Origin of the sequence: Actinophytocola sp. (genome assembly GCF_035634895.1) — a bacterium.
Taxonomy (GTDB): domain Bacteria; phylum Actinomycetota; class Actinomycetes; order Mycobacteriales; family Pseudonocardiaceae; genus Actinophytocola.
Map to the genome: position 1 here is coordinate 1 of NZ_DASQCC010000151.1, position 56,956 is coordinate 56,956.

Sequence of the window (56,956 nt, forward strand, 5' to 3'; positions counted from 1 at the left end):
CACACGAACCGGGCGGTGTGCGCGACCTCGGACACGTGCACGCCGGAGCAGTCCACCCCGTGCCGCTCCAGCCAGGACCGGTAGTCCGCGAAGTCCTCGCCGACCGCCCCGACCAGTACGGGCGAGCCGCCGAGCACGCCCATGCCGAACGCGATGTTGGCCCCGATCCCGCCGCGCCGCACGACCAGGTCGTCGACGAGGAAGCTCAGCGACACCCGGTGCAGTTGCTCGGCCACGAGCTGCTCGGCGAACCTGCCCGGGAAGTGCATGAGGTGATCGGTGGCGATGCTTCCGGAGACGGCGACGGGCACGAGGGATTCCCCTGTCTGGTGGTCGTCAAGTGAGGTGATCAGCGGCCGTCAACGTTAGTAGGCACCACGAACCGCACCCCACCCGGGGACTCCTCCGAGACTACCGGTTGGTAAGGCTGTCCGAGAAACGCCGTTCGACCTAGGTTCAAAGCCGTGACCACACCAGAAGCCGAGTCATTCGCCGAGCTCATCGCGGACTGCGCGGCCATCCCGGCGGAGCTGCGGGCAAGCGAGCAGAATCTCCCCGGACCGCGCGCGGCGACGCCGTGGGAAGTGGACGACGCCACGTTCGCCCAGGTCAGCAGCCTGGAGGAGTACGTGTAAAAGCAACTGTGGGCCGCGACACAAGCCGCGGCCCACAGTCAACGAGACCTAGTGGAACGAGTCGCCACAGGCGCAGGAACCACCGGCGTTGGGGTTGTCGATGGTGAAGCCCTGCTTCTCGATGGTGTCGACGAAGTCGATGGTCGCGCCCTGCACATACGGGGCACTCATCCGGTCCACGGCCACCTTCAGGCCGTTGAAGTCCCGGAGCAGGTCACCGTCGAGCGTGCGCTCGTCGAAGAACAGCTGGTAGCGCAGGCCGGCGCAGCCACCGGGCTGAACGGCGATACGCAGGTGCATGTCGTCGCGGCCCTCCTGCTCCAGCAGGGACTTCGCCTTGCTGGCGGCGGCGTCCGACACGAGCACGCCGTGCGTCTCCGTCTCGGTGGTGTTCTCCTGAGCGGTCGTCATGGTTCTCCCTCGACCTTTTCGGACGTACTACCCGGGGTCAATCTCGGCCGAGCCGCGGTTTATTCCCCGTCCTCCTACCTCCATGGTGACACACCCGGCTTGACCCTGGCTGTTACAGACGCCACTGTGCCGACACGTGCCTGGCCAGGGCGCTGAGCGTGCCGGCAGGGTCGGCCAGCGACGCCTCCGCCGAACCCACGTGCTCGGCGACCGCGTAGGCCTGCGAGACCCCGGCCGACGCCGCCCGCCGTCGACCCACGCTGACCTGGCCGGCGAGCACCACGCACGGGGTCCCTCGCTCGGCCGCCGCGCCGGACACCCTGGTCACGAGCTTGCCGCGAAGCGACTGGAAGTCGAAGCTGCCCTCGCCGGTGACCACGAGCTGGGCCTGGTCGAGCGCGGCGTCGAGGCCGGTGAGCCTGCGGACCACGCCCGCCCCGGACTCGACGGTCGCGCCGAGCGCGATGAGGCCCGCACCGAACCCACCGGCCGCGCCGGCGCCCGGTTCGTCCCGGATGTCCCGCCCGGCGACATCGCCGAGCAGCTCCGCCCAGCGGGCCAGCGACCGCTCCAGGCGGCGGACGGCCAGGTCGTCGGCGCCCTTCTGGGGGCCGAACACCCGCGCGGCGCCCTCCTTGCCGAGCAGCGGGTTCTCCACGTCCGACGCCGCGACCAACGTCACGTCGCCGAGGTCGACCCGGCCGGCGAGCCGCACGCCGTCGACGAGCGGGCCGCCGCCGGGGGGCAGGGGCTCGCCGTCGTCACCCACCGGGATGGCGCCGAGCGCACGGAACATCCCGGAGCCACCGTCCGTGCTGCCGGACCCACCGAGGCCGACGACGATCGTGTGCACCTTCTGTTCGAGCGCGTGCGCGATGAGCTCGCCGACACCGACCGTGTTCGCGGCGAGCGCATCCCGCTGCTCGCGCGGCACGAGGGTGAGCCCGCAGGCCTGGGCGCACTCGAGGTAGGCCGTGCCCTCGTGTTCCAGCCAGAGGGCGTCGACGGGAGCGCCGAGCGGGCCCGCGACCTGTCTGCGGTGGAGGTGACCGCCGAGGGCGGAGTGCAGCACCTCGACGAAGCCGGGGCCGCCGTCGGCCAGTGGACAGAGCGTGAGCTCGTCGTCAGGCGCACCACTGCGCCACCCGGCGGCGATGGCCTCGGCGGCCTCCGGCGCGGTCAACGTCCCACCGAAGCAGTCAGGAGCGATCAGGACCCGCATGGGCAAAGCGTAATGTGGTCTCCTTTACCCTTTGGCGTGTGAGGTTCCTTCGCCGCAAAGAAGCAGACACTACCGAGGCCGATATCGAGGTCGAGTCGGCGGAGGACGACGCCGGAAACAAGGCCCACACGCCGGGCAAGGGCCGTCCGACGCCCAAGCGCCGCGAGGCCGAGCAGCGCAGGCGCGGCCCGGTCGCGCCGCCGCCGCGCACGACCCGCGAGGCGATCAGGCGGGCGCGCGGCAACAAGGAGGAACGCAAGGAGCTCTCCGCCAAGCGCCGCGAGGTCCGCGTCAAGCAGCGCGAACGCATGATGGCCGGCGACGAGAAGTACCTCATGCCGCGCGACCGCGGCCCGGTCAAGGCCTACATCCGGGACTACATCGACTCGCGCCGCAACCTGCTCGGGCTGTTCATGCCGCTCGCGATCCTGATCTTCGTCGCGCTGCTGGTGCCGGACCCGCGCGTGCAGAGCCTGACGACGCTGCTGTGTCTGCTGATGCTGGTCGCGATGATCATCGAGGGCGTGCTGTCCGGCGGCCGGATCACCAGGAAGGTGCGGGAGAAGTTCCCGAAGGAGACGGTCCGCGGGCTGTCGGTCGGCTGGTACGCGTTCATCCGCGCGTCGCAGATCCGCAAGTTGAGGGTGCCCAAGCCGCGCGTGTCGCCCGGCGAGCGGGTTGAGTGAGCTGACCCGCGACCCGCTGCCGCTGCGTGGCCGGGTCGCGCTGGTGACGGGCGCGTCGCGACGGGCGGGGATCGGCTACGCCATCTGCCGGCGGCTCGCGGCCTACGGGGCCTCCGTGTTCGTGCACCACTTCAGCCCGCACGACGCCGCCCAGCCGTGGGGCGCCGACGAGGTGAGCGCGGTCGTCGACGGCGTGCGTGCGGAGGCGGTGCCACCCGCGGCCGTCGCGGACATGTCGGTGGACCTGGCCGACCCGTCGGCTCCCGCGGCGCTGGTGTCCGCCGTGGTGTCCACGCTCGGTGGCCTGGACATCGTGGTGTGCAACCAGGCCCGGTCCGGTTCGGACGGTCCGCTGTCGGCGATGACGGCCGAGCTGTTGGACGCCCACTGGACGGTCAACGCGCGGGCGTCGCTGCTGCTGGCGAAGGAGTTCGCGGCCCTGGGCGGTGCGGGGCGGCTGATCTTCCTGACGTCCGGCCAGAACAAGGGCCCGATGCCGGGCGAGGTCGCCTACGCGTCGAGCAAGGGCGCGCTGTGGTCGATCACGGCGACGCTGGCCGACGAGCTGGCGACCCAGGGCATCACCGTCAACACCGTCAACCCGGGCCCGGTCGACACGGGCTACGCCCCACCGGACGTCCACGCCGAGGTGGCCGCGATGTTCCCCGCCGGCCGCTGGGGCACCCCGGACGACCCCGCCCGCCTCATCGCCTGGCTGTCCACCGACGAGGCCCGCTGGATCACCGGCCAGGTACTGAACACCGAGGGCGGCTTCCGCCGCTAACCTCAAACCCCCGCGAGTCCCGCATTCACACATGGTGAGTCGCGGTTTCGTGCACCTGGCCCAGGCCAAGATCTGCACGAAACCGCAACTCGGTGTGTTCGAACGCGGGACTCGCGGTGTTCGAACGCGGGACTCGCGGTGTTTGAACGCGGGACTCGCGGTGTTTGGGTGCGGGACTTGCGGGGGCGGAGCTGGAGTAGCTCCACCGATAGGTTTGGGGCATGGAGTTTCGTCGTCTTGGCCGGAGTGGTCTCAACGTCAGTGAGATCTCGTACGGAAACTGGATCACGCATGGGTCGCAGGTCGAGGAGGAGCAGGCGCAGGCCTGTGTGAAGGCCGCGCTTGACGTGGGGATCACGACCTTCGACACCGCGGACGTCTATGCCAACACGCGGGCCGAGTCCGTCCTCGGGCGGGCGCTGGCCGGGCAGCGGCGGGAGAGCCTGGAGATCTTCACGAAGGTGTTCTGGCCCACGGGCCCCGGCGGGCCGAACGACAAGGGGCTGGGCCGCAAGCACATCCTCGAGTCGGCCAACGCGTCGCTCGGGCGGCTGCAGACCGACTACATCGACCTCTACCAGGCGCACCGGTTCGACCCCACGGTGCCGCTGGAGGAGACCTTCCTCGCGTTCGCCGACCTCGTACGGGCCGGCAAGGTGCTCTACATCGGCGTCTCGGAGTGGAAGGCCGACCAGATCAGGGCGGGCGCCGAGCTGGCCCGTGAGCTGAAGGTGCCGTTCATCTCCAACCAGCCGCAGTACTCGATGATCTGGCGGGTCATCGAGCCCGAGGTCGTGCCGGCGAGCGAGGAGGCCGGCATCAGCCAGATCGTCTGGTCGCCGATCGGCCAGGGTGTCCTCACCGGCAAGTACCTGCCGGGCCAGGCGCCACCGGCCGGCTCGCGGGCGACCGACGCCAGCGGCAGCAACTTCATCTCGCGCCTGCTCGGCAACGACGAGCTGCTCACGAAGGTCCAGAACCTCCGGCCGATCGCCGAGGAGGCTGGCCTGTCGATGGCGCAGCTCGCCGTCGCGTGGGTGCTGCAGAACCCGAACGTCGCCTCGGCGATCATCGGCGCGACGCGGCCCGAGCAGGTCCAGGAGAACGTCAAGGCGTCCGGCGTCAAGCTGGACGCCGAGGTGTTGAAGAGGATCGACGAGGTGCTGGCGGGGGTCATCGTCGACGATCCGAGCCTCGGCGGCTGATCCGGCTGATCCGGCTGACCCGACCGGTCCGGCCGGCCGGCTGATCCGGCAGGTCCGGCTGGTTCGGGCGGGTCCGGGCGGCGGCGAGACTCAGGGGTGCAGGCTCATCGGGCCGTACACGATCTCGCCGTCGCACAGGAGGGTCACCTCGTCGACGCCGCCGTCGGCGAGGTCCCGCCAGTGCTCGGACAGCCACTCCTCCGCGGTGGGCTGATCGTCGAAGACGGGTGACGTGTCGTGATCCCAGCGGTACTCCACGATCACGCAGGCTAGCGTGCGGGCCGTGGCAACCCTGGTGCTCGGTGGGGCGCGTTCCGGCAAGTCCGCGTTCGCGGAAGGTGTGCTGCCGCGTGAGCACGCGACCTACGTCGCGACCGCGCGGGCCGACCCCGCCGACGCCGAATGGCAGGCCCGCATCGCCGCCCACGTCGCCCGCCGGCCGACGGGCTGGCGCACGGTCGAGCCGCCGGACCTGCCCGGTTTCCTCGACACGGCGCGTGGCCCGGTCATCGTCGACGACGTCTCGACCTGGCTGACCGGGGTGATGGACGACCTCGGCGGGTGGGACGGCCCCCTCACCGACGTGCACCGCGAATGCGGCCGGCTGGTCGAGGCGGTCACCCGCAGCCCGGCCGAGCTCGTGCTCGTGTCCGCGGAGGTCGGCCTCGGCGTGGTGCCCGCGACGCGTTCTGGCAGGCTCTTCCGGGACCAGCTCGGCATACTCAACGCGAGCATCGCGGAACGGTGCGCGGAGGTGGTCCTGCTGGTGGCCGGCATACCGCTGCGACTGCGGTGACGACTCCCGCAAGCCGCGCTCAGTGACCTGGAGGGTCCCCACATGGAGTTCGATGTCGTCAGCCCGCCCGACGAGGAAGTGCGGCAGGCGGCGGAGGAGCGGCACGCCCGCCTGACCAAGCCCCGCGGGTCGCTCGGCAGGCTCGAGGAGCTGGGCACGTGGCTCTCGGCCTGCCAGGGCACCTGCCCGCCCCGGCCGATCCAGCGGCCCAGGGTGGTGATCTTCGCCGGCGACCACGGGGTGGCCGCGCGGGGTGTGTCGGCGTACCCGAGCGAGGTCACCGCGCAGATGGTGGCCAACTTCCAGGCGGGGGGCGCGGCCATCAACGTCCTCGCGGGCGTCGCGGGCGCGACCGTGCGCGTGGTCGACATGGCCGTGGCCGGGGACACGACCGCCGGCGACCACAAGGTCCGCCGCTCCTCCGGCCCGATCGACTGCGAGGACGCCCTCACCGAGGACGAGGTCCAGGCCGCGCTGTCGGCCGGCAGGGCCATCGCAGACCAGGAGGTCGACGAGGGCGCCGACCTGCTGGTGGCCGGCGACATGGGCATCGGCAACACCACCCCCGCCGCGGTGCTGGTCGCCGCCATCACGGGCAGCGAGCCGGTCGCGGTGGTCGGTCGTGGCACGGGCATCGACGACCGGACCTGGATGCGCAAGACCGCCGCCATCCGCGACGCGCTCCGCCGCGCCAAGCCGGTGACGGCCGACCCGGTGGCACTGCTGCGGACCGTGGGCGGCGCGGACATCGCGGCCATGGCGGCGTTCCTGGCACAGGCGGCCGTCCGCCGCACTCCTGTGGTGCTGGACGGCGTCGTGTCCGGCGCGGCGGCCCTGCTTGCCGAGGAGCTGGCGCCGGGCGCCCGTGCGTGGTGGGTGGCCGGTCACCGCTCGACCGAGCCCGCACACACGCTCGTGCTGGACCAGCTGGACCTGAAGCCGCTGCTGGAGCTGAACATGCGCCTCGGCGAGGGCTCCGGCGCGACGGCCGCGATCCCCCTGCTGACGATGGCCGCCCAGGTCCTGCTCGACATGGCCACGTTCGAGGACGCGGGCGTGAGCAGCCCGGACACCGTGGCGGAACAGCCGGATACCGCCGCGGAAGAGGAGGAGCCGGTAGGGACCGAGTGATGCTCGCCGGAGTGCGGCTCGCGTTCTCCTGGCTGACAGTGCTGCCCGTGCCGGTTCGGCACGTGGACCGCCGGCTCGCGGGCATCGCCATCACCGCGGCGCCGCTCGTCGGGCTCGTGCTCGGCGGCGCGGCCGCCGGCCTGCTGCTCCTGCTGGACCTCGTCGACGTCGGCGGGCTGTTGGCGGGCTTCCTCGTCGTCGCGTTCCTTGCGATCGTGACCCGCGGCATGCACCTCGACGGCCTCGCCGACATCGCCGACGGCCTCGGCTCCTACCGCGGCCCGGAGCAGGCGCTCGCGATCATGCGGGACGGGCCCGTCGGACCGTTCGGGGTCGTCGCCCTGGTCCTCGTGCTCGGCACGCAGGCCGCCGCCGTCGACCACTGGCCGGCGCTCATCCTCGCGGTGACGGCCGGCCGGGTGGCGTTCGTGCTGTGCTGCCACGGCGTCCCGGCGGCCCGGCAGGAAGGGCTCGGCGCGCTGGTCGCCGGCACCCAGCCGCTCGCGGCGCCGGTCTTCTGGCTGATCGGCCTGCTGCTGGCCTCGCCGCTGGCCGACATCGCCCATCCGTACCGAGGCCCGGTGGCGGTCGTGCTCGCCACCGGGCTCGTGCTGTTGCTCGTCCACCACGTCCAGCGACGGCTGGGCGGGATCACCGGCGACGTCCTCGGCGCCGCCGGCGAGATCACCACCGCGGTCGTACTGGTGGTGCTCAACTGAGCTTCGTCAGCCACCCGTGGGTGTCGGGCGCGGTGCCGCGCTGGATGGCGGTCAGCGCGCCACGCAGCCGCGTCGACACGTCGCCGGTCTGGCCGCCGTTGATCGTGAACGACCCCTCGGCGTGCTTCACCGCCCCGACCGGCGTGATCACCGCGGCCGTGCCGCAGGCGAACACCTCGGTCAGCTCGCCGGACTCGACCTTCTTCTCCCACTCCTCGGTGGAGACGCGCCGCTCCTCGACCGCGTAGCCGAGGTCGCTCGCCAGCGTCAGGATCGAGTCACGCGTGATGCCGGCCAGCAGCGAGCCGGACAGCTCCGGGGTCACCACCCGTGCGCTGTCGCCCGAGCCCATGACGAAGAAGAGGTTCATCCCGCCCATCTCCTCGACCCAGCGCCGCTCGATCGCGTCCAGCCATACCACCTGCTCGCAGCCCTGCTCGGCGGCCTGTGCCTGCGCCACCAGCGACGCCGCGTAGTTGCCACCGAACTTCGCCGCGCCGGTCCCGCCGGGCGCCGCGCGCACGTACTCGTGCGACAGCCACACGCTCACCGGCTTGACGCCGGTCGCGAAGTACGAGCCGGCCGGCGAGGCGATCAGCAGGTACAGGTACTCGGCGGAGGGCCGTACCCCCAGCCCCACCTCGGTGGCGATCATGAACGGCCGCAGGTAGAGCGACTCCTCCTCCTGATCGGGCACCCACTGCCCGTCGACGGCGACCAGCTCCCGCAGCGAGCCGAGGAACAGCTCGTCGGGCAGGTCGGGCATCGCGAGGCGGCCCGCGGACCGGCGGAACCGCTCGGCGTTCGCCTCGGGGCGGAACGACTGGATGGACCCGTCGGCGTGCCGGTAGGCCTTGAGTCCCTCGAAGATCGCCTGGCCGTAGTGCAGCACCATGGCCGCGGGGTCCAACTCGATCGGGCGGTACGGTTCTACCGTCGCCCCGTGCCAACCTTCGGTGCGGTTCCAGCGGGCGGTCACCATGTGGTCGGTGAAGTACGCTCCGAAACCCGGGTTGGCCAACACTTCCGCGATCCGCTCCGGGGTCGCCGGCGCCGGATGGGGAGTTCTGGTGAATGACTGGGTCATGGGAGCACCGTAACTCTCCTGGGGCCGTTCAGAGAATCGGCAGTTCGACTGTTTGACGTCCTACTATGCCCTACCCCGCCGGCCGCTCAGCACCCGGATTCCCGCTTCGACCAGGAGAAGTACGGACGCGCCGGCGATCGTGTACTCCGGCGCGAGCAGCAGTGCGCCGAGCGCCGCGACGCCGGCCGCGAACGCCACCATGTGGTTCGGCCGGGCAGGCGCGAGCTCACGGATGTCGCCGAGGACACCGCGCAGCGCGAACACGCACGCGACCGTCGCCCCCACCGCGAGGAGACCGTCGATCCCGGCCGCGTCGGCCGCCGCGAGCGCGTCCCGCAGCGGCGCGGGCGACAGCGCCAGCCGCTCCCCGCCGAGCTGCCACAGCGCGCCGATCGCCACTGCCAGGCTCACGACCAGCACCACCCCGACGATCGCGAGGCGTTCCCGCCGCACCACGCTCGGTGACCCGATGAAGCCCAGGTACAGCAACAACGCGGCGGGGAACAAACCGACGGCGTCGTCGGCGCCGGCCGTGTCCGCAGGCGGCGCGACGGCCAGGTCGACCGGCGCGATCGCGAAGCACGACACCACGACCAGGACGAGCACACCGACCACTACGAACGCGGCCACCCGGTCCACCATCCCGGGCAGCGGCGGCGCGAGGAGCACCAGGCCGGCCACCACGATGACGAGCATCACGGCCCCGACCTCGGGCCGGCCGGGCAGCACGTACCGCCCGAAGGCCGTGGCGGCCGCCACGGCGGCGGCAATCCTTCCCAGTATTCCCACTAGTGGTGCGACCGGGGACGACGAAGAATCCTGAGTGGACAGTGCGAAGAGGACCGCGAGGACCGCGGCGAGCGCCATTCCGGGCACGAGCCACCAGCCCGCAAGGCCCGCGGCAGGCGCCAGACCAAGGAAAAGTCCCGCGCCGAAGGTCGACACGACCCCGCGGGCGACGCGGTCGGCACTCGATTGCGGTTGGGTCACGGACACCACCGTGGCAGAGGGGTGGCACCCACCTGACGTTGGGCAGGTTCGAAACAAGTAGTTAGCATGCGTCAGCAACTCGAACCGACAGGAGCTCTCGTTGACCGCGCCCAAGCTGTCACTGACCACCACCACGGCAGACGAGGCCACCGTTGACGCGGTGATCATCGGCACCGTGCAGTCCGACAGCGATCCAGGGGGCGTCGCGCTGGCGCCGGGGAGCGAGCGGGTCGACGCCGCGTTCGGTGGCAACCTGGCCGAGATCCTGCGCACCGTCGGGGCCACCGGCAAGCAGGACGAGGTCGTGAAGATCCCGAGCCTGGGGAAGATTCCCGCCGGGCTCGTGGTCGCGGCCGGGCTGGGCAGGTCCACTGGCGACGCCGCCGGGGTCTCGGCGGAGCAGGTGCGCCGGGCGTCCGGGGTCGCGGCACGCGCACTCGCCGGCACCAGGCGCGCGGTCACCACATTGTCCACTGTGGACCTGCAGGCGGCGGTGGAGGGCACCCTGCTGGGGGCGTACCGGTTCACCGAGTACCGCACCGAGAAGGGCGACGCGCCGGTGGAGCGCGTGGACGTCGAGCCACCCGCGCAGGGAACGCCGAAGGAGTACCGCACGACGCTCAAGGCCGCGACGGCTATCGCGGAGGCCGTGCGCACGGCGCGTGACTTCATCAACACGCCGCCGAACGACCTGTACCCCGCGTCGTTCGCCGACCGCGCGGCCGCACTGGCCCGCGAGGCGGGCCTGACCGTGGAGATCCTGGACGAGAAGGCACTGCGGAAGGCCGGCTACGGCGGCGTGCTGGGCGTGGGCATGGGCTCGGCAAGGCCGCCGAGGGTCGTTCGCCTGTCGTACGAGGGCCCGAAGGCACGCAAGAAGGTCGCCCTGATCGGCAAGGGCATCACGTTCGACACCGGCGGCATCTCGATCAAGCCGGCGGCGACGATGGACGAGATGACGTCCGACATGTCCGGTGCCGCGGCGGTCGTCGCGGTCATGGTGCTGGCGTCGAAGCTCAAGTACCCGCTGAACCTGACGGCGACGGTCCCGATGGCCGAGAACATGCCGAGCGGCTCGGCATACCGCCCGGGCGACGTGCTGACGATGTACGGCGGCAAGACGGTGGAGGTCCTGAACACGGACGCGGAGGGCCGCCTGATCCTGGCCGACGCGATCGTGCGCGCGTGCGAGGACAACCCCGACTACCTGATCAACATCGCGACCCTGACCGGCGCGCAGATGGTGGCACTGGGCCGCCGCACCCCCGGCATCATGGGAAGCGAGGACTTCCGCGACCGCACGGCGACAATCGCCCGCGCGACCGGCGAGGGCGGCTGGCCGATGCCCCTGCCGGACGAGCTGCGCGGCGACCTGGACTCGAAGCTCGCGGACCTGGCGAACGTCACGGGCCACCGGTGGGGCGGAATGCTGGCGGCGGGGATCTTCCTGCGGGAGTTCGTCGCGGAGAACGTGTCGTGGGTACACATCGACATCGCCGGGCCGGCCTTCAACAACGCCGGCCCATGGGGCTACACCGCCAAGGGCGGCACCGGCGTCCCGGTCCGCACCATAGCCGCCCTCCTGGCCGACATCGCCGACAACGGCTAACCCTTTCGGGCGTACTCCACATGAACGGACCGTTCGCCCGGCTCACAACTGGGCCACACGGCCCACGACCGATAAACTGGCGCCGGGGCCGCCCCCCGGGTTCGGGTGGGGGCTGCCTAGTCTCCATTACGGGATTCGCCGAAAATTCGGGCGTTCAGGACGGATCACGCGTTTGGTGCGTCCGGTTTCGGGTCGGACGGCCAACTGCGCGCGCTCGTCGAAAGCACTTTGAGCCCTGAGGTGATTTCGGCTTCCGCAGGAATGGGATTCCCCGTTCAGGACGGGACGCGCGTCAACAGCGTCACGGGCGTCTCCAGGGGCAGGGATCGGGGAGTCTGTGTGCTCCTTGGCCTTGTCCCGAAGGCGCGTTATCGCGAAAAGCCGCAGAAGAACGGGATCGCCGGTCAGGACCGGTCACGCGTCAGGAGGGTCGCGCCGCGGGCCACGGCTGACTCCGGTTCCGGGTCGGTCAGCACCGGAAGGCCCGTCGCCGCGTTCAGGCGCAGTGTCAGCAGCGGGATTCGGCTGCAACCGCCCACCAGCAGCGCCCGGGTGACCGTCACATCGGACGTCACCTCGCTCACCGCGGCCATCAGGCCGTTCACGTCCGGGGTGATCAGCAGCTCGAACTCCGCCCGGGTCAACCGCACCGCGCGGTGGTCCGGCAGCACGATCTCCGCGACGTCATGCCGGGACAGCAACTCCTTCCCCGCCCGCGCCGACTCCAGCAGCGCCACCCGCGTCGCGTCCTCCTTCACCGGCTCGCTCAGTGACGGACGCACCCGCTCGACGATCCGCTGGTCCACGTCCACCGCCATGGTCACGGCCGCGACCACCGAACGGTCCCGCACCACCGCCGCGTCCCACGTCCCGCCACCCGCGTCGACCACCAGCACCGTCTCCTCGAACGGCGCCGCCACCGCCACCGGATCGGGGAACGTGTGCACCTCCGCCACCCCGGCCGCCCGCGCCAGCACCGCGACCCGCGACGGCGTCCAGTCCGCCGGGTGCGTCACGACCACCGGGCCGAACTCCCCGTACTCCGCACGCGCAGCCACCATCATCCGGGCGAACACCGCCCCGACCGCCGTCGGTTCCAGCGTCGCCTTCAGGTTCCGGCTCTCCTGCCCGCGCCCCAGCAACGACGCGTCGGCGCCGACCACCCCGGAATGCACCACCGACGGCAGCCACGGCGCCCCGTCCACCGTCACCAACCGCCCGTCGACCATGCCGACGGTGTTCACGGTGCCGAAGTCGATCACCAGGGTCATGGCAGCTGCCACAGGAACGGCCGCGCGTCGTCACCCGACCACGCGACCGATCCGAGTGGCATGTGCGCCGGCACCACAAACACGGCGCACACCGTGAATCGCCCGCCCGCGGTACCCACGGCACACCCGTGCAGGTCCGACACCTGACGCGCGGCCACCGGCTGTGACCGGTCGTCCCGTAGCAGCAGCCGGCCCGCCAGGTCCGGCACCGACACCCCCACCGGCGACTCGACCACCGCGCGGACCAGCACCGCCCGGTTCCCGGGCCGGTCCACGACCGACTTGTCGAGGTACGCGCTCGGCTCGGTCACCACGTCCACGATCGCCGCCCGCACCCCGGCGTTGCCGACCCACAGCGGACGCACGACGCCGAGCGGCAGCGCCCGCACGACCACCGGCCCGCCCGCCGGCTCGGCGCCGTCGATGGGCACGATCGCGCCGACCTGGTCCCCGCCGGACACCTTGCTGATCACGACCCCACGCACCGGCGTCCGCAGCGACACCTCGAACGCCATGCACTGCCGCACCTCGTCCCCTTCGCGCAGCGCCGCGGGGGCCTCGGTCGGGCAGGGCAGCGGCACGTCCCGCGTCGGCGGGATCAGCAGGCCGCGGTCGTCGGTCAGGAACGTGTTCCGCAGGAAGTACGGCGCCGACGCGTCGTCCCTGGCCCGGATCGACGTGTCGACGAGCACGTACCGCACGTCCGGCGGCGGTCGGGGCGCCCCGACCTTCACCAGGTCGTCGGTGGCCGGGTCGCGCACCGAGTGCACGGTCCAGTCGACGTCGGTCGTCCCGTCGTCGACCCGCACCGGCGACCCGAGGCGCCCGGTCACCAGCCCGTCGGCGGCGTTGCCGCCGCGGACGACCGCCGTGCCGTGCTCCGCATCCGGCAACGAGAACCGCTCGGTGGCGGCCAGCGCGGCGCCGGTGACCGCGTCGGCCGGCTTCAGCACGATGCCGTAGCCGACCGCGATGAACGTGAGCGACATCGCGACGAGCAACGCGCCGAGCGTGCGCCGGTACGGCGGCGGGTCCGAGTGCCGGCGGCGGCGAGCGCGCGGCTCCGGCTTGGCGGGCGGCGGCGCCACCGGCATGTCCTGCGGTTGACGCGGATCCCCGTGCGACACCGCCACCGCGCACGCCCCGAGCGCGACGATCGCCTCGGGCTGGTCGTCCAGCTGGAGCTGCGCGGGGATCACCTCGGCGAGCAGCCGGCCCAGCAGGGGAATCCGGGCCGACCCGCCGGCGAGCTGAAGCGCGGCCAGCTGATAAGGCTCGACACCGGCCCGCACGATCGTCCGCAGTGTGAACGCGGTGATCCGGTCGAGGTCGGCGTGCAGCACTCGCTCCAGGTCGGCCTGCGTGAGCGTGGCGCCCGGCAGCCCGCCGGGCAGCCGCAGCTCGACCTGGTCGTGGCGGGACAGCAGTTCCTTGGCCCGCCGCACCTCCCGCCGGAACGCGACGACCTCGCGCAGCTGCACGAGGCTGACCCGCCCCGGCGCGGAGTCGTCGACCAGCACCTCGGCGAGGCCGGGCACGGTCTGGCGCAGGAAGTCGATGATCCGCTGGTCGAAGTCGCCGCCGCCGAGGTCCGATATGGACGCCTGGCCGATCACGACGATCCCCGTCGGCTCGCGCCGCACCACGGCGACATCGGTGGTGCCGCCGCCGATGTCGAGCACGGCGAGCACGGCCCCCAGCGGGAACCGGTCGGACCCGTCCACGCCGACCAGGCCGCGGGTCGCGTACCAGACGCCCGCGCCGACCGGCTCCGCGATCGTGCTGATCTGGGGCGCCAGGTCCTCGGCCGCGGCGAGCAGGCCGGCCCGCTGGTCCGGTCCCCAGTCCGCCGGATGGGTCAGCACGAGATGGTCGACGGGCGCCCCCACGACGGCGGCCGCGGCCTTCACGGCACGCACGAGGAGCGCGAGCACGACGGTCGGCACCGGGACGACGGTGTTGCCGAGCAGCACCTCCCGCTCAGCTATCCGCGCCTTCGCCCGGCTCTCCAGCCTGGACGGGTCGACGGCGGCCATCTGCAGGGCGTCGTACCCGACGACGAGCGAGTCGTCACCGGTGAGGAACACGGCGGACGGCAGGTAGGGCTCACCGTCCACATTGACCACCCTGGGCACACCACCGGTCACGTGCACCACGGTGACGGTGTGCGAACTGCCGAAGTCGACGACAGCAGTAACGCTCACATGGTCCTCACCAATGCGTAGTGGAAGCGCGGGACCACAGCTTGTCAGACCATCGAAGCGTTGTGGAGACCGAAAACCGACTTAACTATTGATCAGCAGGCCAGGGCATGCGTGGAAGGGACGACCGAACCGTCGGGCAACCGGTAACGATCCTTACCTCGAGCCGCCCTCGCGCTTCTGGCGTTCCTGGTACTCCCGCATCCGCTTCGGGTAGCCCACCCGCTCCACCTCGTACAGCGGCATGGACCGCTTTCGGGCGAAGTCGCGGGCGGCCTCGAAGTTCGGTATCCGGCGCCTCGTCCACTCACCGTCGTGGGCCACCAGAACGACGGTGGCTTCCGTCACGTTGGTGCGCGGCTCGACGTACGCCTCGACCCCCTGTCGCGTGGACGCCCACTCGTCCAGATGCGAGGTGTCAGCCTTGCTGGCGGACCGCACCTGGCCCTGACCGCTCTTCCGCCGAAACAACCCCACGGCGCCTACCTCCGATTGCGAACTGTGTTGAACCGGCCGCTCCGCTCACGCCGTCCGCCTCCCTCTCTCGTCGCACGCTCGACGCTCCCCGAGCGTGCTCCTCGAGTCGGTTCCGGCGGAGGTTGTTTCGCTTCGCTCCGTTCGTCCCTTTCATTGTGCCTGTCCGGCCACCTCGCAAGCCTGCCGCACGTAGTGACAAGATGATGTGTGGTGGCGTCCAGACACCGGAAGCGGAGCGAGGGAGCCCTCCGCCGGACTGACCGAGGAGCGGGCTCAGGAGCGAGGAACGAGCGGTGAGCCCGCGACGAGGGAAGGAGGCGGCCCGGCGGATGAGCGCAGCGACCAATTCAACACAGGAGATCCCGTGACCGATACCTCCGCTGACCTCGTGATCCTGGGTGGCGGCTCCGGCGGCTACGCGTGCGCGTTCCGCGCCGCGGGCCTCGGCCTGTCCGTGATCCTCGTCGAGAAGGACAAGCTGGGTGGCACGTGCCTGCACCGCGGCTGCATCCCCACCAAGGCGCTGCTGCACGCGGCCGAGGTGGCGGATCTGGCCCGCGAGGGCGACCAGTTCGGCGTGAAGTCGTCGCTGGAGGGCATCGACATCGCGGGCGTCAACTCGTACAAGGACGGCGTCGTCGCCGGCCTGTACAAGGGCCTGCAGGGGCTCGCCAAGGCCAACAAGGTCACGCTGGTCGAGGGGCAGGGCACCCTCAAGGCCCCCAACGCCGTCGAGGTGGACGGGCGGACCTACACGGGCAAGAACGTGGTGCTCGCCACCGGCTCGTACGCGAAGACGCTGCCCGGCCTGGAGATCGGCGGCCGGATCATCACCAGCGACCAGGCCGTGCACCTCGACTACGTCCCGGAGAGCGTCGTGGTGCTCGGCGGCGGCGTGATCGGGGTCGAGTTCGCGAGTGTCTGGGCGTCGTTCGGCGCGGACGTGACCATCGTCGAGGCGCTGCCCCGGCTGGTGCCGCTCGAGGACGAGTGGGCCTCCAAGCAGCTGGAACGGGCCTTCCGCAAGCGTGGCATCAAGTACAAGACGGGCGTGCGGTTCACGAGTGCGTCGCAGAATGAGACCCACGTGACCGTGACCCTGGAGTCCGGCGAGACGATCGACGCCGAGACCCTGCTCGTCGCGGTCGGCCGGGGGCCCAACAGCGCGGGCCACGGCTACGACGAGGCCGGCGTCGCCATGGAACGCGGGTTCGTGCTCACCGACGACCGGCTGCGCACCAACCTGCCCAACGTCTACGCCGTCGGCGACCTGGTTCCGGGGCTGCAGCTCGCGCATCGCGGCTTCCAGCACGGCATCTTCGTCGCCGAGGAGATCGCGGGACAGAGTCCCCGCCCGGTCGAGGAGGCGGGCATCCCGCGCGTCACCTACTGCAAGCCGGAGGTCGCGTCCGTCGGGCTCACCGAGGCGCAGGCGAAGGAGAAGTTCGGCGGCGCGGACACCTACACCTACGCGCTGAGCGGTAACGGCAAGAGCCAGATCCTGAAGACGTCCGGCGGCGTCAAGCTCGTCAAGGCGCCCGACGGCCCCGTGGTGGGTATCACGATGGTCGGCGAGCGGGTCGGCGAGCTTGTCGGTGAGGCGCAGCTGATCTACAACTGGGAGGCGTACCCAGAGGACGTGGCGCCGCTCATCCATGCCCACCCCACCCAGACCGAGGCGCTGGGCGAGGCGTTCCTCGCCCTGGCCGGCAAGCCGCTGCACGTGCACGGCTGAGCCGAAATAAGTTCAAAGGGAGTCAGCGAAACCATGGCGTTCTCCGTCCAGATGCCGGCACTCGGGGAGAGTGTCACCGAAGGCACCGTGACCCGGTGGCTGAAGCAGGTGGGCGACACCGTAGAGGTCGACGAGCCGTTGCTCGAGGTGTCCACGGACAAGGTCGACACCGAGATCCCGTCGCCGGCCGCCGGCGTCCTGCAGAAGATCGTCGCCGAGGAGGACGAGACCGTCGAGGTCGGCGCGGAGCTTGCCGTCATCGGCGACTCGGCCGAGGGCGGCGGCGACGACGGCGGGTCCTCGTCGGACACCGCCGAGGCCGAGCCGGAGCCCGAGCCGCAGGAGCAGGCGGAGGAGCCCGAGCCGGAGCCTGCCCAGGCCGAGGAGTCCGACGACTCGGACGACTCCGATGACTCTGGCGACTCCGACGACTCGGGTGAATCGGGCGAGTCCGGCGGCTCCGGTGAGGGCACGCCGGTGAACATGCCGGCGCTCGGTGAGAGCGTGACCGAGGGCACCGTGACCCGGTGGCTCAAGCAGGTCGGCGACTCGGTCGAGGTCGACGAGCCACTGCTCGAAGTGTCCACGGACAAGGTCGACACCGAGATCCCGTCGCCCGTCGCGGGCACCCTGCTGGAGATCACCGCGGGCGAGGACGAGACCGTCGAGGTCGGCGGCCAGCTCGCGGTCGTCGGCTCCGGCAGTGCGGCCCCCGCGAAGGAGGCCTCGAAACCGGCGCCGAAGCCCGAGCCAGAGCCGGAACCCGAGCCGGAACCGGAGCCCAAGCAGGAGGCCAAGCCAGAGCCGAAGCCGGAACCCAAGCCGGAACCGAAGCCGGAGCCCAGGTCCGAGCCCAAGCACGCGGCCCAGCGGCCCGAGCCGAGGCCTGCCCCGGCCGCCGCGCCTGCCGGCAACGGCTCGCGTGGCGACGGCCCGTACGTCACCCCGCTGGTGCGCAAGCTCGCCGCGGAGCACGACGTCGACCTGGCGAGCCTCAAGGGCAGCGGCGTCGGCGGCCGGATCCGCAAGCAGGACGTGCTGGCCGCGGCCGAGGCCGCCAAGCAGCCTGCGCCCGCCGCCGCACCGCCGGCCGCGAAGGCTGCCCCCGCCGCCGCGCCGGCGTCGGACCTGCGTGGCAAGACCGAGAAGATGAGCCGCCTGCGCCAGACCGTGGCGCGGCGCATGGTCGAGTCGTTGCAGACGGCCGCGCAGCTCACCCAGGTGGTCGAGGTCGACGTCACCAAGATCGCCAAGCTGCGTTCGCGGGCCAAGACCGCGTTCGAGGCCCGTGAGGGCGTGAAGCTGACGTTCCTGCCGTTCTTCGCCAAGGCGACGGTCGAGGCGCTCAAGCAGCACCCGAAGCTGAACGCGTCGATCAACGAGGAGTCCAAGGAGGTGACCTACCACGGCGCCGAGCACCTCGGCATCGCGGTGGACACCGAGCGCGGCCTGCTCACCCCGGCCATCCACAACGCCGGTGACCTGAGCGTCGCCGGTCTCGCGCACAAGATCGCCGACGTCGCCGAGCGGACGCGGGCGAACAAGATCACGCCGGACGAGCTGTTCGGCGCGACGTTCAACCTCACCAACCTGGGCAGCCAGGGCGCGTTGTGGGACACCCCGATCATCCAGCTGCCGCAGGTCGCCATCCTTGGTGTCGGCCTGGTCGTGAAGCGGCCGGTCGTGATCACCGACGCGGACGGCAACGACACGATCTCGATCCGTTCGATGATCTACCTGGCGCTGACCTACGACCACCGCCTGGTCGACGGCGCCGATGCCGGCAGGTTCCTGAGCACGATCAAGAACCGCCTGCAGGAAGGCAACTTCGAGGGTGAACTCGGCTTGTGAGAATCATCGCGGCCGGTGCGTCCGGCCTGATCGGGTCCGCTCTCGTCGAGGAGCTGCGGACGGCCGGCCACGAGGTGGTCCGGCTGGTCCGGCGGGACACCCGCGCCGCTGACGAGCTGCGCTGGGACCCGCCGGCCGGTCGCATCGACGACCTGGCCGGCGCGGACGCCGTCGTCAACCTGTGCGGCGCGTCCATCGCGGGTGGCCGCTGGAGCCAGGCGCGCCGGCAGCTGCTGGTGAACAGCCGGGTCGAGCCGACCGAGGTACTGGCCGCGGCCGTCGCCGAGCAGGGCATTCCCCTGCTGGTGAACGCGTCCGCGGCCGGTTACTACGGCGACAAGGGCACCGAGGTCGTCGAGGAGACCGCGCCACGCGGCGCGGGCTTCCTGGCCGACCTGTGCCAGTCGTGGGAGTCGGCCACCCAACGGGCGACCGACGCGGGCGCGCGGGTACTGCGCCTGCGGACCGGTCACGTGCTCGCGCGACGTGGCGGGCTCGTCGGGATGTTGAAGCCGCTGTTCAGGCTGGCGCTGGGCGGCCGGCTCGGCAACGGCCGGCAGTACATGCCGTGGATCCACGTCGCCGACCACGTGGCCGCGACCCGGTACCTGATCGAGCACGAGTCGGTGTCCGGCGCGGTGAACGTGTGCTCACCCAACCCGGTGACGAACGCGGACTTCACCGCCGCGTTCGGTCACGCGGTGCGACGACCGGCACCGTGGTTCGCCCCCACGCCGGTGCTGAAACTGGCGCTCGGCGACGCGGAGGGCGAGGCGCTGTACAGCCAGCGGATGGTGCCGACCGTGTTGACGGACAACGGTTTCGAGTTCCGTCACCCGGCACTGGACGAGACGCTGTCCGCGCTGCTCACGTAGCCCTCTACTGCGTCGCGAGTGGACGGCGTAGGGTCGCAGTCGTGACTTCCTGTCGCGCGTCCGGCGCTTCCGTGCATGTCCGCGAGCTCGGCACCATCGACTATGTCGAGGCGTGGGAGCTGCAACGCGAGCTGGCGACCGCCCGCGCCGACGAGACCGGCCCGGACACGTTGCTGCTGCTGGAACACCCGTCGGTGTACACGGCCGGCAAGCGCACCGAGCCCGACGAGCGCCCCGACAACGGCACCCCGGTGGTGGACGTCGACCGCGGCGGCAAGATCACCTGGCACGGCCCCGGGCAGCTGGTCGGCTACCCGATCGTGAAGCTGGCCGACCCGATCGATGTCGTGCAGTACGTGCGCCGGATCGAGCAGGCGCTGATCGCGGTGTGCGACTCACTGGGCCTCGAGACCGGCCGCGTGGAGGGCCGCAGCGGCGTATGGCTGCCGGCGGACGAGAGCCGGAGGGAACGCAAGATCGCGGCCATCGGCATCCGCGTCCAGCGCGGCGTGACCATGCACGGCTTCGAGCTGAACTGCGACGCTGACCTGTCCGCCTTCGAGCACATCATCCCGTGCGGCATCCGCGACGCCGGGGTGACGTCCCTGTCGGCCGAACTGGGTCGCACGGTGACGGTGGACGAGGTCGCGCCCCTGGCGGAGAAGTACGTGCTCCAGGCGCTGGAGGGCTCGCTCCCGGTCGCGGACCGCTGGCTCCCCCGCTGGACCCCGACCAGCCCCGGCGTGAACTTCGAACTGGCCCAGCACTAACGCGCCACGCGGACGCCACCGCATGGCGCCGGCCCCGAGCCGATCCTCCTAAGCGGACGGCACCAGTCTGCGGAGCAACCGCTCCACCGGGTTGCGGCGGCCACGCCGCGGCGCGGACTTCTGCAGTGCCAGGAACGCGGCCCCGATCGACTCCGCCTCCGCCGCGGAGTCCCCCGCCTCGGTCAGCCCCGCCGCGCGCGCCAGCATGCGATGCTCGGCCTCGGCGAGCGGCCGCAGCACCGGGTCGTCCGCGTGCGCGTCCAGCAGCTCCCGCAACGAGGCGTTGTCCTCCGCCGCCCGTCGCCACGCCGCGCCGACCGCGTCCACCGGGTCGGCGCTGGAAAGCTCACCCAGCTCGACCCGTGCGGCCAACCGCCGCGACCACCGGTGGTGCAATGCCAGCAGCAGTTCCGCCTCGGTCGGGAAGGCCTCGGACGTACGCAGTTCCCCCTGCTCGACGACGGCGTCCAGTGCGTCCCTGCGGCGGTAGAAGTCTTGCCACCCCATGGTGTTCTCCCCATGCCGTGAAATCGGTCATACCATCGGTCTTGTACATACCGTCGGTATGGTCGAACAAGGTCAACGTACCACCGGTATGTGGCCGGTATGTGTCGTACCTTTGTGAGCGTGGTGACAATGCGGTCGAGGCGCGTCGACTACACCGAGTCCACCCGGCAGGCGCTGGTCGACTCGGCACTGGAGCTGTTCACGAAGCGGGGTTACGCGGCCACCTCGCTCGACGCGATCGTCAAGCGCGCCAGGGTCACCAAGGGCGCGCTCTACCACCACTTCAGCGGCAAGCAGGCCCTGTTCGAGGCCGCGTTCGACGCCGTGGAGACCGCCGCGATCGGCCGGCTGTCCGTCGCGGTCGAGGGGGACGGCACGGCGTGGGAGCGGGCCATGGCCGGCATCCAGGCGTACGTCCGCTGCTGCCTCGACCCTTCCTACCAGCGGATCGTCATCCACGAGGCGCCGGTCGTGATGGGTTGGGAACGCTGGCGCGAGGCCGAGGAGCACTTCAGCTACGGCCTGGTGCGCGCGACCGTCGAATCGCTGGTCGAGGCCGGCGAGATCGAGCCACTGCCGGTCGAGGTGACCGCCCGCATCCTCTTCGGCTCGCTGTCCGCCGGCGCCGAGATCATCGCCGGCGCCCCCGACCCGAAGTCCGCGGCCGCCGACGTCACGAAAACCATCACCACCGTCATGAACGGCATGCGCAAAACCCGAGCGTGACCGCCCCCCACCCACCCCGCGAGTCCCGCGTTCAAACACCGCGAGTCCCGCGTTCAAACACCCCGAACCGCGGTTTCGTGCACACGGCCCAGGCCATGACCTGCACGAAACCGCAGTTCGGTAAGTCCGAACGCGGGACTCGGTATGTGCGAACGCGGGACTCGCGGGGTTATCGGGTGGCGCTCCAGTAGATCGCGGAGGCTACCTGGGCGTAGAGGCCCTTGGGGTGGGCGCGGAACAGGGGTTCGGTGCCGAACATCAGGACCCGTGCGCCGGTTGCCGACGTGCCGGAGACCACGGCTGCCTGTCCGGCCGCGGCGGTTGGGCCGCCCGATCCGTCGGCGTTCGGCCGCCAGTGCCCCGCGACGAGCGGGTTGCCGGCCGCGTACCGCTGCTCGGCACGGACCCCGGCGCCGAGGTTCGCGAACCACTGTGGCGAGTAGACGAACGACGTCGGTGTCGAGCCGGCCAACACGGACGCGCCAGCGTTGTCGACCGTCACCACCCCGTTGGCGTCACCCCGTCCGGGGACGGCGGTCACCGGCAGCAGTCGCGCGTCGGCATTGAACCGCGACCCCGTCGCCCCTCGCGTGACCACGCCGCCCTGGGCTAACACGGCGTCGACCTGGGCCCTCGCCGCTGGCTGGAGCTGGTCGTACCGCAACCCGGACGACACGAGGAGCACGTCCACCCGCGACAGGTCGAACCCGGCGTTCAACGTCGCCGTCGAGACCGGACGGACGTCAAAACCCATGTCCCGCAAGGCGAACAGCTCGTCGACCGCCACCGCCGCCGCGACCGTCACCCGGTGCAGCGGGCTGCCGGCGCCTGGGGGCGCGGCCGTGAACCGCACGCCGTACCGGTCCGCGACCGCCCGCGCCGCCTGCCGGCCGGACGCCGGCACCACGACCGTCCCGTCACCGAGACGCCGCAGCGACAGACCCCGGCCGAGCAGGTCGTTGACCGCGCTCGCGTCCTTGCCGTCCACGATCCGGATCGCCAGGTCACGCCCGGGCGCCACGTCGAGACCGCCGGTCGGCGCGGCCGCTACCACGGCGACGCTGGGCACTCTGACCTGCCCGTTCCGCACGATGTCGGCCGACGCGCCCCACAGCAGCCGGTGGCTCCAACCGGCGATGTCGTACATCTGCGGCGCGTCGTCGGACACGTCCTTGCCGGCCTCCAGCATCACGTTGGCGAGCCCGCGCTTCGGCTGGTGCATGTCCACCACATACGACCCCACCGGGTACCTGTGGCCACCGAGCGTGAACGGCCGCGTGGCCCGCCGGACCCGCACGTCGTGCGCCACGAGGTGGTCCACCAGCCGCGCCGCCGCGACCGCCGAGCGCTGGGTCGGCCCGGCCGGGATCACGTACGCACGCGGGAAGTTCGTGGTGAACCGGTCCTCCGGCCCGAAACCGGGCACGAACCCGTCCGGAACGTACCGCTGAGGCTCGCCGGCCGCGCCGCGCCGGAAGATCTCGATCTGGTTGTCGACCAGCTCCACCCGGTGCCGGTCCAGGTAGGACAGCGTGGTCTTCACGGTCGCCTCGGACACGTCGGTGTTGATGGCCGCGCGGCGGCGGAGCTCCTCGACCGGCAGGGTGTTGTAGGCGTCGTTGTTGACCTGCAGGGGAATCTCGATGGTGTAGGACACGGCGCCGTGGTACATCGCGTACTGCGCGGTGAAGATCGGCGGCCAGCCGTCCCAGTCACCGGGGGCGAGGTCGCGGAACGGCACGACGACGTCCTGCGCCTCCGGGTAACCGAGCGCCTTGACCGCCGCCTCCATCTCGAGGCCGTCGGCGTAGCCGTGCCTGATGTACAGGTCGAAGTCGTAGTTCTGCCCGTGCGGCGGACCGGTCGGCTCGATCAGGGTGCCGTCGGAGTACCCGTGCTCGTCCAGCGTGATCACCGGCTGGGTGTCCTCGATCTCCTCGCGCATGGCCACGTTCTCCGGCTGGGAGTTCGTGACGAAGTCGCGGTTGAGGTCGAACCCGTTGGCGTTGCCCCGGGTGCCGGCCACCCGGCCGTCGGGGTTCGCGGTGACGTTGAAGTAGATCCGGCTGTGCCGGAGGAGCCGCCTGGCGGCCGGGTCGTTCGTGGTGGCCAGGTAGTCGATCTGGCGCAGTGCGGCGTCGGTGCCCTCCCACTCGTTGCCGTGGATGTTGTTGTTGATCCACAGCGGCGCCTTGTAGTCACGCTCCAGCCGGTGGTCGCGGGCGGCGCGGACGGGGTCGTTCTCGATCAGGTCGCGCCAGGCGTCCTGCTGACGGCTCTCCGCGGGCTTCTCCGGGGCGGTGAGCGTGACGAGGTACAGGTCGCGGCCGAGCCCGGACTGGCCGACGACCTCGACCGACACCCGGTCGCTGCGGTCCTGCAGCGCGTTCAGCCGGGGGGCGAGCGCGTGGTAGGGCGTGAGGCCCAGCTTGATCGACCTGTCGGTCGGGTCCTCCGGGTAGACCCGCAGCTCGGTCCGGCGCGGGTAGCCCTGGTGGGTGCGGACCTGGTTCTCGCCGGCCGGGGTGGCGCGACGGGCGGCGACCGGGTCGGTCGCCGCGATCTCGTTGCGTTCGGGACCGTTGCCGAAGTCCCGGTCGCTGTCGTGGCGGACTTGCGGGGCCGCCGCGGCGGGGGTGGCGGTGATCGAGGTCACGGCCAGTGCGGCGGACACGAGTGCGAGGAGAACTCTTCGTTCGACGTGCACGAACTGCCTCCGTACATAGCAGGGTTCGGCGTGTCTAACGGGACGGATCGGACCGAGTCAAGTGGCGTAGCCTGAACGGCGTGACGATCGCTCCGGAGGGGCGAAAGCTGCTGCGACTGGAAGTACGCAACAGCCAGACGCCGATCGAGAAGAAACCGTCGTGGATCAAGACCCGCGCCAAGATGGGACCCGAGTACACCGAGCTCAAGAGCCTGGTCCGGCGCGAGGGCCTGCACACCGTGTGCGAGGAGGCCGGCTGTCCCAACATCTACGAGTGTTGGGAGGACCGCGAGGCCACGTTCCTCATCGGTGGCGAGCAGTGCACCCGGCGATGTGACTTCTGCCAGATCGACACCGGCCGGCCGGCCGAGCTGGACCGCGACGAGCCGCGCAAGGTGGCCGAGTCGGTCCAGGCCATGGGCCTGCGCTACGCGACGGTCACCGGTGTGGCCCGCGACGACCTGGCGGACGGCGGCGCGTGGCTGTACGCGGAGACGGTCCGGCAGATCCACGAGCTGAACCCCGGCACCGGCGTCGAGCTGCTGATCCCGGACTTCAACGCGGACGCCGAGCAGCTGGCGGAGGTGTTCGGGTCCCGCCCCGAGGTGCTGGCGCACAACCTGGAGACCGTGCCGCGGATCTTCAAGCGGATCCGTCCGGCGTTCCGGTACGAGCGGTCACTGGAAGTGATCACCCGGGCACGCGAGGTCGGCCTGGTCACGAAGTCGAACCTGATCCTGGGCATGGGCGAGACCCCCGCCGAGGTGACGGCCGCCCTCCAGGACCTGCACGACGCCGGCTGCGACATCATCACGATCACGCAGTATCTGCGCCCCTCGTTGCGACACCACCCGGTCGACCGCTGGGTCAAGCCGGAGGAGTTCCTGGCGCACAAGGAGTCCGCGGAGGCCATCGGCTTCGCCGGCGTGATGGCCGGCCCGCTGGTGCGGTCGTCCTACCGGGCCGGTCGCCTGTACGCGCAGGCCATGGCCCACCGCGGCGAGGAAGTGCCTGCCTCGCTGGCCCACCTGGCCGCCGCCGGCCCGGCGCACCAGGAGATCAGCTCAGTCCTCAGTCGTACGTCATAAGTCGGACTCAGGGTTGATGTCAGGGGAACCCCGGTGTGATTTCCTCGGTCCTACTGCGAGACTTGCCGCGGAAATCATCTGAGGGGAGCAGGTAGTGGCGGTACTGACCGACGTATTGGAGTGGTTGCGGAATCTTCCGGCACCGGCCATGTACGCGGCCACCGGGGGGCTGGTACTGGCGGAGTGCACGGTTGGTCTGGGGTTCATCGCACCAGGTGAGGCCGGCTTACTGCTGGCGTCAGCCGTCCTGGTCACCGACTTTCCCAAGGGCGTTCTACTGTGGCTGATAGTCACGGTCTGCGCCGGCATCGGCGACTCGATCGGATACGCCATAGGCCGCAGGTTCGGCCCAGGCCTACGCGAGACGAAGCTGATCCAGAAGTACGGTGTGGACGGCTGGGACAAGGCCACGGGCATCCTGCGTAAACGCGGGGCGTGGGCGGTGTTCTTCGCCCGCTTCCTACCGGTGGTGAGGACGTTGACCCCGGCGGCGGCGGGCACGTCGAGACTGCCGTACCGGAAGTTCTTACCGGCGGTGGTGTCGGGCGCGGCCTGCTGGGCGGCCCTCCACATCACGATAGGCGCCGCACTGGGTGACGCCGCCGAACGCGCCGAGTCCGTGATGGGCACCGGCGGCGCGGTGATCATCGGCGCCCTGGTCGTGGCCGTGATCGTCATGATCCTGGTCCGCAAGCGCCGCAAGGCCAGGGCGGAACAGCAGCTCCCGGTCGTCATCGAGCCGGAACCCGCCCTCGAACTCGAGGGCTGACCTCACGACTCGCATGGTCCGGCTCGTCCGAGGGCGAGCCGGACCGCGGGTCCCTGCGCGGCCGTGACTGCTCGGATGGTTCACATCGGGGCCACCCGCGCCGTGACCTCTCCGGCAGGCAGCTGACCGCCTCGGCTCTCCATCACTCGTCGCCGGTGCGCTGATCATGGTCATCGACGTTTCGCTGCCCCACGCGGCGTACTGCTGATCATTCCGTCAATTGGCGTTCACCTGGCCCGTTCCCTTTGACGTCACGGATTTCTTCAGCCTGTCCCGGTGACAATGATCGGGACCATGGACTATCCATTGTGTTCGGTTAGTCCTCGGCATCCCGGCGCGGCGCACGCGGCATATCTTCGTTCAGCCATAAACAAGCTCACCCCCACGGGTGAATCAGAGCCGAAATTCGTAACAGAGAGTCACAATCATCCGATGTCCAGCATGTAGGAACGAGGCGTCGGCAACGCCAGCACACTGAACGACACCAACCGCACATTGACCGTCCCCCAGTTGACGGTCCGGTTCAGCGCGCCCGACGTTTGCCGACGCCTCTTCCGCTCCCATCCGAATATCCCAGCCGAGGCGATTCTCACCGGCATGATCATGTCCGGCTTCAATGCGGCAGGAATGCGGAACCCTCGCCATCGCGGCAATCCACCCGACAGGCAGTCTGCTCGCCGTGACGAGCCCTTGGCCAGACGCGACCGAAGTCCGTCCACGGACGAGGCGACGTGGACCTACCGCCAGGCCCCGATCCTCACGCACGCCGTCCGACCGTTCTTGCGCTTCATAAGTAGCGTTGCTATATGTAGTAAGACTACTTATAGGGAGGCAGGAACATGAGGAGACGCGTTCGCCGTGCCGCACTGGGTGTGCTGGTGGTGATGGCCGGCCTGACCACGTCCACCGCGGCGGTGGCGGCGACACCGGACCACTCACGCACGGGTGACCAGGCCGCTTTCAACCGGTTGCGAAGCCAGCAGGACGACGCGTGGGCGCGCGGCGACGGCGCGGCATGGGCCGCGACCTTCACGCAGGACGGCGACATGGTCACCTTCAACGGCGACCACCTGCACGGCCGGGACCAGATCACCACGCGCATGCAGCACTACTTCGACGCCTACCTGCGGGACACCCGCCTGCTGATGCTGACCGAACAGACCCGGTACGTGGAACCCGACACGGTGATCATCGTCCGCACCGGCTGCGTGCTGTGGGACGAGGAGACGACGTGCACCGACGAAGCACTGTCCGTCAACACGAACGTCCTGGTCAACCGGCATGGGCGCTGGCAGCAGACGTCGTTCCAGAACACCAGGATCCGCCCCATCCCGTAGATCTCCGGGAATCTCCCGGATCACGGCGACCCGGCGGCACGCCAGACTGCCGGGAGTGATCGACGCATACCTGAGGGCGCTGGGCAGCGCCCTGCGTGGGCCTCGGCGAGCAAAGGCGGACCTACTCGCCGAGGCCCGTGATCACCTCACGGACGCCACGGCCGCCTACGAGGCGGCCGGGCTGGGGCACGCGGCGGCCCAGCACCAAGCCATCGCGGACTTCGGCTCCGTGCCCGAGCTCGTGCCCGCCTACCAGGCGGAGCTCGGCCTGGCACAGGGACACCGCACGGCGCTGGCCGCGTTCACACTGTCCGCCGCGCAGCCGCTGGTGTGGGACTACGCCTTCCCGGGCGCCCAGGGCGGACCCCAGCCGGCCGACACCATCGTCGAGAACGTCGGCGGGATTCTCATCCTGCTGATGTTCCTGGCCGTACTGGCCTACCAGTTCGGCACACGCCACCCCGCCATCCGCGACAGGCTGGTCCGGCTCACGGGCATCGGCGCGTGCGCGGCCGCCGCCACGCTGACCGCGGCCAGCACGCTGCTGACCGCACTGTCCGGCAACCTGCTCGCTCTGGTGTGGACGGTCTCGTTCGTACTCGTCCCCGCGACCCTGGTGACCGTCTCGGCGCGACGGTGCCTACGGAGCAGCCGACCGCAACACGCCGTCGACTAACGCCGAGAACGCACGCCACTCGGTCCGTTCGTCGGCCAGCATGCGCTGCCCCGTCCCGGTGAGACGGTACGTACGCCGTCGGCGGCCACCGACGGTGCTCCACTCACTGCCCACGAACCCTGCGCGCTCCAGGCGGCGCAGGGCGGGGTACAGCGTGCCGGTCGGCAGGTCCAGGGCGCCGCCACTGCGTCGCACCAGCGCCTCCATGACGGCGTAGCCATGCAGGGGCTCGTCCTCGAGCACGGCCAGGATCAGGCCGTCGAGGTGCCCTCGCAACACGTCTGGCCGCATGTAGCCAGTCTACATATGGTGGGCGCGACAGGATTCGAACCTGCGACCGCTCTGAGATCGGCGGAATGTCTACAAAGGTCGCATCACCCTCTCTGACCATATGAAACGCCGATCTGAACGCAGCAGCGAGGTCAGAATTCCGCGCGAAAAGCAGCGACAAAGCGACGGTTGATCTTGCCCTCCAACCGTCTCGCGGCCGATCCTTGGGGCAGCGGCTCGCCGACACCATGATCGGCTTCGCCATCGCTTTGGTGTTCCTTCCGTCCACGCTCTGGATGGACCATCGGGCGCCCGATGAACACAGTTCTCGCGCTCACCATCCGTGAGCGGCTCCGCACACACAAGGCCCGTAAGGCCGTTGTGAATCATGACGACCAAATGACAAAGGACGGAGTCCAAGGCCATGGCGAAGAGAACTATCCCTGCTCAGAGTGGGCGCGACAGGATTCGAACCTGCGACCGCTCGGGTGTAAGCCGAGTGCTCTTCCGCTGAGCTACACGCCCTGGCCGGCACCGGAACGGCGCCGGCTGAAGCTCACAGGCTGGCGATCGCCTTCTTCCACGCTTCCTGGTCGCGTGCCTCGCCCGGCTGGTTGACCTCGGCGAAGCGGACGACGCCCGCACCGTCGATCAGGAAGGTGCCGCGGTTCGCCATGCCGGCCTTCTCGTTGAACACCCCGTACTCCTGTGCCACGGCACCGTGCGGCCAGAAGTCGGACAGGAGCGGGAACTGGTACCCCTCCTGCTCGGCCCACACCTTCAGGCTGTACGGCGTGTCGACCGACACCCCCAGCACCCGCACGCCCTCGAACGACGAGAAGTCATCCCTCAGCTGGCACAGCTCGCCGGTGCAGATCCCGCTGAACGCGAACGGGTAGAACACCAGCAGGACCGGCTTCTCCGCGTAAACGGACGAAAGGGACACCTTCTCGTTGTTGAAGTCCTTCAGAGTGAACTCTGGCGCCTTCGAACCGACCTCGACCACCGCGCAGCCTCCTCCAAGCGAACGACACCCGCACGGATGCCACCCGTACGGGCATCAGCTTAACGAAGGTCAGCGCTTGGTCTTCGCGGACTTCGGCGACACGAGTCTCGTCGCCGACCAGTCGTCACCGATACTCACGCTGGACGTCTGCGCCAGACCGGCGGTCGGCACGGCCTCCGCGATCTCGCTCGGCTCCACATGCCCGTCGCGGCCGGTCTTCGGGGTCAGGACCCAGATCACACCGGTCTCCGCGAGGGGGCCCATCGCGTCCATCAGGGCATCGACGAGATCACCGTCGTCCTCGCGCCACCACAGCAGCACGACGTCGACGACCTCGTCGGCATCCTCGTCCAGCAGATCGCTGCCGATCTGTTCCTCGATGGCGGCACGGGCGCCGTCGTCGACGTCCTCGTCCCAGCCGAGTTCCTGGACGACCATCCCCGGCTCGATCCCGAGCCTATCGGCGACGCCGGCCTTGCCGGTGTCTCCCGCGGCGACCACGGCTTTCACTCCTCCTAAGCGCCATCGTGGCGACCACCACGAATCGGTATTGGGACAGCGAACACTGACCTTGCCATACCGCGCAACCACCCACGCCGGGTTTGCCCTGGACGGACCATTACAAACAGGCCTGTACCCATCGGTAGGGATGACCCCAGCACGGTTCGAGACGACAGTGGCAGAGTTAGCACCATGAGCGCAGGCACTGGAGACCCCTTGGCTACGCAGAACAGCGAAAACAGCAGGAACAAGCCCGAGCGGGTAAGGGTCATCCGCGACGGTCTCGCGGCACACCTTCCGGACATCGATCCGGACGAGACCGCGGAGTGGCTCGAGTCGTTCGACTCGATGCTCACCGCCGGTGGCCAGCAGCGCGCGCGTTACCTGATGCTTCGCCTGCTCGAGCGCGCACGGGAGAAGCGGGTCGGCGTCCCGTCGCTGACCAGCACCGACTACGTCAACACCATCCCCACCGAGAAGGAACCGTGGTTCCCCGGTGACGAAGAGGTGGAACGCCGCTACCGAGCGTGGACCCGCTGGAACGCCGCGATGACCGTGCACCGCGCTCAGCGGCCCGGCGTCGGCGTCGGCGGTCACATCTCGACCTACGCGTCCTCCGCGACGCTCTACGAGGTCGGCTTCAACTGGTTCTTCCGCGGCAAGAACCACGCGGGCGGCGGCGACCAGATCTACTTCCAGGGCCACGCCTCCCCCGGCATGTACGCGCGCGCGTTCCTCGAGGGCCGGCTGTCCGCCGACCAGCTCGACGGCTTCCGCCAGGAGTACTCGCACGGCGGCCCCGGCCAGGGCCTGCCGTCCTACCCGCACCCCCGGCTGATGCCGGACTTCTGGGAGTACCCGACGGTCTCCATGGGCCTCGGCCCGATGAACGCGATCTACCAGGCGCGGTTCAACCGCTACCTGCACGCGCGCGGCATCAAGGACACCTCCGACCAGCGGGTCTGGGCCTTCCTCGGCGACGGCGAGATGGACGAGCCCGAGTCCCGCGGCCTGATCCACGTCGCCGCGAACGAGGGTCTCGACAACCTCACGTTCGTCATCAACTGCAACCTGCAGCGCCTCGACGGCCCGGTCCGCGGTAACGGCAAGATCATCCAGGAGCTGGAGTCCTACTTCCGCGGCGCCGGCTGGAACGTCATCAAGGTCATCTGGGGCCGCGAGTGGGACTCGCTGCTGCACGCCGACCGCGACGGCGCCCTGGTCAACCTCATGAACACGACGCCGGACGGCGACTACCAGACCTACAAGGCCAACGACGGCGCGTTCGTGCGCGAGCACTTCTTCGGGCGGGACCCCCGCACGAAGGAGCTGGTCACGCCCATGTCCGACCAGGAGATCTGGAACCTCAAACGCGGTGGCCACGACTACCGCAAGGTCTACGCGGCCTATCAGGCGGCCGTCGAGCACCACGGCCAGCCGACCGTGATCCTCGCCAAGACGATCAAGGGCTACGGCCTCGGGTCCCACTTCGCCGGGCGCAACGCGACGCACCAGATGAAGAAGATGACCCTCGACGACCTCAAGCAGTTCCGGGACTCCATCCACATCCCCGTCTCCGACGCGGAGCTGGAGAAGGACCCGTACCTGCCGCCGTACTACCACCCGGGCCCCGACGCGCCGGAGGTCCAGTACCTGCTCGAACGCCGCCGCCAGCTCGGTGGGTTCGTCCCGGAGCGGCGGGCGAAGACGAAGGCGCTCGTGCTGCCCGGCGACAAGGTCTACGAGGTGGTCCGCAGGGGCTCCGGCAAGCAGGAGGTCGCCACCACCATGGCGTTCGTCCGGCTCGTCCGCGACCTCGCCAAGGACAAGGAGATCGGGCACCGCATCGTGCCGATCATCCCGGACGAGGCCCGCACGTTCGGCATGGACTCGATGTTCCCGACCCAGAAGATCTACAACCCCCACGGACAGATGTACACGTCCGTGGACGCGTCGCTGATGCTGTCCTACAAGGAGAGCGAGCAGGGCCAGATCCTGCACGAGGGCATCAACGAGGCCGGGTCGACCGCGTCGTTCACCGCCGCGGGGACGTCGTACGCCACGCACGGCGAGCCGATGATCCCGATCTACATCTTCTACTCGATGTTCGGCTTCCAGCGCACCGGCGACGGCCTGTGGGCGGCGGCGGACCAGATGGCACGCGGGTTCGTCCTGGGCGCCACGGCCGGCCGCACGACGCTGACCGGCGAGGGCCTTCAGCACAACGACGGCCACTCGCTGCTGCTGGCCGCGACCAACCCGGCGGTGATCGCGTACGACGCCGCGTGGTCGTTCGAGATCGCGCACATCGTCAAGGACGGCCTGCGGCGGATGTACGGCGACCACGCCGAGGACGTCTTCTACTACCTGACCATCTACAACGAGCCGTACGTGCAGGCGCCCGAGCCCGAGGGACTGGACGTCGAGGGCCTGCTGCGCGGGCTCTACCGGTACAAGAAGGCCGAGGACGCCGAGGGCTCACGCGCGAACATCCTGGTGTCCGGGGTCGCGATGCCGTGGGCCCTCGCGGCCCAGGAGAAGCTGTACGACGAGTGGGGCGTGCTGGCCGACGTGTGGTCCGCCACGTCGTGGGCCGAGCTGCGGCGCGACGCGGTCGAGGTGGACCGGCACAACTTCCTGCACCCGGAGGCCGAGCCGCGCAAGCCGTACGTGACGTCCGCGCTGGAGGGCGCCGACGGTCCGGTGGTGGCGGTCTCGGACTGGATGCGCGCGGTCCCCGACCTCATCCGCCCGTGGGTGCCCACGGAGATGCTGACGCTCGGCACCGACGGGTTCGGCTTCTCCGACACGCGGCCCGCGGCGCGGCGGCACTTCCTGGTCGACACGGAGTCGATCGTGGTCGGCGTGCTCGCCGCGCTGGCCAAGACCGGCGAGATCGACCAGTCCAAGGTGGTCGAGGCGGCCCGGCGGTACCGCATCGACGACATCACCGCGGCCGGCCCACAGACGTCCGACCCCGGCGTCGCATGACTGTGGGTAGCACTTCTGACCTGCGATGATGAACCGTTGACACGATAGGGGCACACAGCTGGCACTCCCCGTCCCCACCCTCCATAGTGGAGTCACCGGTGGGGACCGGGGAGAAAGGGCCGCCTGGCACGCCAGGCGGCCCGCCGGTTCTCCGCCCCTGTTCGGTGCGCTTCGCTGCACCTTCCCGGGGACCGGCTTCGGTGCTAGCCGGGGGGCCGAGCCCCCCGAGCCCCCACGGTGCGGTTGGTTTCTGACCCAGCGTGGTCTCGTCTCTGTTCGGTGCTTTCGCCGCACCTTTCCCGTCGGTGCGGCTTCGCTGCACCTTTCCCGTCGGTGTGCTCGGCTGCACTTTTCTGGGTCGGCTTTCGTCTTTGCCGGGGGCCGGGCCCCGCCGACGTGCGGTTGAGTTCTGACCCAGCGTGAATCTCCGGGGCTGTTCGGTGCGCTTCGCTCCACCTTCCCTGGCGCCTCGCTGCACCCTTCCTGTGGCGGCATCCGTCCTTGCCGGGAGCCGGGCCCCGGCCCGACGCTGCGGTTGGGTTCTGACCCAGCGTGATCTCCAGGCCTGTTCGGTGCGCTTCGCCGCGCCTTCCCTGGCTGTGCGGCTCGCCGCACCCTTCCGGGACCCGCTTTCGTCGTTGCCGGCGGGCCGAGCCCTGCGCCCCCCACGGCGCGATTGGATCCTGACCCAGCGTGATCCCCGGGCTGTTCGGTGCGCTTCGCTGCACCTTCCTGGGTCCCGCTTCCCTCCTTGCGGGGCCGAGCCCCCCGCGCTCTCCACAGTGCGATTCGATCCTGACCCAGCGTGGCTCCCGGGCCTTGCTCGGTGCCCTTGGCCGCACCTTCCCCGGGGCCGCTTCCGGTCTTGGGTGGGGCCGGGGGTTGCGGCTTCTGTGGGGTGGGTTTTCGGGGTTTGGGTGGGGGGCGGGGCTAGAGTCGGGGGCATGGTTGAGGTGTCGCGGGGGACGCTTGCGGCGCTTGATCGTGCTTCTGGGAAGCTGGCTTCGGCTGCGTTGGCTTCTATGGATGAGCAGTTCGCTTGGTTTGGGCGGATGCCGGCTGATCAGCGGGCCTCTGTGCAGTTGATTGCTCAGACCGGGGCTGCCGGGTTCACGGCTTATCTTCGTGATCAGCGGGAGGCTATTCAGCTGACCGCTGAGGCGTTTCGGCAGGCGCCGCGGGATTTGTCGCGGTGGATCTCGCTTCGCCAGACCGTTGAGTTGGTTCGGGTGGCCGTGCATGTCATCGAGCAGGAGGTGCCGGCTCTTGCGGCCAACGAGGAGGAGCGGCGGGCGTTGACCGAGGCCGTCCTCCGGTACGGCCGTGAGGTCGCCTTCACCTCCGCCATGTCCTACGCCTCCGCCGCCGAGACACGGGGGGCCTGGGACGCGCGGCTCGAGGCCTCCGTCGTCGATGCCATCGTGCGTGGTGACGCCGAGGAGTCCCTGCTCAGCAGGGCCGCCGCGCTTGGCTGGGACCTCGACGAACCCGCCACCGTGCTCGTCGGGAACTCGCCGTCCGACGACCCGCCCACCGTCCTCTACGAGGTCCGCAGCCGGGCCGCGCGGGCCAACCGGCCGGTGCTGCTCGGGGTGCAGGGCTCGCGGCTCGTCGTCGTGCTCGCCGGGGAGACCGACGACCCGAAGGTGCTCACCAAGATGTCCGCCTCCTTCGGAGACGGCCCGGTCGTCGCCGGGCCGACCGTGGCCAACATCGCGGACGCCCACCGCAGCTCCGCCGAGGCCCTGTCCGGGCTGCGGGCCGTCGTCGCCTGGCCGGCGGCGCCCCGGCCCGTGCGGTCCCACGACCTGCTGCCCGAGCGGGCGCTCGCCGGCGATCCCGAGGCCGAGTGGCAGCTCATCGACCAGATCGCCCGCCCGCTGGAGAAGGCCGGGGGCGCGCTGCTCGAGACCGTCGAGACCTATCTCGAGGCCGGCGGCGTCCTCGAGACCTGCGCCCGGGTGCTGTTCGTCCACCCGAACACCGTCCGCTACCGGCTCCGCAAGGCCACCGAGATCACCGGGCACAACGCCAACCTGCCGAGGGACGCGCTCGTGCTCCGCATCGCGCTCGCGGTGGGACGTCTGTCACGTTCTCGTGGCCTGTGGTAGGCGACAAACCACAGAAAACCCTCTGTACCGTTCATGTCGCGACAACCTTTGTAGGTATCCTACAAAGCGATCGCCCCGACTTGGTCAGTTCCGGTATCCCCTGAAACGAGCGCAACCGTGTTCCCTTGGTACGTGCTCGCGTTACTCGCCCCCGGTCAGGGCTCCCAGACTCCCGGCATGCTCACCCCTTGGCTAGAGCTGGAAGGGACCCGTGAGCGGCTGACCACCTGGTCGGAGCTCGCCGGTCTCGATCTGGTCGAGCTGGGCACCGTCGCGGACGCCGACGCCATCAAGGACACGGCCGTCACCCAGCCGCTCGTCGTGGCCACCGCCCTGCTCGCCTACGAGGTGCTCGCCGCGAGACACGAACTGCCCGCCGACCTGGTCGTCGCCGGCCACTCGGTCGGCGAGCTGGCCGCGGCCGCGGTCGCGGGAGTGCTGACCGCGGACGACGCCGTCGCCCTCGCAGCCGTGCGGGGCCGCGCCATGGCCGCCGCGTGCGACCTGGCCCCCACCGGGATGGCCGCCATCATGGGCGGTGAGCCCGACGACGTCGTGGCGTGGCTCGCCGAGCACGACCTGACCGCGGCCAACATGAACGGCGCCGGTCAGATCGTCGCCGCCGGCCCGGTCGACGGGATCGACGCCGTGGTCGCCGAGAAGCCGGAGTTCGTCAGGAAGGTGATCAGGCTGAAGGTCGCCGGCGCCTTCCACACCCACTACATGGCCCCCGCCCAGGAGACGCTCCGGGAGAAGGCCAAGGACATCACGGTGGGCGACCCGACCCGTACGCTCCTGTCCAACGCCGACGGCCAGCGGGTCACGAGCGGCGCGGACATGCTGGCGCGCCTGGTCGACCAGGTCACCCTGTCCGTGCGTTGGGACCTGTGTATGAAGACCATGACCGAGCTCGGCGCGGACCTCGCCGCCGAGCTACCGCCCGCCGGCGCGCTGACCGGCCTCGTCAAGCGGGAGCTGAAGATCACCACCGCGGCCCTGAAGACCCCCGACGACCTGGCGAAGGTCGCGGTGGTGCTGGCATGAGCACGTTGCGCCTCGCCCCGGCCGTCCAGGGCACCCGCATCCTCGGCCTCGGCAGTGCCCAGCCGGAGCGGGTCGTCACCAACGACGACCTGTCCCAGGTCATGGACACCAACGACCAGTGGATCCGCGAGCGGGTCGGCATCGTCGAGCGCCGGTTCGGCGACGAGAAGGACACCGTGGTCAGCATGGCCGTCGAGGCCGGGTCCAAGGCCATCGCGGCCGCCGGGCTCGCGCCGTCGGACCTCGACACGGTGATCGTCGCGAACTGCACGACCAAGAAGCCCATCCCGAACGCCGCCGCGCAGGTCGCCGAGCTCATCGGGATCAAGGCCGCCGGCGGGTTCGACCTCAACGCCGCGTGCGCCGGCTTCTGCTACGGGCTCGGCGTCGCGTCCGACCTGGTCCGCGCGGGCTCGTCGCGGCGAGCGCTCATCATCGGGTCGGAGAAGCTCAGCGACATCGTCGACCCGACCGACCGTTCCACCGCGATCATCTTCGCCGACGCGGCCGGCGCGGCGGTCGTCGGTCCGTCCGACGAGCCGGGCATCGGGCCGGTGGCCTGGGGCACCGCGGGCGACCTGGTCGACATGATCGGCATGACCGAGAGCGCGCACATCTTCCAGGAGGGCCAGTCGGTCTTCCGCTGGGCGACCACGAAGATCGCACCGATCGCCCTGCGTGCCATCGACCTGGCCGGGCTCAAGCCGTCGGACATCGACGTGCTGATCCCGCACCAGGCCAACCTGCGGATCGTCGAGGCGATCGCGAAGAAGCTGCGGAAGGAGGGGGCGCGGGAGGACATGGTCGTGGCCGACGACATCGTGTACTCCGGCAACACCTCGTCCGCGTCCATCCCGATGGCGATGGACCACATGCGTGCCGCCGGCCAGATCCACTCCGGCGACGTCGCACTGCTCGTCGGGTTCGGCGCCGGCCTGTCCTACGCGGGCCAGGTCGTCGTCTGCCCCTAGCGAGCACCGATCGGAGAAATCTTCCGGACCACCCGGTCCGGGGCAACGAAGGAGAAAGCAACCCCATGGCAGAGAAGCTCACCGACGAGGACATCCTGGCCGGCCTGGCCGAGATCGTCGAAGAGGTCGCCGGCGTCGAGGCCGACGAGGTCACCGCCGACAAGTCGTTCGTGGACGACCTGGACATCGACTCGCTGTCGATGGTGGAGATCGCCGTGCAGGCCGAGGACCGCTTCGAGGTCAAGATCCCGGACGCGGAGCTGGCGAACCTGAAGACCGTCGGCGACGCGGTGAGCTACGTCTCCAAGAACGTCTGACCGAGTTTCACCCGAGGGAAGGACCACGGAGGGCCATGAGCACGGAAGTCGTCGTCACCGGCATGGGCGCGACCACGCCGCTCGGCGGTGACGTCACGTCCACCTGGGACGGGCTGATCGCCGGCCGCAACGGAGTCACGATCAACGACGCGGAGTGGGCGGAACGGTTCGACATGCCGTCCCGGCTCGTCGCACCGCTGGCCGTGGACCCGTCCGAGGTCCTGCCCCGGGTCCAGCTGCGCAGGATGGACCGCTGTGAGCAGATCGCGCTCATCGCGGCCCGCCAGGCGTGGGCGGACGCCGGGTACGAGATGCCGTCCGACGAGCACGAGCCGGTCGATCCGGACCGGCTCGGCGTCGCGCTCGGCGCGGGCATCGGAGGTGTGGGCACGCTGCTGGGGCAGGACGACCTGCTCGAGGAGTACGGCCTGCGCAAGGTGTCGCCGCTGACGGTGCCCATGCTCATGCCGAACGGTCCGGCCGCGCACGTCAGCATCGACCTGCGGGCACGGGCCGGGGTGCACTCCCCGGCCTCGGCCTGCGCCACCGGCGCGGAGTCGCTCGCGCTGGCCTTCGACATGATCCGGGCCGGCCGCGCCGACGTGGTGGTGGCGGGCGGCGCGGAGGCGTGCATCCTGCCGATCACGGTGGCCGGCTTCGCCCAGTCCCGCACGCTGTCGCTGCGCAACGACGAGCCGGACCGCGCGTCCCGGCCGTTCGACATCGACCGCGACGGGTTCGTGCTCGGCGAGGGTGCCGGCGTGCTGATCCTGGAGTCCGCGGAGCACGCGCGGGCCCGGGGAGCGCGGGTGTACGGCAAGCTCACCGGCACCGGCATCACGTCCGACGCCTACCACATCACGGGCAACCACCCGGAGGGCATCGGGCAGATGGCCGCGATGACCAAGGCGATCCGGCAGGCGGGGCTGACCGCGGCCGACATCGGCCACGTCAACGCGCACGCGACCTCGACCGTGGTCGGTGACATCGGCGAGGCGGCCGCGATCACCAAGGCGATCGGGGACCACGTGGTGCTCACCGCGCCGAAGAGCTCGTTCGGTCACCTGGTCGGCGGCGCTGGCGCGGTCGAGAGCATCATCACGCTGCTGTCGATCTACCACGGCATCATCCCGGCCACCCGCAACCTGGAGAACCAGGACCCGAAGATCGAGTTGGACGTCGTGTCCGGCGAGCCACGCAAGATGGACCTCACCGCCGCGATGAACGACTCCTTCGGCTTCGGCGGCCACAACGTCGCCCTGGTCTTCACCGCCGCCTAATGGCTAACCCCGCGAGTCCCGCGTTCAGCCATAGCGAGTCCCGCGTTCACACACACCGAGTTGCGGTTTCGTGCACACGCCGCGGGCCATGACTGCACGAAACCCACAGTTCGGCATGTTTGAACGCGGGACTCGCGATGTGTTCGAACGCGGGACTCGGCATGTCTGAACGCGGGACTCGCGGTGTTTGGGCGCGGGACTCGCGGGGTTAGTTTGGGCAGGCGGCGGTTTGGGGGAAGGCGCTGGTTGCGCCGTTGGCCAGTCTCCACTCGCCGTGGTCCATCGCGAAGGGCCATACGACGTTCCAGTCGATGCAGTCGACCGGGAGTTCGGGTGGGGCGTCGGCCGGGTCCTGGGTGCTGGTGAAGTGCAGCAGGACGCGGGCGGTGTCGCCGCCGGCGTCGGTCTCGATCCGGTAGACGACGATGCTGCCGTCGCGGGTGGACTTGTAGTCGCGCCGCCAGTCGTCCTCCACCTGGATCTTGCGGCGGGCGGCGGTCACCGTCGTCGACCAGGCCGCGTAGTCCTTCGCGTTGATCGCGTTGAAGTACTGCTGCAGCAGCTTGTCCACCGTGACGTACAGGGGGTGGGCGACCGCGTCCGTGGTGCCCTTCACCTCCGCGGACCCCGGCTGCTCGGCGCGCGGCACCGGTGGCGACGACGACGGCGACGGCTGGATCGCGGCCGGCGACTGCGGTTGGTCCGCGTACACGCTCCTTGCCACCAGCGCGCCCAGCGCGGTCGCGATCACCGTGATCAGCAGCGCCGGCAGCAGCCACAGCTGCCGAGGAGATCCCGTGGACACGGGTTACAGGATGGCAGGCTCACCCCACCCGGTGCAGCCAGGTCACCGGAGCGCCGTCGCCCGCCCGCCGGTAGGGCTCCAGCGCCGCGTCCCACGACGCCCCGAGCAGCTCATCGACCTTGTGCGCGAACGCCTCACCGGCACGCGACCCCACGGCCATGGCACGCAGCTGGTCCTCGCCGACGACGATGTCGCCGTTGGCACTCGTGCGGGCCCGCCACAGTCCCAGCGTGGGCGCGAAGCAGAACCGCTCGCCGTCCACGCCCGGGCTGGGCTCCTCGGTGACCTCGAAGCGCAGCATGGGCCAGGCCTTCAGGGCGGCGACGAGCTTCGCGCCCGTGCCTGGGTCGCCGGTCCACCCGCACTCGGCGCGGAGCTGACCGGCGGCTTCGGGCTGCGCAGTCCACTGGAGGGTCGCGCGAACTCCAAGGGTGCCCGAAATAGCCCACTCGACGTGCGGACATACCGCAGCCGGCGACGAGTGGACGTACACAACGCCACGAGTGCTCACTGCTGACCTCCGCTGCTCGACGAGGATTCGTCTTCCCCTACGCCCTCGTCCAACGGGTACCGGCAGTTTCACACGCGCGTCCATTGTGCCCTGTACACGGGCAGTTACGCCACACTATCGAGCCTTGGCTACCGTTGTCCCGTCGGGCCGGCCGGTCCACCAGTCGGGTCAGGGGGTGCGCGGTGCGGGTGGTTCGGGTCGGTGACGAGACCTCGGCGGTCGGCGCCGACGTGCGGGCCGCGCTGACCTCGTGGGGTCGCGGCGACACCCTGGTCGGCGGCATCGCCCTGGTCGGGCTGCGCCCGCAGGGCGCTGACCAGGCGGTGGACGCGGTCGTCGTGCTGCCGCGCGGGGTGCTGGTGGTCGTCGGCGTCGACCTGCCCGATCCCGCGGTGCGGCTCGAAGCGCCCCTGGCCGGCCAGTGGAAGACCGACGGCTGGCCGCTCGTCCGCCCCGACGGCGCGGTGAACCCGGCGGCCGACGCCGTGCGGAACGTCGAGGTGGTCCGCCGCGCCCTCGAAGTGGCCGAGGTCGAGCCGCTGCCGGTGGGCACGGTCGTCGCGGTCGGGCCGTACGTCTCCCAGGTCGACCAGCCGACCTCCGACCTGCTGCGTGGCGTGCGGATCCTGCACCCCGAGCCCAAGACGCTGCTGACCGCGGCACGCGAGCTGGCCACGTACCAGCGTCCGTGCACGGTCGCGCAGGCCCGCGCGCTCCTCGCCGCGCTGTCCCCCGACCACGCCGACCTGGACCTGTCCGGCGAGGGCTTCACCGACTCGGCCGTGCCCACGATGTCCGCCGCCAGCACGACGCTCATCCCCCGCGTCCCGGCCGCTCCGCCACCGCCGGCACCCGCGAAGCCCACCCGAATGCCCACCCGGAAGCCGGCAAGGGGCGGCCTGCGTTGGCTGCCGGCCAGCGCGGTCGTGCTGGTGGCGTTGCTGCTGCTCACCGGCATCGTGTACGCGGTCGCGTCGTCCGGCTCGTCCGACGACCGCCCCGACGACGCCAGCAAGACCCGCACCGAGTCGAGCGGCGTGACCGTCGAGGGCTTCACGTTCGAGCCGAGAGGCGCCATCTCCGACACCGACTGCGCGGCCCACGCCTACGGCGACGTGCAGGTGTGGCTGGAACGCAACCGCTGCTCGGAGCTGGTCCGCGCACGCTACGAGTCGGCCTCGGACGGCAAGCGCGCGGCGATCCTGGTCGCGGTGCTGCGGTTCCCCGAGACCGCGCTGGCCGGCGAGCTGAACACGGTCGCCGAGCAGCCGGGCAGTGGCGCCATCGCCGACGCGTCGACCGAGGGCACCCCCTGGCCGGGCAAGTCGAAGCCGTTCTTCGAGTCGGCCGCCTTCGCCAGCGGCCGGGAGGGCAACAGCCTCAAGCTGGTGCAGGCGGTGTGGATCGGCACACCGTCCACACCCGACGACGTGACCCTGCGGAAACTGGCCACGAACGCGCTCGAGATCCCGTCCCCGGACTAGCGGACTAGCGGCCCGCCTCCACCACCAGCTCCGGCGCGTAGCCGTAGACGGCCGGCACGCCACCCGTGTGCATGAACACGACCGTCTCACCTGGACGGACGCCCGCGACCAGCGCGGCCGCCGCCTTACCCGTGTACACCGGGTCGAGCACGATGCCCTCGGTGCGCGCGAACAGGCGCAGCGCCGCCCAGACCTCGTCGGTCGGCACGCCGTAACCCTCGCCGATGGCGCTCTCGTCGACGGTCACGTGGTCGAGTTTCGGCTGGTCGACGCCGACCTCCTCGGCGGCGAGCCCGGCCGTCCGCTCGATCTTCTCCTGGCTGCCGGGTGACACGCTGACCGCGGTGACGGGTGTCTCGCCGCCGAGCGCGAGGCCGGCGACCGTGCCGCCGCTGCCGGCCGCGCAGACGATCCGGTCGACCCGCTGGTCGCCGAGCTGCTCGCGCAACTCCTGCGCGGCGGCGACATAACCGAGGACACCCAACCCGCTCGACCCGCCGACCGGCAGCGTGACGGACGTGGCGGACGCGAGCGCGCCGGCCGTGTACCGGGCCTCGTCGTCGGTGTCGCACAGGTGGAGGCGGGCGCCGAACAGCCGGTCCAGCGCGACGTTGCCGGACCGGTCGTAGGCGAAGCCGGATCGCGGCACCGAGCGGGTGAGGACCAGCTCGCAACGCAGTCCGAGGCGGGCGCAGGCGGCGGCGGTTAGGCGGCCGTGGTTGGTCTGGACACCGCCGAAGGTGATGATCGTGTCCGCGCCGGCGGCGAGCGCGGCGGCCAGGGTGAACTCGAGTTTGCGGAGCTTGTTGCCACCGAGGCCGACGCCGCCGAGGTCGTCCCGTTTCACCAGTACGGTCGCACCGAGGGCGGCGGACAGGCGGGGACAGGTGTCGAGCGGCGTGGGCCAGGTGCCGAGCGGAACGCGGTGAAATGTCGACAGGTCCACGCGACGAGTCTGCCGCTGCGTGGTTCGTGCCGCCACCCGCGCTATCCTCACCATTGTTCGGATCATTTCCAATTCGGAGGACCCTGTGGCGCAGCGAACGATTCTCGAACTGGTCGACGACCTGGACGGTGGGAAGGCCGACGAGACCGTGACTTTCGCGCTCGACGGGGTCGAGTTCGAAATCGACCTGTCCGCCGACAACGCGTCCCGCCTGCGCGACACGTTCGCGGAGTTCGTCGGGCACGCCCGCCGCACCGGCGGCCGCAAGCAGCGCGGCGCCGTGATCGTCCGGTCGACCAACGGCAACGGCAAGCCGGACACCCAGGCCGTGCGTGAATGGGCCCGCAGCCAGGGCGAAACCGTCGCCGAGCGCGGCCGCGTCCCCCAGGCACTGGTCATCCGCTTCCAGGAAGCCCACTCGAACTAGGCGGCTTTCGGCAGTCTTCTCGCCGACGGCATGGCCCACTTTCCCAAACGCCGCACCGCCAGTACCGGGTGCGGCACCAGTGGGCCGAGCCGCGGCTCACGAACAACCGTCCGCACCGTTTTCTGTACCGCTCGTAATGTTTCCGAGAGTGTGCGCATCGTCGCGGTGCTGACCGGGGCCGGGTAGGCGCGGCGTCCGTACAGCTCGACGGCCCAGTCCGGCAGCAGCGAGTACGCCAGGTGTCCCACCATCGACTCGTACAGCGGCAGTCCGAGCGCCAGCTTGCCGCCGACCGGCGGGCGATGCAGGAAGTCGTAGATCAGGTCCGCGTCCTCGGTACGGCGCAGCGTCGGCCGCATGTACCGCAGGTACCGCCGCATCGCGGCCACCGAGCCGGGCACCTCGTCCGGGTCCAGCCCGACCAGCGCGGCCGACGCGCGTTGCTCATCGAGGTACCGGTCCGCGTGCGCGGCGGTGAGCGGGAACCCGGCTCGCCGCACCACGGTCAGGAACGACGAGACCTCCGCGCAGTGCACCCACAACAGCAGCTCCGGCTCGTCGAGGCGGAAGGTCTCGCCGTCGTAGGTCCCCCGCAGCGACCGGTGCACCGACCGGACCTGGGCCGCGAGCCGGTCGACCTCGGGACGCGGGCAGTACGTCGTGGCGCCGACGAAGTTGGCGGTGCGCAGCAGCCGCCCGAGCGGGTCGCCGCGGAAGTCCGAGTTCTGCACGATCCCGGCGACCGCCCGCGGGTGGAGCGCCTGCAGGTACAGGCTCCGGATCCCGGCAAGCCACATGGCCGGCTCGGCATGGAGCTGCCAGCTCACCGAGGACGGACCGAACAGGCCGGCATCGCTCATGGCTCCATTGAACCCCATCATCGGCCGGGCGCTTTGATATCGTCGGTCCCCCTGACAGGCGTGGAGGTAACCGCGTGACCGTGCAGTACATCGGACCTGTTCAGCTCGGCGAGGCGCTGGGTGTCAGCCGGTTCGCCGTGCCCCGCTGGCAGGAGCGCTTCCCCGCCGGCTCCAGCCACCCGTTCCCGGCGCCGGACATCGTGGTGGACGGTACGCCGGGGTGGCGGCCGACGCGGATCTCCGAGGTCAGCGACTGGCGCAACCGCCTGCGTACCGGTGCGGGCGGGCGGCCGAGGGCCACGCGTCAGGAGTTCCTCATGGTGGCCACCAGCCGCGGCTTCGACCAGGACGAGGCCCTCCGCACCCTGAGCACGTTCACCGAGGAGTTCCCCGAGATGACCGAGCAAGAGGTCTGCGCCTGGGCAATCGACAAGTTCACCAACTAGAGTGCCTTCAGCTCCTCGGTGATCTCCGACACGGACGACTTCGCGTCGCCGAACAGCATGGACGTCTTCGGGTTGTAGTACAGCTCGTTGTCGACGCCCGCGAAGCCGGGCCGCATCGACCGCTTCAGCACGATGACCGACTTGCTCTCGTCCACGTCCAGGATCGGCATGCCGTAGATGGGCGACGCGGGGTCGGTGCGGGCGGCCGGGTTCGTCACGTCGTTGGCGCCGATCACGAGCGTCACGTCGGTGCGGCCGAACTCGCCGTTGATCAGCTCCATCTCCTTCAGCCGGTCGTAGGGCACGTCCGCCTCGGCCAGCAGGACGTTCATGTGCCCCGGCATGCGGCCGGCGACGGGGTGGATGGCGTAGTACACCGACACGCCCTTGTCCTCCAGCAGGCTGGACAGCTGCCGCACCTGGTGCTGTGCCTGGGCGACCGCGAGCCCGTACCCCGGCACGATGATCACCTGGCGGGCGAAGGCCATCTGGATCGCCGCGTCGCCCGCGGAGGTCTGCCGGACCGAACGGTCACCCGCCTCCACCGAGCCGGCCGACGAGCCGCCGCCGAAGCCGCCGGCCACGATCGCCGGAATCGACCGGTTCATGGCCTTGGCCATGAGGTTCGTCAGGATCGAGCCGGACGCGCCGACGATCATGCCGGCCACGATCAGCGCCGTGTTGGACAGCGCCAGCCCCATCGCCGCCGCGGACAGGCCGGTCGCCGCGTTGAGCAGGGAGATCACCACCGGCATGTCCGCGCCGCCGATGGGCAGCACCACCAGCAGCCCCAGCACCGACGACGTCACCAGCAGGCCGCCCATCAGCCACTCGGACGTCGCGCCGGCCACGACCGAGACGCCGAACGCCAGCGCACCCAGCAGCACCAGCAGGTTCAGCGGCTGCTGTAGCCGGCCCAACGAGATGGGCCGGCTCGGCAGGATCTCCTGCAACTTGCCGAACGCGACGTTCGAGCCCCAGAACGACAGCGACCCGCTGATCGCCGCGAACAGCGACGCCACCGCGACGTACCGGGGCTCGTCGTGGAACCCGGAGCTGCTGCGGAACTCCACCCACGCGATCAACGCGATCGCCCCGCCGCCGACGCCGTTGAACAGCGCCACCATCTGCGGCATCGCGGTCATCTTGACCCGCCGCGCGGCCGGCACGCCGATCGCCGTGCCGATGGCGACGCCGAGCAGGATCAGCCACCAGTTGCCGAGGCCGGGCGTCAGCAGCGTGGCGACCACGGCGATCGCCATGCCCGCCGCCGCGATGACGTTGCCGCGCACCGCGGTCCTCGGCCCTGTGAGCCCCATGAGCCCGTAGATGAACAACGCGAACGCCACGATGTACAGGCACTGGATGAACGTGCTGCTCACTTCTTGTCCCGGTCCTTGAACATGCCGAGCATGCGGTCCGTGACCAGGAACCCGCCGACCACGTTGATCGTGCCGAACGTGATCGCGACGACCAGCAGGATCTTGTTCAGCACGCCCTCGGCACCCAGCCCGAGGACGATGAACCCACCGAGCACGACGATGCCGTGGATCGCGTTGGTCCCGGACATCAGCGGCGTGTGCAGGGTGTTCGGCACCCGGGAGATCACCGCGAAGCCGACGAACCCGGCAAGCACCAGGATCGCGAGGTTCTGTACCAGCATGTGCCTACTCCCTTGTAGGACAACGGGGTCACAGCAGTGGCGGCACCATGGCCTCGATCAGGTGCGGGCCGGGCTCGGCCAGTGCCTTGGCGAACTGGTCCGCCAGCTCCTCGGCCGTCGTGGCGCGGGACGCCGGGACGCCCATGCCCCGGGACATCGACACGAAGTCCATGTCCGGCCCGGCCAGGTCGAGCAGCTGCTGCGCCTTCGGGCCCGCCGCCTCGGCGCCCACCCGGGACAGCTCCATCCGCAGGATCGCGTACGCCCGGTTGTTCAGCAGCACGGTCGTCACGTCGAGGCCCTCGCGTGCCATGGTCCACAACGCCGACGCCGTGTACATGGCGCTGCCGTCCGCCTGGAGGCACACGACCGGCCGGTCCGGGGCGGCGACCGCGGCGCCGACGGCCACCGGCAGGCCCTGGCCGATGGCACCGCCGGTCAGCGTCAGCACGTCGTGGCGGGGCGCGCCCGCGGTGGTCATCGGGATCATCAGGCCGGACGTGTTGGCCTCGTCGGACACGATCGCGCCCTCCGGCAGCAGCGCGCCGATGACCTCCGTCCAGTTCTGCGGGGTCAGGGCGCCCGAGGGCACCGCCGGACGGACGGCCTCCTGCAGCACCGGCGCCGCGTCCTTCGCGACCAGGTCCGCGAGGTGCTCGAGCGCCCCCGTGCCGTCCTCGCCCAGCACCGACAGGACGTGCACCTGGCAGCCGTCCGGCACCAGCTCGGACGCCTTGCCCGGGTACGCGAAGAAGGACACGGGTGACTTGGCGCCCACGAGGACCAGGTGCTTGACGTCCGTGAGCTGCCACTGCACCTGCTCGGCCAGGTAACCGAGCCGCTCGACGTTGGGCAGGCCGGCGCCACGCTCGATCCGCGCGGGGAACGTCTCGGCGAACAGCCTCACCCCCGTCGCGGCGGCGATCCGGCTCGCGGCGACCAGGCCGCGCTCGCGCGTGACGCCGTGGCCGAGCAGCAGCACGACCGGCTCGGCACCGCGGACCACCCCGGCGATCTTCGCGACCCGGTCGTCCTCGACGGGCTGCGCCGCGACCGGCTCGACCGCCGCGCCGACCACCCCGCCGTCGGACCACGACACGTCGGCGGGCAGCACGAGGTTCGCGATCTGGCCGGGCGGCTGCATGGCCGCGGCGACCGCCGCGGCGGCGTCCGCGCCGATCTCCTCCGGCGCGTCGGTCGTGCGGGACCAGCCGCCGAGCCAGCCGGTGAGCGCGTCGATGTCCGACTCCAGCGGCGCGTCGAAGCCCTTGTGGTAGCGGGCGTGGTCACCGATCACGTTGAGGATCGGGGTGTGCGCGCGGCGGGCGTTGTGCAGGTTGGCGAGGCCGTTGGCCATGCCGGGGCCCAGGTGCAGCAGCGTGGCCGCGGGCCGGTCGGCCATGCGGCCGTAGCCGTCGGCCGCACCCGTGACGACGCCCTCGAACAGGGACAGCACGGCCCGCATCTCCGGCACGGCGTCGAGTGCGGCGACGAAGTGCATCTCGGAGGTGCCCGGGTTCGCGAAGCAGACGTCAACGCCGCCGTCGACGAGGGTCCTCAACAGTGCCTGTGCGCCGTTCATGCCGCCCCCTCGCCCGACGTTCCTTTCCTGGCAACGAGCGGGCCGTCCACTTTGCTCCCTGGGTCCGTACGAGAGTCCCATTCGTGCGCCCAGGCCCTGGTCGCGGCTCTACGGGCTCTGCTCATGTGTCTTTGTCTCCCTAGTCGAAGAGAACGCCGGGGTTGAGGATGCCCTGGGGGTCGAACGCGAGCTTGATCCGCCGCATCAACGCGATCTTGTCAGGGTCCTCGAGCTCCAGGAAGTGCTGCTTCTTCGCGCGGCCGATGCCGTGCTCGCCGGCGATAGCGCCGCCGAGGGTCATGCCGGAGGCGAACAGCTCGTGCAGGACCCGGTGCCGCACCTCGGCGTCCTTCTGGAAGACGGCCAGGTGCACGTTGCCGTCGCCCGCGTGGCCGCAGCCGACGATCAGGGTGCCGTTGGCCTGCGCGATCTCCAGGACCTTCGCGAAGAACTCCGGCAGCGCGGCCCTCGGCAGGACGGTGTCGATGATCTCGTCGGCGCCGGCGCCCTTGGCGGTGAAGAACGCCTTCTCGCGGGCCTCGATGAGCTTGCGCGCCGCGCCGCCGGGCAGCGAGTACACGTCCAGCGCACCCAGCTCGCTGAGCAGCTCGCCGGCCTGCTCGATGTCCTCGTCCAGGCGCGTGGCGGCGTTGTTCTCCAGCATCACGACGAGGTACGCCTGCGACTTCTCCTTGACGTCGTCGGGAATCCCGAGCTGCAGGTCGTGCGTGTAGGTGATGGCGCCCATGGTGAACGCGTCGATGTACTCGAGGATCAGCGGGCCGATGCCGGAGCCGACGACCTTCGGCACCGAGGTCATCACGGACGCGAGGTCGGGGAAGGGCGCGAGGATCGTGGCCTGGTGGTCCAGCCGGGGCTGGAGCTTGAGGACGGCCTCGGTGACCAGGGCGAGGGTGCCCTCGGAGCCGACGATGAGCTGGGTCAGGTCGTAGCCGGTGGAGGCCTTGACGAACTTGCCGCCGGTGCGGATGACCTCGCCGGTCGGGAGTGCGGCCTGGAGGCCGAGCACGTGGTTGCGAGTGACGCCGTACTTGATGGCACGCATGCCGCCCGCGTTGGTGTTGACGTTGCCGCCGAGGCTCGCGGACAGCTCGCCCGGGTAGACGGGGTAGACGAACCCGACGGCGGCGGTGGCCTCGTCCAGCTCGGTCAGCGTGACCCCCGGCTGGACGACGGCGACGTGGTTGACCGTGTCGATCTCGACGATCTTGTTCATCCGCTCGAAGGACACGAGGATCCCGTCCGGGCGCGGGACGGCGGAGCCGGACAGTCCGGTGCCGCTGCCGCGGGCGGTGACGGGCGTGCCGGTCTCGGCCGCGAGCCGCAGGATCGCCGCCACCTCGTCGGCGTCGCCCGGCCGCACGACGTACGCGGGCTTGACCGGCTCGGTGCTGAGCGTCTCGTCGTGGGTGTAGTCGTCGCCGATCGCGTCGCCGCTCAGTACGTGTCCGGCACCGACGATGTCCTCCAGGCGTGCCGCCGTGTCCGCCATTGGACTCCCTCCAGCTACTGGTCGGTAGTCACCTTAGCCGTGCTTCCGCCGGGGCGACATGATCGGCGACGGGGGTGTCCGGCCGAGCACGATGTCGGCGCCCGTTCGGGCCAACGCCGGTGCCATCTGTATGCCGTAGCCGCCCTGCCCGGCGAAGAACACGAACCCCGGGTGGTCGGGCCAGGCACCGACGACGGGCTCGCGGTCGGGCACGAACGTCCGCAGGCCCGCCCAGGCGGTGTGCACGGACCGTAGGTTCAGGGTCGTGGCGGCGTTCACCCGTTCAAGGGCGATGGCGACGTCCTGTTCGTCCGGTTTGGCGTCGCACGGCACGCTCGGGGTCTCGTCGCCCGGGGAGATCAGCAGGTGACCGCTCTCCGGGCGGAAGTAGAAGGTGTCGGCGACCTCGGCGACGAGCGGCCAGGCGGGGTCGGCGTCCGCGCGGGCGAGCGCGATGGTGCGGCGCATGGGCTGGAGCCCGACGGTGGGGACGCCGGCCAGCTCGGCGACCTCGTCGGCCCACGCGCCCGCGGCGTCGACGACCGTGTCGGTCCTGATCCCGTTGACTACCCAGCCGTCACCGTCGCGGCGCATTTCGGTGACACGGGTGTTCTTGTGGGTGACGCCCCCGCGTTTCTTGAGGCCGCGGACGTAGTGGGCGTGCAGGGCCATGACGTCGATGTCCATGGCCGAGGTGTCGAGGGCCGCGGCGAGGGGCGTCCTCAGCACCGGGCACAGCTCGACGGCACGTTGGGGGGTGATGGGGTCGGCGGGGATGTCCCGCAGGTGGTCCACGCCGTCGTCGTCAAGGGCGAGCCACAGGCTGTGGTGAGGGGTGAGGATGCCGTCGCCGAAGAGCGGCCCGCTGGCCGTCGTGAGCTCACGGACGGTCGGGGGGCCGTAGCTGGGGGCGTAGATGGCGGCGGAGCGGCCGGTGGTGTGCATGGCCAGCTCGGGCTCGGCCTCGAGCAGAGTGACGCTCGCGTGGGCGGCCAGCTCGTAGGCGATGGAGACGCCGGCCATGCCGCCGCCGATCACCAGGACATCGACCATAGCTGGTGAGCATAATTCGGTTGCCCGTGTGGTTACCGTGATCGGTATGAGTGCGTCGATGTCGATAAGGCTGCGCCGTCGCTGACAGCGGCGGTTCCCTTCCCACGGCGCCTATCGCCGCTGTCTCCAAGCATCTCCGTTCGCTTCTCCGGCTTGGAGCCAGTCACTCATGCGTTCTCACTCGCGGCGCACCGCCGCGACTTCTTCTGGTGTGCACCTTCTGTCCGACGACCGGGTGATCGCTCGCCTGGTGGCCGCGGCCGACCTCGGCCCCGACGAACTGGTGATCGACTTCGGCGCGGGTCCCGGGACGATCACCGCGCCGCTGGCCCGCACGGGGTCCCGTGTGCTGGCTGTCGAGCGGGACGACCGGTTCGTGGCTGCCCTGCGGCGACGTTTCGCCGACCGGCCCGCCGTCCGCGTGGCGCACGAGGACGTGCGCACGGTGCGGTTGCCGAGACGTGCTTTCGCTGTGGTGGCAAGCATTCCCTTCGCGGTGTCGACACCGTTGCTGCGGCGGCTGCTGACGCCGGTGGCGAGCGGGTTCTCACGTGCGGAGCTGGTGGTGGAGTGGGGCCTGGCGAAACGGTTGACGGCTGTGACCGCCCGGGACCTGGAGTCGGCATGGTGGTCGTGCCGGTTCGCGCTGACCGTGCGACGACGCGTCCCGGCGTGGTGCTTCTCGCCGGCGCCGAAGATCGACGCGGCGCATCTGGGGGTGCGGCCGCGAGGCGTGGACCGCCGAACGGCGGCGATCCTGTGGGCTGTGCTGTCGGCGGCCTACGACAGGCCACGGGTCCCAGCCCGGTCCGCGCTGACCGGCCTGGTACCGCGACGCCTCACCCACCGCCTGCTGCGCGACGGTCAAGCAGTGGAGATCCACACAGGACAGTGGCTGACACTGGCGAGAACCCTTGCGGCGGACCGAAGCGTTGTCCCACCACCGCTTCCCGCACGAGCGTTCCGTTGACGCGTGCGCCTTGTCACACGCGCCAGGCCGGCATGACGTCGAACGGCTTCGCCGTCTTGGCGGGCGAGCGTTCCACAAGGTCGCCGTGTTCGGGGTCGGTCAAGGCGTGGTCGATGGCCGTCAGGACGTCGTCCGTCAGGTCCAGTTCTGGTACGGGAAGGTTCTGCGTCAGCTGTTCCGGTCGCGAGACGCCGATGATCGCGCTGGAAATGGCCGGGTTGTGCAGCACCCACGCCAACGCGAGCCTCGGCAGGCTCGTCCCCAGATCCGCCGCGATCGTCGCCACCCGTTGCACCGCTTCCAGGACCGGACGGCCCATGTAGCGGCCGACGAACCGCGCGCCGCGCTCGTCGACCGCGCGGCTGCCCTGCGGCGGCGGGGTGTCGGGCAGGTACTTTCCCGCCAGCACACCCTGTGCCAGTGGTGACCACACCAGCTGCCCCATGCCCAGCGACACCGCCGCCGGCACGACCTCCGCCTCGATCACGCGCCACAGCAACGAGTACTGCGGCTGGTTGGAGATCAACGGCACGTGCAGCTCTTTCGCCAGCGCGGCTCCCTCCTGAAGCTGCTCGGCCGTCCATTCAGAAACTCCGACATACAACACTTTTCCGGCGCGCACGAGATCGGCGAAAGCCAGCATCGTTTCCTCGAGCGGTGTTTCTTCGTCAAATCGATGCGCCTGGTACAGGTCCACGTAGTCGGTTTGCAACCGACGCAGCGAGCCCGTGCAACTCTCCATGACGTGTTTTCGGGACAATCCCCTGTCGTTCGGGCCGGGGCCGGACGGCAGGCAGACCTTGGTCAGTATCTGGACCGACCCACGTCTCGTGCCGGACAACGTGGCACCAAGGATCTCTTCCGCCGCACCGTAGTTCGGCGCGCCGTAGATGTCGGCGGTGTCGAACGTCGTGATGCCGGCGTCCAACGCCGCCTGCACGCACGCCTTCGACTCGCCGATGCGATCCGGTTCGTGTGTCAGCCAATTGCCGCAGGTGATCTCACTGACCTTGAGTCCGCTGCGTCCCAGAGTGCGAAACCGCATGGGATGAAATGTACCTGTGACCGCGGTCGACAACCATGGCAATAATTTCACAGCGCTGTCAACGAGATATGGCGCGAACCGCCGCGATCGCGCTACGGGCCGTGTGGCGGCCTCACCATTGCGCAGACGGACCAATGCGAGGTCCGATCGTAGGCAGCACAAAGCAATCCGGGCACGTATGTAACGCCGAGCACCGCCGCGACGAGTCACTGATAGGTGACCTGTTCCTGAACTACGTGACGAACTGTCGGCCGGCAGGTGCTCCGCCGAAAGTTCCGTCAACCGCAATGTCTTGCTGATCCTGTGGCAGGGCAACAACATCGGGTCGTCGACGAGGTGCGTCGCGCCGCCCGCAGCGATGTCCGGGACAACGACATCCAGTCGCGGCCCGCAAGCTCGGCTGACAAACCATCCGAAAAGGACAATTTGACGTTCGGAATGTCCTTTTTGGACGCGACTATCGCGTGCGGTACCAATACTGCCCCCGGCGGCCGGAAACGCACCGATGCGTATTTTGCCGTCATCGAGCCCGATGCTCTCATCCACCGACGCCGCGCAAGTTCTGTTTGCCATACCCCGCAACGGGATCTACCCGGGTATTGCCCTCGGATGCTGAACAAGGGGTCGTGCGGCGCGGTTCACGGGCTCCGCGGCGGCACACGTGCGCGTGGTGATGACTGCCGCCGCGGCGTGGGACGCCAGGCGGTCCGCGTGGCCGCGGAGTTGGTGGATGTGTTGAGCGAGGGGGCGAAGACCGAGACGTTGCGTAACTGGATCCGGCTCGACGACGGACGCCGCGCTGGAACCCACACCGCCGCCGCTGCCGCGACCGCGTCGCGGTTGGGTTCGCCGGAGGACGAGAACGCCGCTCTGCGCAGACGGGTCCGAGAGTTGGAGAAGGAGCGCGACATCCTGCGCAAGGCGGCCAAGTATTTTCGCCGGGGAGACGCGCTGGTGAACCGCTTCCAGTTCGTTGACGATCACCAGCCGTCATGGCGTGAAGCGATTGTGCCAGGTCATCGGCCTCGCCCGGTCCAGCTATTACCACTGGAAGGCCACCGCGCCCGATCGGGCCGTCCGCGCCACCGACGACGCGCGCCTGGCCGCCCGCATTCAGGTGATCCACCGCGAGTCGGCCGGCACCTACGGCGTCCCGCGGATCACCGCCGAACTGCACGACACCGGAGATCGCGTCAACCACAAGCGCGTGACCCGGGTCATGCGCGGTATCGGCCTGACCGGACTGCGGCTGCGCCGCCGGCACCGCACCACCCTCGCCGACCCCACCGCGAACAAGGCCGCCGACCTGCTCGAACGCGAGTTCACGGCCCAAGCGCCGAACACCCGCTACGTCGGCGACATCACCTATCTGCCCATCGCCGACGGCACCTTCTGCTACCTCGCGACCGTGATGGACCTGTGCTCACGCCGTCTGGTCGGCTGGGCCGTGGCCGACCACATGCGCACCGAACTCGTCCTCGACGCCCTGCACGCCGCCCAACGCACGCGGGGCAGCCTGGCCGGGGCGATCTTCCACAACGACCGGTTGAACCCAGGCAATACGGTGCCGGAGCCTTCGCCGACGCCTGCCACGCCGCCGGAGTGACCCGGTCCATGGGCGCGGTCGGCAGCTCCGCGGACAACGCCGCCGCCGAAAGCCTCAACGCCTCCTTCAAACGCGAAACACTACAAGGTGCCCCGAACTGGGGCAGCGCAAGGGAAGCACGCCTGGCCGTGTTCGGCTGGGCGCACCGCTACAACACCCGACGACGCCACTCCCACCTCGGCCAGACATCCCCGATCGACTACGAGAAGAACCTCACCCCGACACCGACTACGCTGACCCACGCCGCATAACCCCGTGTCCAACATCCGGGGTGAAGCCCCGGCGTAGGTTTGGCTGTTCTTGGGCCGGGAGCCGGATCAGTTCTCGTGTTCCAGGAACGGGGTCAGTAGGCCCGGGACGGCTTCCGCCGCGAAGTGGAGGCCCTCGTTCGTGGCCACGTCGTACACCGGGTAGGCGCCCTTGTTCGCCGCGGTGGTGGCGTGGAGGGTGAGGAGGCCGGCTCGGCGTTGGAACGGGGAGCTGGTGATGGTCCAGCCGATCACGCCCGTGCGTTCCAGTGCCGCCGTTCTTCTCGCGCCCACGCCGTGGCGGGTCACCAGGTGGTCCTTTGCCAGGCCGTGGCCCAGATTCCGATACGACTCGACCGCCAGCAACACGGCTACCGGGGTCAGCACCACGGCCGAGATCCACGCCAGGTGCAGCAGCACGTCCGTGAGCAGCCAGCCCAGCACGGCCAGGGCGGCCGCCACCGCCGCCACGCTGTAAAGCGCCCAGCGCACGCGACGCCACAGTGCCGCGCGGGGGTGCCTGATGACCGCCGTCGCGGTGGCGGCCGGTGAGCCGAGTACGTCGGCCGCCACGCGGCGCGCGGTCTCGTACGGCGCGGGCGGCAGGATCGTCTTCGGGTCGGTCTTGTCCTCGTCGGTCTTCTTCGTCATGCCGGTCGCGATCACGTCGACGCGGGCGGCGCCGGCCAGGCGGGCACCGAGTGGCTCGATCACCTCCACGCCGCGCAGCCGGCGGCGCTCCAGCGACAACGACCGTGTGGTCAGCAGGCCCCTGGTCATCACGATGTTGCCGTCCTCGCGGGACAGCCGGTACCGGTACCACATCTCCACGAACAGGCCCAGCGAGCCGATCACGCCGACGGCCACGCCGATCGCCACCAGCACGGCGACCAGGCCCACCACCGACAGGCCGCCGAACAGCTGACGCACCGCGTGGAACACCGCGCCCTGGAGCTTGAACCAGTCGGACACCTGCATCACCGCGCCGAACGCCGCCGCGCCGAGGATCGGCGTCGTGACCGAGATCGGCGCGTACCGGAGCCAGCGCCAGCTCAGCGCGGCGATCTCCGGGCCGCCCGGCGGCGAAGCGACGACGGTGTCGCGGTGCAGCAGCAGCCGGCGCAGCTCCTCGGCCACCGTCTTGTCCACCGGGTCCAGCGTGACGTGGCTGTGCTCGCCGCTCTGCTGGCCCGTCCCGATCGTCACCTTGGCGAGGCCGAACACCCGCTGCAGCGGGTTGGCCGTCATGTCCACCGTCCGCACCCGCTCGCGCGGCACCGACCGCAGCTTGTGCAGCACCCACGCGTAACGCAGCTCCACCCGTTCGTCGGTCACCCGGTAGGTGGTGTACCGCCAGCGCATCAGGTCCACGAGCGCCGCCACGCCCGACACCAGCGCGATGGCGCCCAACGCGACCACACCCGACAGCCAGATCGGCACGTCGCCCGCCATGCCGATGACGATGGGCACCGCGAGGCCCGCCAGGATCCCGGCGATGGTCAGCGCCGTCACCCAGACCGTGCGGGGGTGCAGCTGCCGCCAGCCCTCCTCGGTCCGCGCCGACGCCTGTGCCACCGACGCGACCGTCACGTCGCGTCTCCGCGGTTGGCCTGCGTCACCTCGGTCAGCTTCTGGGCGAGGTCGGCCGCCACCTCGTGGTCGAGGCCCTTGATCTTGAGCGGGCCCGCGGCCGAGGCAGTCGTCACCGTCACGCTCGATAATCGGAACGCCTGCTCGAGTGGCCCCCGTGCGGTGTCGACCGTCTGGATGCGTGACATCGGCGCGATCCGCCACTCCTGCCACAGCCAGCCGGTCCTGGTGTAGACGGCCTCGTCGGTGACCTCCCAGCGGTGCACGCGGTACCGCCACAGCGGCATCACGATCATGTACGGCACGCCGACCAGCAGCGCCACCCCCACCGCGAGCAGCAGCCATGGCCGCGCCGGCTCGATGAGCCACGCGAGCACGCCGAGCACCGCGGCGACCACCACATTGGAGATCGCCTCACCCGTCATCCAGTAACGCACGGCACGGGGGTCCACCCGGTGCCGTGGCGGCCGCAGCCGTATCTGCCCCTCCATGACGGCCAAGGTAGTGAACCGGACGGGGTGGGGCGTCCACCCGAGGTCTGGTTTTCGGGGTCATTCCCTCGGTGGACCAGGCGCATTGGGTTCTCCACCCGCCGTCCCAGCCGCGGCGGTGACACCACGTTCGGGTTCGACCACGCCCCAGCCCCTGGGAGTAGGTGATCCGTCGAGGGATCCGCGGTCACGGCCGATGGCGGAAGCTGATGCGCATCAGCCGGCTGTCGGCCCAGTCCTCGAGCCGGGTCGGCCGGATGGTGCCGGGGTCGTGGGGCTGGTTGAGATCCGCGACGATCTCCGCCAGCACGGCCTGACGTTCAGCTGGGTCGGTGACCGGCGTGGCCCGTGCGGGCAGATCCGCGTGGATCCCATTCTTGAGGTGGAAGGTGAAGGCGGGACTGGCGAGAAGGTTCGCGTGCCAGTCGGTCGCGGCGCCGCCGGCGCCGCTGCACAGATACGTCGCGCCCGCGGCTCGGTAGAAGAAGATCTCGATGCGGCGTGGCCGGCCGGTGCGGCGCCCCAGCGTCGTGATGTCGATGATCCGTTCTCTGGTACCTGCGGCGGGGGTGATCTCGATGGCTCGCCGGAGGTGATCGGGCAGGTGGGACAGGGACGTGTCCCGTTCGGAGTCGTTGGACCCGGTCGTGTCCGGCGTGCTCATGCGGTCACGGCCTGAAGGGCGGGGCCGAGGAGGAGTCCACCGTCGATGACGTACTCCGACCCCGTGATGAACGACGCGTCCGACGACGTGAGGAACAGCAGCAGCCGGGTGACGTCGGCCGGTTCCCCGAGCCGGGGGACGGCGAACGGCTCGGGTGAGTAGAACTCGGCGATCGCCACGGTGGCACCGGCTGCTGGCTCGTGGATGAAGGAGGTCGCGATCACGCCGGGGTGGATGGTGTTCACCCGGATGTGGTCTCGGCCGAGCTCGAGCGCCGCCGTCTGGGTGAGGCCTCG

At 70.3% G+C, this 56,956-nt stretch carries 55 protein-coding genes, 1 tRNA gene and 1 pseudogene (1 of these 57 cut by a window edge); 28 read left to right on the top strand and 29 right to left on the bottom strand.

All coding sequences use genetic code 11. The annotated features are described in order from the left end of the window. The coding region (locus tag VET29_RS22320; protein WP_324923692.1) for a PfkB family carbohydrate kinase at window positions 1-269 on the bottom strand (269 nt) is incomplete at its 3' end. Between the two features lie 195 nt (window positions 270-464). Between VET29_RS22320 and VET29_RS22325 the strand changes: the two genes are divergently transcribed. Next, the gene (locus VET29_RS22325; protein ID WP_324923581.1) at window positions 465-635 is read left to right on the top strand and encodes a hypothetical protein; all 171 of its coding nucleotides are present in this window, start codon (window positions 465-467) and stop codon (window positions 633-635) included. 48 nt (window positions 636-683) lie between these two features. On the opposite strand, the gene VET29_RS22330 is transcribed toward VET29_RS22325, so the two are convergent. Continuing rightward, entirely contained in the window at window positions 684-1,046 is a 363-nt protein-coding gene (locus VET29_RS22330; RefSeq protein WP_324923583.1) for an iron-sulfur cluster assembly accessory protein, read from the bottom strand. Window positions 1,047-1,158: 112 nt separating this feature from the next. Beyond that, complete coding sequence (locus tag VET29_RS22335) at window positions 1,159-2,268, bottom strand: glycerate kinase (protein WP_324923585.1); 1,110 nt, start codon at window positions 2,266-2,268, stop codon at window positions 1,159-1,161. Window positions 2,269-2,306: 38 nt separating this feature from the next. On the opposite strand from VET29_RS22335, the gene VET29_RS22340 reads away from it, so the two are divergent. The 3 genes from VET29_RS22340 (at window position 2,307) to VET29_RS22350 (ending at window position 4,943) form a co-directional block, all read left to right on the top strand. Continuing rightward, complete coding sequence (locus tag VET29_RS22340; protein WP_324923587.1) at window positions 2,307-2,954, top strand: DUF3043 domain-containing protein; 648 nt, start codon at window positions 2,307-2,309, stop codon at window positions 2,952-2,954. Then, window positions 2,947-3,738, top strand: coding sequence for an SDR family oxidoreductase (locus tag VET29_RS22345; RefSeq protein WP_324923589.1), 792 nt, complete (start codon window positions 2,947-2,949; stop codon window positions 3,736-3,738). The genes VET29_RS22340 and VET29_RS22345 overlap by 8 nt, the downstream gene beginning before the upstream one ends. Window positions 3,739-3,959: 221 nt before the next feature. Continuing rightward, window positions 3,960-4,943: an aldo/keto reductase family protein gene (locus VET29_RS22350; protein ID WP_324923591.1), complete on the top strand. Its 984-nt coding sequence runs from the start codon at window positions 3,960-3,962 to the stop codon at window positions 4,941-4,943. A gap of 90 nt (window positions 4,944-5,033) precedes the next feature. On the opposite strand, the gene VET29_RS22355 is transcribed toward VET29_RS22350, so the two are convergent. Then, window positions 5,034-5,207 (bottom strand): hypothetical protein, encoded by a 174-nt coding sequence (locus VET29_RS22355; RefSeq protein WP_324923593.1) that lies wholly within the window; start codon window positions 5,205-5,207, stop codon window positions 5,034-5,036. A gap of 19 nt (window positions 5,208-5,226) precedes the next feature. Here VET29_RS22355 and VET29_RS22360 point away from each other — a divergent pair, with 19 nt between their 5' ends. From VET29_RS22360 to VET29_RS22370, 3 genes are read left to right on the top strand one after another with little or no spacing between them, the layout of a single operon-like run. Continuing rightward, entirely contained in the window at window positions 5,227-5,739 is a 513-nt protein-coding gene (locus tag VET29_RS22360; RefSeq protein WP_324923595.1) for a bifunctional adenosylcobinamide kinase/adenosylcobinamide-phosphate guanylyltransferase, read from the top strand. 42 nt (window positions 5,740-5,781) lie between these two features. Further along, a complete protein-coding gene (cobT, locus tag VET29_RS22365) occupies window positions 5,782-6,870 on the top strand; it encodes a nicotinate-nucleotide--dimethylbenzimidazole phosphoribosyltransferase (protein WP_324923597.1) in 1,089 nt (362 codons plus the stop codon). After that, window positions 6,870-7,589: an adenosylcobinamide-GDP ribazoletransferase gene (locus VET29_RS22370; protein WP_324923598.1), complete on the top strand. Its 720-nt coding sequence runs from the start codon at window positions 6,870-6,872 to the stop codon at window positions 7,587-7,589. The genes cobT and VET29_RS22370 overlap by 1 nt, the downstream gene beginning before the upstream one ends. Here VET29_RS22370 and VET29_RS22375 read toward each other — a convergent pair. After that, entirely contained in the window at window positions 7,582-8,676 is a 1,095-nt protein-coding gene (locus VET29_RS22375) for a branched-chain amino acid aminotransferase (RefSeq protein WP_324923600.1), read from the bottom strand. The two genes, VET29_RS22370 and VET29_RS22375, sit on opposite strands and share 8 nt — an antisense overlap. 63 nt (window positions 8,677-8,739) lie before the next feature. Continuing rightward, complete coding sequence (locus VET29_RS22380) at window positions 8,740-9,666, bottom strand: hypothetical protein (protein ID WP_324923602.1); 927 nt, start codon at window positions 9,664-9,666, stop codon at window positions 8,740-8,742. Window positions 9,667-9,766: 100 nt separating this feature from the next. Here VET29_RS22380 and VET29_RS22385 point away from each other — a divergent pair, with 100 nt between their 5' ends. After that, window positions 9,767-11,275: a leucyl aminopeptidase gene (locus VET29_RS22385; RefSeq protein ID WP_324923604.1), complete on the top strand. Its 1,509-nt coding sequence runs from the start codon at window positions 9,767-9,769 to the stop codon at window positions 11,273-11,275. A gap of 404 nt (window positions 11,276-11,679) precedes the next feature. Here VET29_RS22385 and VET29_RS22390 read toward each other — a convergent pair whose 3' ends face one another. The 3 genes from VET29_RS22390 to VET29_RS22400 all read right to left on the bottom strand — a co-directional run bounded on the left by VET29_RS22390 (window position 11,680) and on the right by VET29_RS22400 (window position 15,224). Then, entirely contained in the window at window positions 11,680-12,546 is an 867-nt protein-coding gene (locus tag VET29_RS22390) for an Hsp70 family protein (protein WP_324923607.1), read from the bottom strand. After that, entirely contained in the window at window positions 12,543-14,750 is a 2,208-nt protein-coding gene (locus tag VET29_RS22395; RefSeq protein ID WP_324923609.1) for an Hsp70 family protein, read from the bottom strand. The genes VET29_RS22390 and VET29_RS22395 overlap by 4 nt, the downstream gene beginning before the upstream one ends. A gap of 153 nt (window positions 14,751-14,903) precedes the next feature. After that, window positions 14,904-15,224 (bottom strand): oxidoreductase, encoded by a 321-nt coding sequence (locus tag VET29_RS22400; protein WP_324923611.1) that lies wholly within the window; start codon window positions 15,222-15,224, stop codon window positions 14,904-14,906. A 364-nt stretch (window positions 15,225-15,588) separates the two neighbouring features. On the opposite strand from VET29_RS22400, the gene lpdA reads away from it, so the two are divergent. The 4 genes from lpdA to lipB are packed head-to-tail and all read left to right on the top strand — an operon-like array spanning window position 15,589 to window position 20,455. Next, complete coding sequence (gene lpdA, locus VET29_RS22405) at window positions 15,589-16,959, top strand: dihydrolipoyl dehydrogenase (RefSeq protein ID WP_324923613.1); 1,371 nt, start codon at window positions 15,589-15,591, stop codon at window positions 16,957-16,959. A gap of 33 nt (window positions 16,960-16,992) precedes the next feature. Continuing rightward, on the top strand, window positions 16,993-18,810 hold the full coding sequence (gene sucB, locus VET29_RS22410; protein ID WP_324923615.1) for a 2-oxoglutarate dehydrogenase, E2 component, dihydrolipoamide succinyltransferase: 1,818 nt from the start codon (window positions 16,993-16,995) through the stop codon (window positions 18,808-18,810). After that, window positions 18,807-19,685, top strand: coding sequence for a TIGR01777 family oxidoreductase (locus VET29_RS22415; protein ID WP_324923617.1), 879 nt, complete (start codon window positions 18,807-18,809; stop codon window positions 19,683-19,685). Before sucB ends, VET29_RS22415 begins: the two co-directional genes overlap by 4 nt. A gap of 41 nt (window positions 19,686-19,726) precedes the next feature. Then, on the top strand, window positions 19,727-20,455 hold the full coding sequence (gene lipB / locus VET29_RS22420; protein ID WP_324923619.1) for a lipoyl(octanoyl) transferase LipB: 729 nt from the start codon (window positions 19,727-19,729) through the stop codon (window positions 20,453-20,455). Window positions 20,456-20,503: 48 nt separating this feature from the next. Here the strand turns inward: lipB and VET29_RS22425 are convergent, their stop codons facing one another. Beyond that, complete coding sequence (locus tag VET29_RS22425) at window positions 20,504-20,962, bottom strand: hypothetical protein (protein ID WP_324923621.1); 459 nt, start codon at window positions 20,960-20,962, stop codon at window positions 20,504-20,506. A 129-nt stretch (window positions 20,963-21,091) separates the two neighbouring features. Between VET29_RS22425 and VET29_RS22430 the strand changes: the two genes are divergently transcribed. Next, on the top strand, window positions 21,092-21,688 hold the full coding sequence (locus VET29_RS22430) for a TetR/AcrR family transcriptional regulator (RefSeq protein ID WP_324923622.1): 597 nt from the start codon (window positions 21,092-21,094) through the stop codon (window positions 21,686-21,688). Window positions 21,689-21,857: 169 nt separating this feature from the next. On the opposite strand, the gene VET29_RS22435 is transcribed toward VET29_RS22430, so the two are convergent. Beyond that, window positions 21,858-24,395 carry a M14 family zinc carboxypeptidase gene (locus tag VET29_RS22435; protein ID WP_324923625.1) on the bottom strand — a complete coding sequence of 846 codons (2,538 nt, stop codon included), beginning with the start codon at window positions 24,393-24,395 and terminating at the stop codon, window positions 21,858-21,860. An 80-nt stretch (window positions 24,396-24,475) separates the two neighbouring features. Here VET29_RS22435 and lipA point away from each other — a divergent pair, with 80 nt between their 5' ends. The 4 genes from lipA (at window position 24,476) to VET29_RS22455 (ending at window position 28,265) form a co-directional block, all read left to right on the top strand. Further along, window positions 24,476-25,483, top strand: a complete 1,008-nt coding sequence (lipA, locus tag VET29_RS22440; protein ID WP_324923627.1) for a lipoyl synthase — start codon at window positions 24,476-24,478, stop codon at window positions 25,481-25,483. A gap of 94 nt (window positions 25,484-25,577) precedes the next feature. Further along, complete coding sequence (locus VET29_RS22445) at window positions 25,578-26,252, top strand: DedA family protein (protein ID WP_324923629.1); 675 nt, start codon at window positions 25,578-25,580, stop codon at window positions 26,250-26,252. Window positions 26,253-27,091: 839 nt separating this feature from the next. Next, entirely contained in the window at window positions 27,092-27,589 is a 498-nt protein-coding gene (locus VET29_RS22450; protein ID WP_324923631.1) for an SgcJ/EcaC family oxidoreductase, read from the top strand. A 55-nt stretch (window positions 27,590-27,644) separates the two neighbouring features. Continuing rightward, window positions 27,645-28,265 carry a permease prefix domain 1-containing protein gene (locus tag VET29_RS22455; protein WP_324923633.1) on the top strand — a complete coding sequence of 207 codons (621 nt, stop codon included), beginning with the start codon at window positions 27,645-27,647 and terminating at the stop codon, window positions 28,263-28,265. Here VET29_RS22455 and VET29_RS22460 read toward each other — a convergent pair. The 4 genes from VET29_RS22460 to VET29_RS22475 all read right to left on the bottom strand — a co-directional run bounded on the left by VET29_RS22460 (window position 28,230) and on the right by VET29_RS22475 (window position 30,042). Further along, the gene (locus VET29_RS22460) at window positions 28,230-28,556 is read right to left on the bottom strand and encodes a PadR family transcriptional regulator (RefSeq protein ID WP_324923635.1); all 327 of its coding nucleotides are present in this window, start codon (window positions 28,554-28,556) and stop codon (window positions 28,230-28,232) included. The genes VET29_RS22455 and VET29_RS22460 overlap by 36 nt on opposite strands. A 432-nt stretch (window positions 28,557-28,988) precedes the next feature. Next, a tRNA-Val gene (locus tag VET29_RS22465) sits at window positions 28,989-29,060 on the bottom strand. A 31-nt stretch (window positions 29,061-29,091) separates the two neighbouring features. Then, complete coding sequence (locus VET29_RS22470) at window positions 29,092-29,541, bottom strand: peroxiredoxin (RefSeq protein ID WP_324923637.1); 450 nt, start codon at window positions 29,539-29,541, stop codon at window positions 29,092-29,094. Between the two features lie 69 nt (window positions 29,542-29,610). Beyond that, on the bottom strand, window positions 29,611-30,042 hold the full coding sequence (locus VET29_RS22475) for a DUF3052 domain-containing protein (protein WP_324923639.1): 432 nt from the start codon (window positions 30,040-30,042) through the stop codon (window positions 29,611-29,613). Between the two features lie 216 nt (window positions 30,043-30,258). Here VET29_RS22475 and aceE point away from each other — a divergent pair, with 216 nt between their 5' ends. The 6 genes from aceE to VET29_RS22505 all read left to right on the top strand — a co-directional run bounded on the left by aceE (window position 30,259) and on the right by VET29_RS22505 (window position 38,756). After that, window positions 30,259-33,033 carry a pyruvate dehydrogenase (acetyl-transferring), homodimeric type gene (aceE, locus tag VET29_RS22480; RefSeq protein ID WP_414636569.1) on the top strand — a complete coding sequence of 925 codons (2,775 nt, stop codon included), beginning with the start codon at window positions 30,259-30,261 and terminating at the stop codon, window positions 33,031-33,033. A gap of 944 nt (window positions 33,034-33,977) precedes the next feature. Next, the gene (locus VET29_RS22485; protein WP_324923644.1) at window positions 33,978-35,144 is read left to right on the top strand and encodes a PucR family transcriptional regulator; all 1,167 of its coding nucleotides are present in this window, start codon (window positions 33,978-33,980) and stop codon (window positions 35,142-35,144) included. 117 nt (window positions 35,145-35,261) lie between these two features. Beyond that, window positions 35,262-36,188, top strand: a complete 927-nt coding sequence (locus VET29_RS22490; RefSeq protein ID WP_324923646.1) for an ACP S-malonyltransferase — start codon at window positions 35,262-35,264, stop codon at window positions 36,186-36,188. After that, window positions 36,185-37,159, top strand: a complete 975-nt coding sequence (locus tag VET29_RS22495) for a beta-ketoacyl-ACP synthase III (protein WP_324923647.1) — start codon at window positions 36,185-36,187, stop codon at window positions 37,157-37,159. Before VET29_RS22490 ends, VET29_RS22495 begins: the two co-directional genes overlap by 4 nt. A 65-nt stretch (window positions 37,160-37,224) precedes the next feature. After that, a complete protein-coding gene (locus VET29_RS22500) occupies window positions 37,225-37,476 on the top strand; it encodes an acyl carrier protein (protein WP_324923648.1) in 252 nt (83 codons plus the stop codon). A gap of 35 nt (window positions 37,477-37,511) precedes the next feature. After that, complete coding sequence (locus tag VET29_RS22505) at window positions 37,512-38,756, top strand: beta-ketoacyl-[acyl-carrier-protein] synthase family protein (protein ID WP_324923650.1); 1,245 nt, start codon at window positions 37,512-37,514, stop codon at window positions 38,754-38,756. A 208-nt stretch (window positions 38,757-38,964) separates the two neighbouring features. On the opposite strand, the gene VET29_RS22510 is transcribed toward VET29_RS22505, so the two are convergent. After that, complete coding sequence (locus VET29_RS22510; RefSeq protein ID WP_324923652.1) at window positions 38,965-39,561, bottom strand: hypothetical protein; 597 nt, start codon at window positions 39,559-39,561, stop codon at window positions 38,965-38,967. A gap of 19 nt (window positions 39,562-39,580) precedes the next feature. Then, window positions 39,581-40,072 carry a DUF3145 domain-containing protein gene (locus VET29_RS22515; RefSeq protein ID WP_324923654.1) on the bottom strand — a complete coding sequence of 164 codons (492 nt, stop codon included), beginning with the start codon at window positions 40,070-40,072 and terminating at the stop codon, window positions 39,581-39,583. A 182-nt stretch (window positions 40,073-40,254) separates the two neighbouring features. Here VET29_RS22515 and VET29_RS22520 point away from each other — a divergent pair, with 182 nt between their 5' ends. After that, window positions 40,255-41,556, top strand: a complete 1,302-nt coding sequence (locus tag VET29_RS22520; protein WP_324923655.1) for a hypothetical protein — start codon at window positions 40,255-40,257, stop codon at window positions 41,554-41,556. A gap of 4 nt (window positions 41,557-41,560) precedes the next feature. Here VET29_RS22520 and VET29_RS22525 read toward each other — a convergent pair whose 3' ends face one another. Then, on the bottom strand, window positions 41,561-42,538 hold the full coding sequence (locus VET29_RS22525; RefSeq protein WP_324923657.1) for a pyridoxal-phosphate dependent enzyme: 978 nt from the start codon (window positions 42,536-42,538) through the stop codon (window positions 41,561-41,563). Between the two features lie 49 nt (window positions 42,539-42,587). Here VET29_RS22525 and VET29_RS22530 point away from each other — a divergent pair, with 49 nt between their 5' ends. Then, window positions 42,588-42,929, top strand: coding sequence for an Lsr2 family protein (locus tag VET29_RS22530; protein WP_324923694.1), 342 nt, complete (start codon window positions 42,588-42,590; stop codon window positions 42,927-42,929). On the opposite strand, the gene VET29_RS22535 is transcribed toward VET29_RS22530, so the two are convergent. Next, window positions 42,926-43,789: an oxygenase MpaB family protein gene (locus VET29_RS22535; protein WP_324923659.1), complete on the bottom strand. Its 864-nt coding sequence runs from the start codon at window positions 43,787-43,789 to the stop codon at window positions 42,926-42,928. The two genes, VET29_RS22530 and VET29_RS22535, sit on opposite strands and share 4 nt — an antisense overlap. 74 nt (window positions 43,790-43,863) lie before the next feature. Between VET29_RS22535 and VET29_RS22540 the strand changes: the two genes are divergently transcribed. After that, window positions 43,864-44,235: a hypothetical protein gene (locus VET29_RS22540; protein ID WP_324923661.1), complete on the top strand. Its 372-nt coding sequence runs from the start codon at window positions 43,864-43,866 to the stop codon at window positions 44,233-44,235. Here VET29_RS22540 and VET29_RS22545 read toward each other — a convergent pair. The 5 genes from VET29_RS22545 to VET29_RS22565 form a co-directional block, all read right to left on the bottom strand. Then, window positions 44,232-45,554 (bottom strand): NAD(P)(+) transhydrogenase (Re/Si-specific) subunit beta, encoded by a 1,323-nt coding sequence (locus VET29_RS22545; protein WP_414636570.1) that lies wholly within the window; start codon window positions 45,552-45,554, stop codon window positions 44,232-44,234. The two genes, VET29_RS22540 and VET29_RS22545, sit on opposite strands and share 4 nt — an antisense overlap. A 59-nt stretch (window positions 45,555-45,613) precedes the next feature. Continuing rightward, the gene (locus VET29_RS22550) at window positions 45,614-45,898 is read right to left on the bottom strand and encodes an NAD(P) transhydrogenase subunit alpha (protein ID WP_324923665.1); all 285 of its coding nucleotides are present in this window, start codon (window positions 45,896-45,898) and stop codon (window positions 45,614-45,616) included. Between the two features lie 28 nt (window positions 45,899-45,926). Continuing rightward, on the bottom strand, window positions 45,927-47,480 hold the full coding sequence (locus VET29_RS22555; RefSeq protein ID WP_324923667.1) for an acetolactate synthase large subunit: 1,554 nt from the start codon (window positions 47,478-47,480) through the stop codon (window positions 45,927-45,929). Window positions 47,481-47,619: 139 nt separating this feature from the next. Further along, window positions 47,620-48,993, bottom strand: a complete 1,374-nt coding sequence (locus tag VET29_RS22560; RefSeq protein ID WP_324923669.1) for an FAD-binding oxidoreductase — start codon at window positions 48,991-48,993, stop codon at window positions 47,620-47,622. A 33-nt stretch (window positions 48,994-49,026) separates the two neighbouring features. Next, complete coding sequence (locus tag VET29_RS22565; protein WP_324923671.1) at window positions 49,027-50,046, bottom strand: FAD-dependent oxidoreductase; 1,020 nt, start codon at window positions 50,044-50,046, stop codon at window positions 49,027-49,029. Window positions 50,047-50,215: 169 nt separating this feature from the next. On the opposite strand from VET29_RS22565, the gene VET29_RS22570 reads away from it, so the two are divergent. Then, window positions 50,216-51,016, top strand: a complete 801-nt coding sequence (locus VET29_RS22570; protein WP_324923673.1) for an rRNA adenine N(6)-methyltransferase family protein — start codon at window positions 50,216-50,218, stop codon at window positions 51,014-51,016. Window positions 51,017-51,029: 13 nt separating this feature from the next. On the opposite strand, the gene VET29_RS22575 is transcribed toward VET29_RS22570, so the two are convergent. Continuing rightward, window positions 51,030-52,061: an aldo/keto reductase family protein gene (locus VET29_RS22575; RefSeq protein WP_324923675.1), complete on the bottom strand. Its 1,032-nt coding sequence runs from the start codon at window positions 52,059-52,061 to the stop codon at window positions 51,030-51,032. 744 nt (window positions 52,062-52,805) lie between these two features. Here VET29_RS22575 and VET29_RS22580 point away from each other — a divergent pair. Next, window positions 52,806-53,918: pseudogene (locus VET29_RS22580) on the top strand (IS3 family transposase); the annotation flags it as partial. Window positions 53,919-53,984: 66 nt separating this feature from the next. Here the strand turns inward: VET29_RS22580 and VET29_RS22585 are convergent. The 4 genes from VET29_RS22585 to VET29_RS22600 form a co-directional block, all read right to left on the bottom strand. Then, a complete protein-coding gene (locus VET29_RS22585) occupies window positions 53,985-55,505 on the bottom strand; it encodes a PH domain-containing protein (protein ID WP_324923678.1) in 1,521 nt (506 codons plus the stop codon). Next, window positions 55,502-55,996, bottom strand: coding sequence for a PH domain-containing protein (locus VET29_RS22590; RefSeq protein WP_324923680.1), 495 nt, complete (start codon window positions 55,994-55,996; stop codon window positions 55,502-55,504). Before VET29_RS22590 ends, VET29_RS22585 begins: the two co-directional genes overlap by 4 nt. A gap of 187 nt (window positions 55,997-56,183) precedes the next feature. After that, entirely contained in the window at window positions 56,184-56,660 is a 477-nt protein-coding gene (locus tag VET29_RS22595) for a nitroreductase/quinone reductase family protein (protein WP_324923682.1), read from the bottom strand. Continuing rightward, on the bottom strand, window positions 56,657-56,956 hold the 3' portion of the coding sequence (locus VET29_RS22600; protein ID WP_324923685.1) for a glucose 1-dehydrogenase. The gene runs 480 nt beyond the window's last position; only the last 300 of its 780 coding nucleotides appear in the window; its start codon lies off the right edge, out of view; it ends in the stop codon at window positions 56,657-56,659. The genes VET29_RS22595 and VET29_RS22600 overlap by 4 nt, the downstream gene beginning before the upstream one ends.

Coding starts and splice junctions, on each gene's coding strand:
- VET29_RS22330 (WP_324923583.1), bottom strand. CDS start 1,046: ATGACGACCGCTCAGGAGAACACCACCGAGACGGAGACGCACGGCGTG.
- VET29_RS22335 (WP_324923585.1), bottom strand. CDS start 2,268: ATGCGGGTCCTGATCGCTCCTGACTGCTTCGGTGGGACGTTGACCGCG.
- VET29_RS22350 (WP_324923591.1), top strand. CDS start 3,960: ATGGAGTTTCGTCGTCTTGGCCGGAGTGGTCTCAACGTCAGTGAGATC.
- cobT (WP_324923597.1), top strand. CDS start 5,782: ATGGAGTTCGATGTCGTCAGCCCGCCCGACGAGGAAGTGCGGCAGGCG.
- VET29_RS22370 (WP_324923598.1), top strand. CDS start 6,870: ATGCTCGCCGGAGTGCGGCTCGCGTTCTCCTGGCTGACAGTGCTGCCC.
- VET29_RS22375 (WP_324923600.1), bottom strand. CDS start 8,676: ATGACCCAGTCATTCACCAGAACTCCCCATCCGGCGCCGGCGACCCCG.
- VET29_RS22390 (WP_324923607.1), bottom strand. CDS start 12,546: ATGACCCTGGTGATCGACTTCGGCACCGTGAACACCGTCGGCATGGTC.
- sucB (WP_324923615.1), top strand. CDS start 16,993: ATGGCGTTCTCCGTCCAGATGCCGGCACTCGGGGAGAGTGTCACCGAA.
- VET29_RS22425 (WP_324923621.1), bottom strand. CDS start 20,962: ATGGGGTGGCAAGACTTCTACCGCCGCAGGGACGCACTGGACGCCGTC.
- VET29_RS22430 (WP_324923622.1), top strand. CDS start 21,092: ATGCGGTCGAGGCGCGTCGACTACACCGAGTCCACCCGGCAGGCGCTG.
- VET29_RS22450 (WP_324923631.1), top strand. CDS start 27,092: ATGAGGAGACGCGTTCGCCGTGCCGCACTGGGTGTGCTGGTGGTGATG.
- VET29_RS22460 (WP_324923635.1), bottom strand. CDS start 28,556: ATGCGGCCAGACGTGTTGCGAGGGCACCTCGACGGCCTGATCCTGGCC.
- VET29_RS22485 (WP_324923644.1), top strand. CDS start 33,978: ATGGTTGAGGTGTCGCGGGGGACGCTTGCGGCGCTTGATCGTGCTTCT.
- VET29_RS22495 (WP_324923647.1), top strand. CDS start 36,185: ATGAGCACGTTGCGCCTCGCCCCGGCCGTCCAGGGCACCCGCATCCTC.
- VET29_RS22500 (WP_324923648.1), top strand. CDS start 37,225: ATGGCAGAGAAGCTCACCGACGAGGACATCCTGGCCGGCCTGGCCGAG.
- VET29_RS22505 (WP_324923650.1), top strand. CDS start 37,512: ATGAGCACGGAAGTCGTCGTCACCGGCATGGGCGCGACCACGCCGCTC.
- VET29_RS22535 (WP_324923659.1), bottom strand. CDS start 43,789: ATGAGCGATGCCGGCCTGTTCGGTCCGTCCTCGGTGAGCTGGCAGCTC.
- VET29_RS22545 (WP_414636570.1), bottom strand. CDS start 45,554: ATGGGGCTCACAGGGCCGAGGACCGCGGTGCGCGGCAACGTCATCGCG.
- VET29_RS22550 (WP_324923665.1), bottom strand. CDS start 45,898: ATGCTGGTACAGAACCTCGCGATCCTGGTGCTTGCCGGGTTCGTCGGC.
- VET29_RS22555 (WP_324923667.1), bottom strand. CDS start 47,480: ATGAACGGCGCACAGGCACTGTTGAGGACCCTCGTCGACGGCGGCGTT.
- VET29_RS22560 (WP_324923669.1), bottom strand. CDS start 48,993: ATGGCGGACACGGCGGCACGCCTGGAGGACATCGTCGGTGCCGGACAC.
- VET29_RS22565 (WP_324923671.1), bottom strand. CDS start 50,046: ATGGTCGATGTCCTGGTGATCGGCGGCGGCATGGCCGGCGTCTCCATC.
- VET29_RS22570 (WP_324923673.1), top strand. CDS start 50,216: ATGCGTTCTCACTCGCGGCGCACCGCCGCGACTTCTTCTGGTGTGCAC.
- VET29_RS22575 (WP_324923675.1), bottom strand. CDS start 52,061: ATGCGGTTTCGCACTCTGGGACGCAGCGGACTCAAGGTCAGTGAGATC.
- VET29_RS22590 (WP_324923680.1), bottom strand. CDS start 55,996: ATGGAGGGGCAGATACGGCTGCGGCCGCCACGGCACCGGGTGGACCCC.
- VET29_RS22595 (WP_324923682.1), bottom strand. CDS start 56,660: ATGAGCACGCCGGACACGACCGGGTCCAACGACTCCGAACGGGACACG.